This window comes from Actinomadura sp. NBRC 104425, assembly GCF_030269545.1.
Classification (GTDB): domain Bacteria; phylum Actinomycetota; class Actinomycetes; order Streptosporangiales; family Streptosporangiaceae; genus Spirillospora; species Spirillospora keratinilytica.
In genome coordinates this window covers 1-57066 of record NZ_BSTN01000008.1, presented here as the reverse complement: position 1 = coordinate 57066, position 57066 = coordinate 1, and the positions used below count along the sequence as shown (strand labels likewise).

At 74.1% G+C, this 57066-nt stretch carries 51 protein-coding genes, 2 pseudogenes and 3 riboswitches (1 of these 56 only partly in view); of the genes and pseudogenes, 40 read left to right on the top strand and 13 right to left on the bottom strand.

Annotated features, from left to right (window positions below):
• The 6 genes from QSK22_RS14680 to QSK22_RS14655 form a co-directional block, all read left to right on the top strand.
• Nucleotides 1-910 carry the 3' portion of an ABC transporter substrate-binding protein gene (locus QSK22_RS14680; protein WP_285494699.1) on the top strand. It extends 86 nt beyond the left edge of the window, so 910 of the gene's 996 nt are visible here — the last part of the coding sequence; its start codon lies beyond the left edge, outside the window; its stop codon occupies nucleotides 908-910.
• A 136-nt stretch (nucleotides 911-1046) separates the two neighbouring features.
• Nucleotides 1047-1550 carry an anthrone oxygenase family protein gene (locus QSK22_RS14675; protein WP_285494698.1) on the top strand — a complete coding sequence of 168 codons (504 nt, stop codon included), beginning with the start codon at nucleotides 1047-1049 and terminating at the stop codon, nucleotides 1548-1550.
• Nucleotides 1532-1684, top strand: a complete 153-nt coding sequence (locus QSK22_RS14670) for a hypothetical protein (RefSeq protein WP_285494697.1) — start codon at nucleotides 1532-1534, stop codon at nucleotides 1682-1684. Before QSK22_RS14675 ends, QSK22_RS14670 begins: the two co-directional genes overlap by 19 nt.
• Nucleotides 1685-1837: 153 nt before the next feature.
• Nucleotides 1838-2320, top strand: coding sequence for a cation:proton antiporter regulatory subunit (locus QSK22_RS14665; protein WP_285494696.1), 483 nt, complete (start codon nucleotides 1838-1840; stop codon nucleotides 2318-2320).
• Between the two features lie 7 nt (nucleotides 2321-2327).
• Entirely contained in the window at nucleotides 2328-3587 is a 1260-nt protein-coding gene (locus QSK22_RS14660) for a cation:proton antiporter (RefSeq protein WP_285494695.1), read from the top strand.
• A gap of 168 nt (nucleotides 3588-3755) precedes the next feature.
• The gene (locus QSK22_RS14655; RefSeq protein ID WP_285494694.1) at nucleotides 3756-4721 is read left to right on the top strand and encodes a PDR/VanB family oxidoreductase; all 966 of its coding nucleotides are present in this window, start codon (nucleotides 3756-3758) and stop codon (nucleotides 4719-4721) included.
• A gap of 72 nt (nucleotides 4722-4793) precedes the next feature.
• Here the strand turns inward: QSK22_RS14655 and QSK22_RS14650 are convergent, their stop codons facing one another.
• The 3 genes from QSK22_RS14650 to thiC all read right to left on the bottom strand — a co-directional run bounded on the left by QSK22_RS14650 (nucleotide 4794) and on the right by thiC (nucleotide 7546).
• Nucleotides 4794-5312: an inorganic diphosphatase gene (locus QSK22_RS14650; protein ID WP_285494693.1), complete on the bottom strand. Its 519-nt coding sequence runs from the start codon at nucleotides 5310-5312 to the stop codon at nucleotides 4794-4796.
• Nucleotides 5313-5328: 16 nt separating this feature from the next.
• Nucleotides 5329-5559 (bottom strand): hypothetical protein, encoded by a 231-nt coding sequence (locus QSK22_RS14645; RefSeq protein ID WP_285494692.1) that lies wholly within the window; start codon nucleotides 5557-5559, stop codon nucleotides 5329-5331.
• A 235-nt stretch (nucleotides 5560-5794) separates the two neighbouring features.
• Complete coding sequence (gene thiC, locus QSK22_RS14640; RefSeq protein WP_285494691.1) at nucleotides 5795-7546, bottom strand: phosphomethylpyrimidine synthase ThiC; 1752 nt, start codon at nucleotides 7544-7546, stop codon at nucleotides 5795-5797.
• A riboswitch (TPP riboswitch) is annotated at nucleotides 7544-7655 on the bottom strand. It overlaps the preceding gene by 3 nt.
• 458 nt (nucleotides 7656-8113) lie before the next feature.
• Here thiC and clsA point away from each other — a divergent pair.
• From clsA to QSK22_RS14585, 11 genes are all read left to right on the top strand, one after another.
• Nucleotides 8114-8860 carry a cardiolipin synthase ClsA gene (gene clsA / locus QSK22_RS14635; RefSeq protein ID WP_285494921.1) on the top strand — a complete coding sequence of 249 codons (747 nt, stop codon included), beginning with the start codon at nucleotides 8114-8116 and terminating at the stop codon, nucleotides 8858-8860.
• A complete protein-coding gene (locus QSK22_RS14630; RefSeq protein ID WP_285494690.1) occupies nucleotides 8857-11355 on the top strand; it encodes a mannose-1-phosphate guanyltransferase in 2499 nt (832 codons plus the stop codon). Before clsA ends, QSK22_RS14630 begins: the two co-directional genes overlap by 4 nt.
• 85 nt (nucleotides 11356-11440) lie before the next feature.
• Nucleotides 11441-12091, top strand: coding sequence for a LysE family translocator (locus QSK22_RS14625; RefSeq protein WP_285494689.1), 651 nt, complete (start codon nucleotides 11441-11443; stop codon nucleotides 12089-12091).
• An 88-nt stretch (nucleotides 12092-12179) separates the two neighbouring features.
• Nucleotides 12180-13052 (top strand): DUF881 domain-containing protein, encoded by an 873-nt coding sequence (locus QSK22_RS14620; protein ID WP_285494688.1) that lies wholly within the window; start codon nucleotides 12180-12182, stop codon nucleotides 13050-13052.
• Between the two features lie 42 nt (nucleotides 13053-13094).
• Nucleotides 13095-13427 carry a small basic family protein gene (locus tag QSK22_RS14615; protein ID WP_285494687.1) on the top strand — a complete coding sequence of 111 codons (333 nt, stop codon included), beginning with the start codon at nucleotides 13095-13097 and terminating at the stop codon, nucleotides 13425-13427.
• Nucleotides 13424-14194: a DUF881 domain-containing protein gene (locus QSK22_RS14610; protein ID WP_285494686.1), complete on the top strand. Its 771-nt coding sequence runs from the start codon at nucleotides 13424-13426 to the stop codon at nucleotides 14192-14194. Before QSK22_RS14615 ends, QSK22_RS14610 begins: the two co-directional genes overlap by 4 nt.
• A gap of 283 nt (nucleotides 14195-14477) precedes the next feature.
• Nucleotides 14478-15017, top strand: a complete 540-nt coding sequence (locus QSK22_RS14605; RefSeq protein WP_285494685.1) for a double zinc ribbon and FHA domain-containing protein — start codon at nucleotides 14478-14480, stop codon at nucleotides 15015-15017.
• A gap of 181 nt (nucleotides 15018-15198) precedes the next feature.
• Nucleotides 15199-15921 carry a transcriptional regulator FtsR gene (ftsR, locus tag QSK22_RS14600; RefSeq protein ID WP_285494684.1) on the top strand — a complete coding sequence of 241 codons (723 nt, stop codon included), beginning with the start codon at nucleotides 15199-15201 and terminating at the stop codon, nucleotides 15919-15921.
• Between the two features lie 142 nt (nucleotides 15922-16063).
• Complete coding sequence (locus QSK22_RS14595) at nucleotides 16064-16534, top strand: bifunctional nuclease family protein (protein WP_285494683.1); 471 nt, start codon at nucleotides 16064-16066, stop codon at nucleotides 16532-16534.
• A gap of 172 nt (nucleotides 16535-16706) precedes the next feature.
• Nucleotides 16707-16880 (top strand): hypothetical protein, encoded by a 174-nt coding sequence (locus QSK22_RS14590; RefSeq protein ID WP_285494682.1) that lies wholly within the window; start codon nucleotides 16707-16709, stop codon nucleotides 16878-16880.
• Nucleotides 16881-17353: 473 nt separating this feature from the next.
• On the top strand, nucleotides 17354-17953 hold the full coding sequence (locus tag QSK22_RS14585) for a MerR family transcriptional regulator (protein ID WP_285494681.1): 600 nt from the start codon (nucleotides 17354-17356) through the stop codon (nucleotides 17951-17953).
• Nucleotides 17954-18005: 52 nt separating this feature from the next.
• Here QSK22_RS14585 and QSK22_RS14580 read toward each other — a convergent pair whose 3' ends face one another.
• Entirely contained in the window at nucleotides 18006-20498 is a 2493-nt protein-coding gene (locus QSK22_RS14580; RefSeq protein ID WP_285494680.1) for a flippase-like domain-containing protein, read from the bottom strand.
• Between the two features lie 263 nt (nucleotides 20499-20761).
• Nucleotides 20762-20857, top strand: a riboswitch (glycine riboswitch).
• Nucleotides 20858-20966, top strand: a riboswitch (glycine riboswitch). It abuts the riboswitch before it with no gap.
• A gap of 70 nt (nucleotides 20967-21036) precedes the next feature.
• Here QSK22_RS14580 and gcvP point away from each other — a divergent pair.
• The 14 genes from gcvP (at nucleotide 21037) to QSK22_RS14510 (ending at nucleotide 37429) form a co-directional block, all read left to right on the top strand.
• Nucleotides 21037-23910 carry an aminomethyl-transferring glycine dehydrogenase gene (gene gcvP / locus QSK22_RS14575; protein WP_285494679.1) on the top strand — a complete coding sequence of 958 codons (2874 nt, stop codon included), beginning with the start codon at nucleotides 21037-21039 and terminating at the stop codon, nucleotides 23908-23910.
• Between the two features lie 153 nt (nucleotides 23911-24063).
• Nucleotides 24064-25221 carry a tetratricopeptide repeat protein gene (locus QSK22_RS14570; RefSeq protein WP_285494678.1) on the top strand — a complete coding sequence of 386 codons (1158 nt, stop codon included), beginning with the start codon at nucleotides 24064-24066 and terminating at the stop codon, nucleotides 25219-25221.
• Nucleotides 25222-25468: 247 nt separating this feature from the next.
• Entirely contained in the window at nucleotides 25469-26224 is a 756-nt protein-coding gene (locus QSK22_RS14565; RefSeq protein ID WP_285494677.1) for a GntR family transcriptional regulator, read from the top strand.
• Between the two features lie 103 nt (nucleotides 26225-26327).
• Entirely contained in the window at nucleotides 26328-26885 is a 558-nt protein-coding gene (locus QSK22_RS14560) for a glucose-6-phosphate isomerase family protein (protein ID WP_285494676.1), read from the top strand.
• Nucleotides 26886-26983: 98 nt separating this feature from the next.
• Entirely contained in the window at nucleotides 26984-28024 is a 1041-nt protein-coding gene (locus QSK22_RS14555) for an ABC transporter substrate-binding protein (protein ID WP_285494675.1), read from the top strand.
• Nucleotides 28021-29622 (top strand): sugar ABC transporter ATP-binding protein, encoded by a 1602-nt coding sequence (locus tag QSK22_RS14550; RefSeq protein ID WP_285494674.1) that lies wholly within the window; start codon nucleotides 28021-28023, stop codon nucleotides 29620-29622. The genes QSK22_RS14555 and QSK22_RS14550 overlap by 4 nt, the downstream gene beginning before the upstream one ends.
• A complete protein-coding gene (locus QSK22_RS14545) occupies nucleotides 29619-30758 on the top strand; it encodes an ABC transporter permease (protein WP_285494673.1) in 1140 nt (379 codons plus the stop codon). Before QSK22_RS14550 ends, QSK22_RS14545 begins: the two co-directional genes overlap by 4 nt.
• Complete coding sequence (xylB, locus tag QSK22_RS14540; protein WP_285494672.1) at nucleotides 30755-32245, top strand: xylulokinase; 1491 nt, start codon at nucleotides 30755-30757, stop codon at nucleotides 32243-32245. The genes QSK22_RS14545 and xylB overlap by 4 nt, the downstream gene beginning before the upstream one ends.
• Nucleotides 32242-33210 (top strand): NAD(P)-dependent oxidoreductase, encoded by a 969-nt coding sequence (locus tag QSK22_RS14535; RefSeq protein ID WP_285494671.1) that lies wholly within the window; start codon nucleotides 32242-32244, stop codon nucleotides 33208-33210. The genes xylB and QSK22_RS14535 overlap by 4 nt, the downstream gene beginning before the upstream one ends.
• A 41-nt stretch (nucleotides 33211-33251) precedes the next feature.
• Nucleotides 33252-33881, top strand: coding sequence for a bifunctional 4-hydroxy-2-oxoglutarate aldolase/2-dehydro-3-deoxy-phosphogluconate aldolase (locus tag QSK22_RS14530; protein WP_285494670.1), 630 nt, complete (start codon nucleotides 33252-33254; stop codon nucleotides 33879-33881).
• Nucleotides 33878-34798: a shikimate dehydrogenase family protein gene (locus QSK22_RS14525; protein ID WP_285494669.1), complete on the top strand. Its 921-nt coding sequence runs from the start codon at nucleotides 33878-33880 to the stop codon at nucleotides 34796-34798. The genes QSK22_RS14530 and QSK22_RS14525 overlap by 4 nt, the downstream gene beginning before the upstream one ends.
• Nucleotides 34795-35727: a phosphotriesterase family protein gene (locus tag QSK22_RS14520; protein WP_285494668.1), complete on the top strand. Its 933-nt coding sequence runs from the start codon at nucleotides 34795-34797 to the stop codon at nucleotides 35725-35727. Before QSK22_RS14525 ends, QSK22_RS14520 begins: the two co-directional genes overlap by 4 nt.
• A complete protein-coding gene (locus QSK22_RS14515) occupies nucleotides 35724-36392 on the top strand; it encodes an HAD family hydrolase (protein ID WP_285494667.1) in 669 nt (222 codons plus the stop codon). The genes QSK22_RS14520 and QSK22_RS14515 overlap by 4 nt, the downstream gene beginning before the upstream one ends.
• A gap of 152 nt (nucleotides 36393-36544) precedes the next feature.
• On the top strand, nucleotides 36545-37429 hold the full coding sequence (locus QSK22_RS14510; protein ID WP_285494666.1) for a phosphatase PAP2 family protein: 885 nt from the start codon (nucleotides 36545-36547) through the stop codon (nucleotides 37427-37429).
• Between the two features lie 90 nt (nucleotides 37430-37519).
• On the opposite strand, the gene QSK22_RS14505 is transcribed toward QSK22_RS14510, so the two are convergent.
• Both QSK22_RS14505 and QSK22_RS14500 read right to left on the bottom strand, forming a co-directional pair.
• The gene (locus QSK22_RS14505) at nucleotides 37520-37894 is read right to left on the bottom strand and encodes a hypothetical protein (protein ID WP_285494665.1); all 375 of its coding nucleotides are present in this window, start codon (nucleotides 37892-37894) and stop codon (nucleotides 37520-37522) included.
• Between the two features lie 154 nt (nucleotides 37895-38048).
• Complete coding sequence (locus tag QSK22_RS14500; RefSeq protein ID WP_285494664.1) at nucleotides 38049-38684, bottom strand: PadR family transcriptional regulator; 636 nt, start codon at nucleotides 38682-38684, stop codon at nucleotides 38049-38051.
• A 110-nt stretch (nucleotides 38685-38794) separates the two neighbouring features.
• Between QSK22_RS14500 and QSK22_RS14495 the strand changes: the two genes are divergently transcribed.
• The 3 genes from QSK22_RS14495 to QSK22_RS14485 all read left to right on the top strand — a co-directional run bounded on the left by QSK22_RS14495 (nucleotide 38795) and on the right by QSK22_RS14485 (nucleotide 41299).
• Entirely contained in the window at nucleotides 38795-39127 is a 333-nt protein-coding gene (locus QSK22_RS14495; protein ID WP_285494663.1) for a YnfA family protein, read from the top strand.
• A gap of 242 nt (nucleotides 39128-39369) precedes the next feature.
• The gene (locus tag QSK22_RS14490) at nucleotides 39370-40644 is read left to right on the top strand and encodes a TrkH family potassium uptake protein (protein WP_285494662.1); all 1275 of its coding nucleotides are present in this window, start codon (nucleotides 39370-39372) and stop codon (nucleotides 40642-40644) included.
• Entirely contained in the window at nucleotides 40637-41299 is a 663-nt protein-coding gene (locus tag QSK22_RS14485; RefSeq protein ID WP_285494661.1) for a potassium channel family protein, read from the top strand. Before QSK22_RS14490 ends, QSK22_RS14485 begins: the two co-directional genes overlap by 8 nt.
• A gap of 34 nt (nucleotides 41300-41333) precedes the next feature.
• On the opposite strand, the gene QSK22_RS14480 is transcribed toward QSK22_RS14485, so the two are convergent.
• The 5 genes from QSK22_RS14480 to QSK22_RS14460 all read right to left on the bottom strand — a co-directional run bounded on the left by QSK22_RS14480 (nucleotide 41334) and on the right by QSK22_RS14460 (nucleotide 47184).
• The gene (locus tag QSK22_RS14480; RefSeq protein WP_285494660.1) at nucleotides 41334-42611 is read right to left on the bottom strand and encodes an ArsB/NhaD family transporter; all 1278 of its coding nucleotides are present in this window, start codon (nucleotides 42609-42611) and stop codon (nucleotides 41334-41336) included.
• Between the two features lie 524 nt (nucleotides 42612-43135).
• Nucleotides 43136-44767 carry an ABC transporter permease gene (locus QSK22_RS14475; protein WP_285494659.1) on the bottom strand — a complete coding sequence of 544 codons (1632 nt, stop codon included), beginning with the start codon at nucleotides 44765-44767 and terminating at the stop codon, nucleotides 43136-43138.
• Nucleotides 44764-45681 (bottom strand): ABC transporter ATP-binding protein, encoded by a 918-nt coding sequence (locus QSK22_RS14470; RefSeq protein ID WP_285494658.1) that lies wholly within the window; start codon nucleotides 45679-45681, stop codon nucleotides 44764-44766. The genes QSK22_RS14475 and QSK22_RS14470 overlap by 4 nt, the downstream gene beginning before the upstream one ends.
• 234 nt (nucleotides 45682-45915) lie before the next feature.
• A complete protein-coding gene (locus tag QSK22_RS14465; RefSeq protein ID WP_285494657.1) occupies nucleotides 45916-46650 on the bottom strand; it encodes a TetR/AcrR family transcriptional regulator in 735 nt (244 codons plus the stop codon).
• Nucleotides 46651-46746: 96 nt separating this feature from the next.
• Nucleotides 46747-47184, bottom strand: a complete 438-nt coding sequence (locus QSK22_RS14460) for a hypothetical protein (RefSeq protein ID WP_285494656.1) — start codon at nucleotides 47182-47184, stop codon at nucleotides 46747-46749.
• A gap of 229 nt (nucleotides 47185-47413) precedes the next feature.
• On the opposite strand from QSK22_RS14460, the gene QSK22_RS14455 reads away from it, so the two are divergent.
• The 5 genes from QSK22_RS14455 to QSK22_RS14435 all read left to right on the top strand — a co-directional run bounded on the left by QSK22_RS14455 (nucleotide 47414) and on the right by QSK22_RS14435 (nucleotide 52605).
• Nucleotides 47414-48175 carry an IclR family transcriptional regulator gene (locus tag QSK22_RS14455; protein WP_285494655.1) on the top strand — a complete coding sequence of 254 codons (762 nt, stop codon included), beginning with the start codon at nucleotides 47414-47416 and terminating at the stop codon, nucleotides 48173-48175.
• A 117-nt stretch (nucleotides 48176-48292) separates the two neighbouring features.
• Nucleotides 48293-49282 (top strand): PDR/VanB family oxidoreductase, encoded by a 990-nt coding sequence (locus QSK22_RS14450; protein WP_285494654.1) that lies wholly within the window; start codon nucleotides 48293-48295, stop codon nucleotides 49280-49282.
• A 17-nt stretch (nucleotides 49283-49299) separates the two neighbouring features.
• Nucleotides 49300-50502 (top strand): cytochrome P450, encoded by a 1203-nt coding sequence (locus QSK22_RS14445; protein WP_285494653.1) that lies wholly within the window; start codon nucleotides 49300-49302, stop codon nucleotides 50500-50502.
• 45 nt (nucleotides 50503-50547) lie between these two features.
• On the top strand, nucleotides 50548-50997 hold the full coding sequence (locus QSK22_RS14440) for a metallophosphoesterase family protein (protein WP_352231451.1): 450 nt from the start codon (nucleotides 50548-50550) through the stop codon (nucleotides 50995-50997).
• Nucleotides 50998-51222: 225 nt separating this feature from the next.
• Nucleotides 51223-52605, top strand: a complete 1383-nt coding sequence (locus QSK22_RS14435) for a nucleobase:cation symporter-2 family protein (RefSeq protein WP_285494652.1) — start codon at nucleotides 51223-51225, stop codon at nucleotides 52603-52605.
• A gap of 1440 nt (nucleotides 52606-54045) precedes the next feature.
• Here the strand turns inward: QSK22_RS14435 and QSK22_RS14430 are convergent.
• Nucleotides 54046-55021, bottom strand: a pseudogene (locus QSK22_RS14430) (IS481 family transposase).
• 455 nt (nucleotides 55022-55476) lie between these two features.
• Here QSK22_RS14430 and QSK22_RS14420 point away from each other — a divergent pair.
• Nucleotides 55477-55761 (top strand): PD-(D/E)XK nuclease family protein, encoded by a 285-nt coding sequence (locus tag QSK22_RS14420; protein ID WP_285494651.1) that lies wholly within the window; start codon nucleotides 55477-55479, stop codon nucleotides 55759-55761.
• On the opposite strand, the pseudogene QSK22_RS14415 reads toward QSK22_RS14420, so the two are convergent.
• Nucleotides 55743-56285, bottom strand: a pseudogene (locus tag QSK22_RS14415) (IS5 family transposase); the annotation flags it as partial. The gene QSK22_RS14420 and the pseudogene QSK22_RS14415 overlap by 19 nt on opposite strands.
• Nucleotides 56286-57066 lie beyond the last annotated feature (781 nt).

Genomic DNA, 57066 nt, shown 5'->3' with positions numbered 1-57066 from the left:
CGGCGGGGCCGCCGGCGGATCCGGCAAGGAGATCGGCATCGCCATCGGCTACGGGATCAGCTACGCCCCGTTCACCATCATCCAGGCCAAGCGGTGGCTGGAGGGGGAGCTCCCCGACCGCACGATCAGCTGGAAGATCATCTCCGGGGGCGGCACCGTCCGGGACGCGCTGCTGTCGGGCAAGCTCCACCTCGGCTGCTCCGGCCTGGGCCCGCTGCTCATCGGCTGGGACGCGGGCGTTCCCTGGAAGATCGTCTCGTCGCTGAACGACATGCCGCTGTGGCTGGTGGCCAAGGACCCCCGGTTCAAGAGCCTGCGCGACTTCCGGCAGGGCGACCAGATCGCCGCCGTTCAGCCGGGGTCCATCCAGTCGGTCATGCTGCAGAAGGCCGCCCAGCAGCAGCTCGGCGACCCGCACGCGCTGGACAAGAACATCGCGACCATGGCCCATCCCGAGGCCCTGGAGGCGCTGCTCGGCGGTCAGATCGCCGCCGCCTACACCTCCCCGCCGTTCCAGTTCCAGGCCGTGGAGCAGGGCGCCCGCAAGCTGGTGGACAGCTACGACCTGTTCGGCAAGCACGGCTTCAACGTGGTCGCCGCGACCGAGCAGTACGCCGAGCAGAACCCCGACGTCCTCACAGCGGTGCACAAGGTGATCGCCCGCGCCAACGACTTCATCACCAGGCAGCCCGCCGAGGCGGCGAAGATCCTCGTGGACGCCGAGAAGGGCAAGATCACCGCGGAGCAGTACGAGAAGTACCTGACCTACGAGGGCATCGAGTTCACCACCACCCCGCACGGCCTGGTGAAGCTCGCCGCGTTCATGAAGGAGATCGGCGTCATCAAGAAGGCGCCGTCCGACTGGCGCGATGTCGTTTTCGACACCGTCCGCAACGAGAACGGCTCCTGAGCCCGGCCCGCCGGCCCGGCACCGTGGACGCCCGCGTATGCGGTCGAGCGTCCCGGCGATGTCGCCGCGCGGCCCGCGCCGGTTGACTCGGTGACGCGCGGCGGCACGGGGCCGCCGGCGGGAGGAGAACGAGACTGTGAAGACCACCCTGGCGGCCGTTCCGGCGGCCCTGTCGATCCTGATGACCGCCGGGACGGCCGGGACGTTCTTCGGCTTCTCGACCGGGGTGATGCCCGGGCTGGGCGCGGCGCGCGCGTCCGCGGCGATCGACGCGATGCAGGGCATCAACCGGCGCATCCAGAACCCGGTGTTCCTGGGGGCGTTCCTGCTCGCGCCGGTCGCGGCCGGGACGGCGGGCGTGCTGCTGCTGGGCTCCGGCCGGCGGGCGGCCGGCCTGCTGTTCCTGTCGGCGGGCGCCGTCTACGTGCTGGGCGCCCTGCTGCCGACGGTGGTCGTCAACGTGCCGATGAACAACGCCCTGGACGTCACGGCGATCCCCTCCGACCCGGCCGAGGCCGCCCGGGTCTGGGCGGACTACACCGGGCGCTGGACGGCCTGGAACACCGCCCGCGCCGTGTTCAGCGGCGCCGGCGTCCTGCTGATGGCGCTGGGCTGCTTCAAGTGGGGCGCGAACCGCTGACCGCTCCGCGCCGGCCCGTGCAGGCCGGGACGCCCGCGTATGCGGCCGGGCATCTCGGCGATGCCGCCGTGCCCGCCGCGCCCTCCGACTCGGGGACGCGCGGCGGCGCGGTGCTGCCGCCGTCCCCGTCGTGATCTACCTGCTTTCGCCTTTAAGCTGGCACAGCGTTACAAAGCGTGCGCATGGTGCACTGCCCATCGCGTGGGTGAAAAGATCACAATGCGGACACTTGTCCGCTGGTCCGGGCCCGTGACGGGGGCCGAACGACGGGCGCAGAGGGAGAGGCCATGGACGTCGAACGGACGACACTGCCGGGGATCGGGTTGCGGCACGTGCTAACCACCAGCCGCGGCCGCCAGATCGGGGTGGTGACGCATCGCACCGACCGCCGTGACCTGGTGATCTACGACAAGGAGGACCCGGACACCTGCGTGGTGTCGGTCGCGCTGACCGGCGAGGAGGCCAACGCGCTGGCCGAGCTGCTCGGCTCGGGCCGGGTCGTGGAGCGCCTGGCCGAGCTGCACCGCGAGGTGGAGGGCCTGGTCACCCAGCAGTTCCCGATCGCCGCGGGCTCCCCGTTCGACGGGCGCCCGCTCGGCGCCACCCAGGCCCGCACCCGCACCGGCGCGTCCATCGTGGCCGTGGTGCGCGAGGGCCGCGTGCACGCCAGCCCCCGGCCCGACTTCGTCTTCCACGAGGGCGACACCGTCGTCGTGGTCGGCACCGAGGAGGGCACCGCCGCCGTCGCCGAGATCCTGGCGAGCGGGTGAGGCGCGGATGGAGTCTGCCGTCCAGCTCATCGAACTCGGTGCGATCATCCTGGCCCTGGGCCTGCTGGGCGCCGTGGCCGTACGGTTCTCGATCTCGGCGATCCCGCTGTATCTGGTGGCCGGGCTGGCATTCGGCTCCGGTGGCGTACTACCGCTGACGACCAGCGAGGAGTTCGTCTCCATCGGCGCCGAGGTCGGGGTCATCCTGCTGCTGTTCACCCTCGGCCTGGAGTACACCGCCGGCGAGCTGGTCGGCACGCTGCGCACCTCGGCCCCGGTCGGGCTGGCCGACCTGGTCCTGAACGCCGCACCCGGAGTGGTGGCGGCGCTGCTGCTCGGCTGGGGCCCGGTGGCGGCCGTCGTCATGGGCGGCGTCACCTACGTCACCTCCTCGGGCATCACCGCCAAGGTGATGGGCGACCTCGGCTGGCTGGGCAACCGGGAGACCCCCAGGGTGCTGTCGGTGCTGGTCTTCGAGGACCTGGCGATGGCCGCCTACCTGCCCATCGTCACCACGCTGCTGGCCGGCGCCGGGCTGCTGGCCGGCGCCAAGACCCTGGCGATCGCCGCCGCCACCATCACCGTGATCCTCATCGTGGCGCTGCGCTGGGGACGGCTGGTGGAGCGGTTCGTCGAAAGCCCCACCGACGAGGTGCTGCTGCTGAAGGTGCTGGGCCTGACGGTGCTGGTCGCCGGCCTGGCCCAGCAGCTGCAGGTCTCGGCGGCGGTCGGCGCGTTCCTGGTGGGCATCGCGCTGTCGGGGCCGCTGGCGCACTCGGCGCGCGAGGTGCTCACCCCGCTGCGGGACCTGTTCTCCGCGGTGTTCTTCGTCTTCTTCGGCCTGCACACCGACCCGGCCGAGCTGCCGCCGGTGTTCGGTGCGGCCGCGCTGCTCGCCGTGGCCGGGATCGCCGCCAAGCTGGCCACCGGCTGGCTGGCCGCCCGCCAGGCGGGCGTGGGCCCCACCGGTCGGCTGCGCGCCGGCGCCTCGCTGGTGCCGCGCGGCGAGTTCAACATCGTCATCGCCGGGCTGGCCGTCTCCGCCGGGATCAACCCGCGGATCGGGCCGCTGGCCGCCGCGTACGTGCTGATCCTGGCGATCGCCGGGCCGCTGCTGGCCCGCTGCGCCGAGCCGCTGGCCCGCAAGCTGCGGCGCAAGCACCCGCCCGAGAAGGCGATCGACGACGAGCCCGTCCGCGAACGCTCCGGCGGGCGCTCCGACGCCGACGACGACGAGCCCAGCCCGGCCGCGAACCCCGTCGGCTGACCGGCAGGTCCGTGCCGCCGGCGACGCGATCGGGGGCCGCCGTGCACGCCGCGGCGGCCCCCGACGTCTGATGTTTTCCATTCGCCGGAAAAGCTGCTGCTCCGCGGCGGGGCCGTGCCCCAGGCTTCCGGGTGACCGTCCCCCGGCGGCGCCCAAGGAGAGCAGAGCATGCCCGTGCAGGATCCTCCCCGTACCGAGGTCGACCTGGACGTCGTCCTGGACGGCAGGCGGCCCGTCGCCGAGGACGTGGTGCTGCTGACGCTGCGCCGCGCGGACGGCGGGCCGTTCCCCGCCTGGGAACCCGGCGCGCACGTCGACCTGGTGCTCGCCCCCGGCCTGGTCCGCCAGTACTCGCTGTGCGGCGACCCCGCCGACCGGTCGGTGCTCCAGGTCGCGGTGCTGCGCGAGCGGGACGGCCGCGGCGGCTCCGAGCACGTGCACCGGCGGCTGGCCGAAGGCGACCGGCTGGCCGTCCGCGGCCCCCGCAACCACTTCCCGCTGGTCGCCGCGGACCGCTACCTGTTCATCGCGGGCGGCATCGGCATCACCCCGATCATGCCGATGCTGGCCGCAGCCCACGCGTCCGGCGCCGACTGGAGGCTGGTGTACGGGGGCCGCACCCGCGCGTCGATGGCCTTCCGAACCGACCTGGAACACGCGTACGGCGACCGCGTCAGCGTCCGCCCCCAGGACGAGACGGGCCTGCTCGACCTCGACGCCCTGCTCGGGGCGCCGGACGAACGCACCCAGGTGTACTGCTGCGGCCCCGAACCGCTGCTGGCCGCCGTGGAGGAGCGCTGCGCCGCCTGGCCGCCCGGCGCCCTGCACGTCGAACGCTTCACCCCCAAAGACGACACCGGCCCGCGCGGGTCGTTCGAGGTGGAGCTGGCCCGGTCCGGCAGGACGCTGACCGTGCCGCCCGGCAAGTCCATCCTGCAGGTGGTGGAGGAGGCGGGCGTGCAGGTGCTGTCGTCCTGCCGGGAGGGCACCTGCGGCACCTGCGAGACCGAGGTGCTGGGCGGCGAGCCCGACCACCGCGACTCGGTGCTCACCGACGAGGAGCGCCGGTCCGGCGAGATCATGATGATCTGCGTCTCCCGCGCCCGCGGCGCCCGCCTCACCCTCGACCTGTGAGCCCCCGCCGTCCCACGGCGCCGCTCATGACGGCGCTCATGACGGGGCTCATGACGGGGCTCATGACGGCGCTCATGATGGGGCGGACGCGATGCGGCCGCGCAGGCCGCCGCTCGTGTGCGCCCGGTCGAACGACGCGCACACCTCCCGCTCGGCCGCCGCGCGGTCCTGCCAGCCGCGCACGTCGGCCTCCTTGCAGGGCTCCAGCTCCTTGTAGATGTCGAAGAAGTGCCCGATCTCGGCCAGCACGTGCGCGGGCACGTCGGCGAGCTCCCGCAGCTCGGCGTACCTGGGGTCGCGCGCCGGCACGGTGAGGATCTTGGCGTCCGGCCCCTTCTCGTCCAGCATCCAGAACACCCCGAGCGGCCGGACCGACGCCAGGCAGCCCGGGAAGGTCGGCTCCTCCAGCAGCGCCATGGCGTCCAGCGCCTCCCCGTCCTCGGCGCGCGTGCCCGGGATGAAGCCGTAGTCGACCGGATACTGCGTAGCGGTGAACAGCAGCCGGTCGAGCCGGATGCGGCCCAGCCCGTGGTCCATCTCGTACTTGTTGCGAGACCCCTTCGGGATCTCCACGACGATGTCGAACTCCACCTCCGCCTCCTCGCTGCTACCGCGCGCCCGCGCGTTCCTGCCCGAGCCGTCCCGCCACCGCCACAGCCGGCGCCCGCCCGCCCCGGCGGCGGCGCTCGACCGCGACCTCCTCCAGCGCTTTGCCGCGGCGGGCCGCCGGCACCACCGACGCGCCCCCGTCCGCGAAGGCCGGCGCGGTGGCGCAGCCGATCCCGCTGGACGCAACGGTGGTCACGACGACGGCGTTCTCGTCTCTCACCCGGACCACCGAACCTCCTCGCACCGGCGCACCGGCCGACCCGACGGTGCCGGTCCGGCCGGTGCCGACCGTGCGGCCACATACCCGGGGCCGCGCGCGGCATGCGGACATGCGCCGGGTACCCGGCGCGATGTCCGAACAATGGCGATTCGGGGTTCGTCTCGGACGTGCGAACCCGGTCGGAACACGCGAACACGCCCGTCCGTCCCGGCCGCGGCGGCGCCCGCGACGGACGGGCGGCGGATCAGGCGTCCGACGGGGTGATCGGCAGGTAGATGCGGCCGCCGGACGCGGTGAACTCGGCGGCCTTCTCACGCATCCCCGCCTCCAGCGCCTCGGACCCGGTCAGCGACCGCTCCTCGGCGTACCGGCGCACATCCTGTGTGATCTTCATCGCGCAGAAGTGCGGCCCGCACATCGAGCAGAAGTGCGCGGTCTTGGCGGGCTCGGCCGGCAGCGTCTCGTCGTGGAAGGCGCGGGCGGTGTCGGGGTCCAGGGAGAGGTTGAACTGGTCCTCCCAGCGGAACTCGAACCGCGCGTCCGACAGCGCGTCGTCCCACGCCTGCGCCCCCGGATGCCCCTTGGCCAGGTCCGCGGCATGCGCGGCGATCTTGTAGGCGATCACGCCCGCCTTGACGTCGTCGCGGTCCGGCAGGCCCAGGTGCTCCTTGGGCGTGACGTAGCACAGCATCGCGGTGCCGTACCAGCCGATCATCGCCGCGCCGATCGCGGAGGTGATGTGGTCGTAGCCGGGCGCGATGTCCGTCGTCAGCGGGCCCAGCGTGTAGAACGGCGCCCCGCCGCACAGCTCCCGCTGCAGGTCGACGTTCTCCTTGATCTTGTGCATGGGGACGTGCCCCGGGCCCTCGTTCATCACCTGGTTGTCGTACTCGGCGGCGATCCGGGTCAGCTCGCCCTGCGTGCGCAGCTCGGCGAACTGCGCCTCGTCGTTGGCGTCGGCGATCGACCCGGGGCGAAGCCCGTCGCCCAGCGACCAGGTGATGTCGTAGGCCGCGAAGATCTCGCACAGCTCGCGGAAGTTGGTGTAGAGGAAGTTCTCCTTGTGGTGCGCCAGGCACCACGCCGCCATGATCGACCCGCCGCGCGAGACGATGCCGGTCTTGCGGCGCGCGGTCAGCGGGATGTACCGCAGCAGCACCGCGGCGTGCACCGTCATGTAGTCCACGCCCTGCTCGGCCTGCTCGATGACGGTGTCCCGGAAGATCTCGTAGGTCAGCTCGGCCGGGTCGCCGCCGACCTTCTCCAGCGCCTGGTAGAGCGGCACCGTGCCGACCGGGACGGGGGAGTTGCGCAGGATCCACTCGCGGGTGGTGTGGATGTCGCGTCCGGTGGACAGGTCCATGACCGTGTCGGCGCCCCACCGCGTCGCCCACGTCATCTTGTCCACCTCCTCCTCGATGGAGGAGGCCACCGCCGAGTTGCCGATGTTCGCGTTGACCTTGCACTTGAAAGCGGAGCCGATCACCATCGGCTCGGACTCGGGGTGGTTGACGTTGGCCGGCAGCACCGCCCGTCCCGCCGCCAGCTCCTCGCGGACCACCTCGGGCGGCACCCCCTCGCGCAGCGCCGCGAACTCCATCTCCGGGGTGATCTCCCCGCGCCGCGCGTACGCCCGCTGCGTCACCGCCCCGCCGGTGGCCCGGCGCGGCCGGCGCTTCGGGAAGGCCCCCTGGTCGCGCAGCGGGTCGGCGGACCGGCGGCCGTCGTCCTCCGGCCGGACGGGCCGCCCCTCGTACTCGGCGGTGTCGCCGCGTTCGGCGATCCACCCGGCTCGCAGGGCGGGCAGGCCGCGCCGCACGTCGACGACGTAATTAGGGTCGGTGTACGGCCCGGAGGTGTCGTACAGCACCACCTTCGCGCCGTTGGTCAGCGACACCTCCCGCATGGGGACGCGCACGTCGGGACGCGACCCGACGAGATACGTCTTGCGGACGGGAAGGCCGTTGCGGACAGGCGTGGAAACGCTGTCGGTCATGATGACGTGATCTCTCCCTACGCCGGCATTACCCGGTCAGGTTCCAGCGGTCGGCGGCCGTATCAGCCGCGATCTCAGCCCGGTTCGCCGGGCCCCCGCGATCTGTCGCGCCGACGCTAACCTGCGGCACCCCCGTTGCCGCAACCCGGGATCATGAGGTAAGGCGGGGCCGCCGCTCCCCGCCCGGACTCGCGTTCCGGGGCCGTCGGCTCCGGCGCGCAACACCGGCCGGGCCGCGCCTGCGCGTCCGGCGCCGCCGGCGGTGAGCATGTGACGAACGCCATCGCGCGCGTCCCGCCCGGTCGGCCCACCGGGCGGTTCGGCGCCGACCCGACGGGCATGCGGGTGCCGCAAAGGGCCGGACGCCACCGGGGGGTTCCACAAGCCGACCGGTAGGGTCAGGATCTAGGGGACAGAGATGCGTTGTCCTGCCTGGCCGGTGGGCCCGGACCGAGGAGAGCGAGCGCGTCAGTGATGGCAGTCGTGGGCGGGGGGACGGGGGGCGTGGCGCCCCGAGCCGAACGTGGGGCGTCGCCGCCCGGGAGCGCACCGGGAGCCGGGGGGCCGCTGCGCGAGCAGCCGCCGCCCGGCGGGAACGACGCCGAGACGGCGTCCGGCCGGATCTGGACGATCCCGAACCTGCTGAGCTTCGCGCGCCTGCTCGGCGTGCCGCTGTTCCTGTGGCTGGTGCTGGTCGGCGCCGACTGGTGGGCGCTGGGCGTGCTGGTGTTCGCCGGCCTGTCGGACTGGCTGGACGGCCGCCTGGCCCGCGCCCTCGACCAGACCAGCAGGCTCGGCATGGTGCTGGACCCGGCCGCCGACCGGCTGTACATCCTGGTCACCCTGATCGGCCTGACCGTCCGCGAGGTCATCCCGCTGTGGCTGGTGGTCCTGCTGGTCGGCCGGGAGGTCGCGATCGCGCCGATCATGCCGCTGCTGCGGCGCCTGGGCTACGGCGGGACGCTGCCGGTGCACTTCGTGGGCAAGGCCGCCACGCTGTGCCTGCTGTACGCCTTCCCGCTGCTGCTGCTGGGCGACCACGACGGCGCCGTGGCCACCGCCGCCAAGATCGTCGGCTGGTGCTTCGCGATCTGGGGGACGGGCCTGTACTGGTGGGCCGCCGCCCTCTACTGGTGGCAGGCGCGGCAGCTGATGCAGGCCGGTCCGATCGCCGACGGGGAAGAGGCCGCGGGGGAGGCGCCCGCCGGCGAACCGCCCGGCCGGGACGAGCACGGCGACGCGTCCGGCGCGCCGCCTCCGCCGGACGGGAACCCCCCGTCCGGCCGACAGGAGGGAGCGGACACACCCCGATGAAGGCCGTCGTGATGGCGGGCGGCGAGGGGACGCGGCTGCGTCCGATGACCGCCAACCAGCCCAAGCCCCTGCTCCCGCTCGTCAACCGGCCGATCATGGAACACGTGCTGCGGCTGCTCAAACGGCACGGGTTCACCGAGACCGTGGTGACCGTGCAGTTTTTGGCCGCGCTGATCCGCAACTACTTCGGCGACGGCGAGGAGCTGGGCATGGCGCTCAGCTACGCCACCGAGGACGTGCCGCTGGGCACCGCGGGCAGCGTCAAGAACGCCCAGGAGGCGCTGCGCGACGACCGGTTCCTGGTGATCTCCGGGGACGCGCTCACCGACATGGACCTGACCGACCTGGTCCGCGCGCACGAACGCAACGGAGCCCTGGTCACCATCGGGCTCACACGGGTCCCCGACCCGCTGGAGTTCGGCATCATCATCGTGGACGGCCAGGGCCGCGTCCAGCGGTTCCTGGAGAAGCCCACCTGGGGCCAGGTGTTCTCCGACACCGTCAACACCGGCATCTACGTGATGGAGCCGGAGGTGCTCGACCACGTCGCCGCCGGCGAGCCGGTCGACTGGTCCGGCGACGTCTTCCCCGAGCTCGTCGCGCGCGGCGCACCGGTCTACGGGTACATCGCCGACTGCTACTGGGAGGACGTGGGCACCCACGACAGCTACCTCAAAGCGCAGGCCGACATGCTGTCCGGGCTCGTCGACGTCGACTTGGGCGGGTTCGAGCTGTCCCCCGGGGTGCGGGTGGCCGAGGGCGCCGAGGTGGACGCCGACGCGGTGCTGAAGGGCCCGCTGTACATCGGCGACTACGCCAAGGTCGAGGCCGGGGTGGAGCTGCGCGAGTTCACCGTCCTCGGCAGCAACGTGGTGGTCAAGGAGGGCGCCTTCCTGCACCGCGCGATCGTGCACGACAACGCGTTCGTCGGCCCCTCGGCCAGCCTGCGCGGCTGCGTGATCGGCAAGAACACCGACATCATGGCCGGCGCCCGCGTCGAGGAGGGCGCGGTCGTCGGCGACGAGTGCGTCGTCGAGGCCGAGGCGTACCTGTCCAACCAGGTCAAGGTGTACCCGTTCAAGACCGTCGAGGCGGGCGCGGTGGTCACCACCAGCGTGATCTGGGAGTCGCGCGGACAGCGCACCCTGTTCGGCCCGCGCGGGGTGTCCGGCCTGGTCAACGTGGAGATCACCCCCGAGCTGGCGGTGCGGCTGGCCAGCGCCTACGCCACCACCCTCGCCAAGGGCAGCACCGTCACCACCGGCCGCGACGCCTCGCGCGCCGCCACCACCCTCAAACGCGCCGTGATCAGCGCGCTGACCTCCAGCGCCATCAACGTCCGCGACCTGGAGGCGTGCCCGCTGCCGATGGCCCGCCACGAGACCGCACGCGAGGAGTGCGCGGGCGGCATCTACATCCGCACCACCCCCGGCGACCCGCAGGGCGTGGACATGCTGTTCATGGACGCCGACGGCGCCGACCTGTCCCAGGCCGCCCAGCGCAAGCTGGAGCGGGTGTTCGGCCGCCGGGAGTACCGGCGCGCCTTCCCCGGCGAGATCGCCGAGCTGACCTACCCGTCCCGCACCGTCGGCACCTACACCCGTGAGCTGCTGCGCGACGTCGACATGTCCGGAGTGCGCGAGGCCGGGCTGAAGATCGTGCTGGACTGCGCGGGCGGCACCGCCTCGCTGGTGCTGCCGACGCTGCTCGGCGGGCTCGGGGTGGAGGTGCTGACCCGCAACAACGTCCTGGACGAGGTCAATCCCACCGAGACGCTCGCCGAGCGCATGCGCGACCTGCAGCGCCTGGGCGAGCTGGTGTCCTCGGCGCGGGCGGCGTTCGGGGTGCGGTTCGACCCGGTGGGGGAGCGGATCTCGCTGGTCGACGAGAACGGCGAGCTGATCGGCGACGGCCGCGCCCTGCTGGTCATGCTGGACCTGGTGGCCGCCGAACGGCGCGGCGGACGGGTCGCGCTGCCGGTCACCACCACCCGCGTCGCCGAGCAGGTCTGCCGCCTGCACGGCGTGCAGGTCGAGTGGACCTCCACCGCCCGGGACGTGCTCACCCGCGCCGCCGCCCGGCCCGGAGTGATCTTCGCCGGGGACGGCCGGGGCGGCTTCGTCATGCCGGAGTTCGGCACCGCGGTGGACGGCGTCGCCGCGTTCGTCCGCCTCGTCGGGCTGGTCGCGCGGACCCGGCTGACGCTGTCGCAGATCGACCGGCGCATCCCCGAGGCGCACCTGCTCACCCGCTCGGTGCCCACCCGGTGGGCGGCCAAGGGCGGCGTGATGCGGCACGTGGTCGAGGCGGCGGGCGGCCGCACGATCGACACCACCGACGGCGTGCGCGTCGTCGAGGACGACGGCCGCTGGGTCCTGGTGCTGCCCGACCCCGCCCAGCCCGTCACCCGCCTGTGGGCCGAGGGGCCGGACGCCGACGCCGCCCAGGCCCTGCTGGAGGAGTGGGCCGCCGTCGTCGAACGCGCCGCCGCCTAGCCCGCCGGATTCGGCCGCCCGGAGGTTTCGCTCCAAGATCACCGAACTTGCTACGCTCGGGGCACATCTCCGACAAGGGGTTTCGATGATTACAGCGGGTGCGTTTCTCGGCATCGCGGCGGTGGCGCTCGGCCTGGTGCTGACGCCCGGCCCCAACATGATCTACCTGGTGTCCCGTTCGATCACCCAGGGCCGCCGGGCCGGGCTGATCTCGCTGGGCGGGGTGGCGACCGGTTTCGCCGTGTACGCCGTCGCCGCCACCGCCGGGCTGACCGCGGTGTTCGCGCTGGTCCCCGCCGTCTACACCGCCGTCAAACTGGCCGGCGCCGCGTACCTGCTGTGGCTGGCCTGGCAGGCCGTGCGCCCCGGCGGCACCGCGGTGTTCGCGCCGCGCGAGCTGCCCGCCGACCCGCCGCGCCGCCTGTTCGCCATGGGCCTGCTCACCAACCTGCTCAACCCGAAGATCGCAATCCTGTACGTGTCGCTGCTGCCGCAGTTCGTCGACCCCGCCCGCGGCCACGTCGCCGCGCAGAGCCTGCTGCTGGCCCTCACCCAGATCGCCATCGCGGTCACCGTCAACGGCCTGATCGTGCTGGGCGCGGGCTCGATCGCCCGGTTCCTGGCCCGCCACCCGGCCTGGCAGCGCGTCCAGCGGTACGTGATGGGCTCGGTGCTGGGCGCCCTCGCGGTGCACCTGGGCCTCGACCGCTCCCGCGCCGCCGCCGCGACCCCCTGACGCGCCGGCCCGGCCCGCCGCGGTTCGCGACGCAGGTCACAGCGGCCGACCTGCACGTCGTCCCCCGCGGCCTTGCCATGATGGGGCGGTGACCAGCCGCAGACCCGACGCCCCCGACGCGCCCGCCGCCAGACGTCCGGACGCCTCCATGTCGCTGCTGGCCGACCTGTTCGCCGGCAGGCTGCTCGACCCCGGCTACGCCGACGCCGCCGCCCGCCGCGCCGCCTCCGGCGGGCCCGCCCCGCGCGGGCGGCTGCGCGGCACCGGCGTGCTGCTGGTCCTGGTGCTGGTCGGCGTGCTGCTGGCCGCGGCGTCCGCGCAGGCGCGGCGCAGCCGGCCGGTCGCCGCTGAGCAGCGGGCCCGGCTCGTCGCGCAGATCCGCGCCCGCACGAGCGGCAACGACGCCCTGCAGCGGCGGCTGGAGCAGGTCCGCGACGAGACCGAGCGGGCCCGCGCCATGGCGCTGGCCCGCAGCGCCGAGGGGCGCCGCGTGCGCGGCGAGCTGTCCACCGCCGCGGCCGCCGCCGCGGCCACCCCCATCTCCGGGGACGGCCTGGTCGTCACCGTCGAGGACGCCGACCGGGCCGACCAGGACGACCGGCGCGGCGACGAGGGCCGGGTCTATGATCAGGACCTTCAGGTGCTGGTCAACGGGTTGTGGGCGGCCGGGGCCGTCGCCATCGCCGTCAACGGCCAGCGGCTCACCCCCACCACCGCGATCCGCTCGGCGGGGGAGGCCGTGCTGGTGGACTACCGTCCGCTCAGCAGCCCCTACCGGGTGACCGCCGTCGGCGACCCCGGCCGGATGCGCGACGCCTTCGGCGGCTCGGCCGCCGACCGGCGGCTGCACGCGCTGGAGGACCGCTTCGGCATCGGCTACCGGATCCGCCGCGTCGAGGGGCTGCAGCTGCCCGCAGCGGGCGTCCTGCGGCTGCGGCACGCCCGCGCGGCCGGCTCGTGAGGCGCTGGTGAGGGGGAGGACAGTGGAAGAGGAGACCCGGTCGTGATCGCGCTCATCGGCCTGGTGATCGGCGTGGCGCTCGGCCTGCTGCTGGACCCGACGGTCCCGCTGTGGCTGCAGCCCTACCTGCCGATCGCGATCGTGGCGGCGCTGGACGCCCTGTCCGGCGGAGTGCGGGCCCGGCTGGAGGGCGTGTTCGACGAGAAGGTGTTCGTCGTCTCGTTCGTCAGCAACACCGTGATCGCCGCGCTGATCGTCTTCCTCGGCGACCAGCTCGGGGTGGGCTCGCAGCTGTCCACCGGCGTGGTGGTCGTGCTCGGCATCCGCATCTTCTCCAACGCGGCCGCCATCCGCCGCAGGCTGTTCGGCGCATGAGCGGCGCACCAGACGACAAGGCCGGCGCGATCGAGGACCCGGCCGGCGCACCTGAGAACCCGGCCGGCGCATCCGGCGGGCGGCCCGGCGGCGCGCGGCTCCTGCTGGACCTGCTGCGCCCGCGCACCTCCCGCGGGCAGCTCCTGGGCGGCCTGCTGTGCCTGGTGCTCGGCTTCGCCATCGTGGCGCAGGTGCGCGCCACCCAGAACGACGGCGTGTTCGCCACGGCCCGCCAGGACGAGCTCGTGGGCATCCTGTCGGATCTGTCACAGCGGTCCGAGCGGCTGCGCGCCGACATCCGGGAGCTGGAGGCCACCAAGGCCGGGCTGGAGCGCGACGCGCAGGGCGAGACCGCGCTGCGCGAGGCCCGCGAACGCGCCACCACCTACGGCCTGCTGGCGGGCACCCTGCCCGCCGAGGGCCCCGGCATCGAAGTGGTCATCGACGACCCGCGCGGCGCCGTGCGCGCCCTCAACCTGCTGGACGCCCTGCAGGAGCTTCGCGACGCCGGCGCCGAGGTCATCCAGATCGGGGACGTGCGGGCCGGGGCCGACACCTACTTCCTGGACGCCCCCGGCGGCGGCGTGGTCGCCGACGGACGGCGCCTGAGCGCCCCGTACCGGTTCCTGGCCATCGGCGACGCCCACACCATGACCACCGCGCTGAACATTCCCGGCGGCGTCGTGCGCACCCTGCGCGGCCTCGGCGCCACCGTCACGATCACTTCGAGCACACGGTTGGCGGTCAGCGCGATACGGTCTGGATAGGGATTTCGCAACGGTGATCGAATCGCGTCCCGCGCGGCGGCGTAGACCTGCGATCATTGAGAAAGGTAGCTTGGGGGGCAGCCGGCCCGCCGTTCCGGTTGACCCCTCGGGCCCCACCCGCGTAGGTTGCGGCAACCGTCGCCTGAACGGGCGGCGGGCTGGACCGCGGCCGGGCGGGTCCCCGGTGTGGGGTTGGTAGAAGGGATGCGCGTGGCGCAGGCGGCACCCGCGAGGAGCGGGCCGCCGCGTGCGGCACGCCGATGGTAGGAGGCCGAGCCGATCGATGCCGAGCGTCTACTGCACGCAGTGCGGTCACGCCAACCCGGATGATGCCCGCTTCTGCTCCAATTGCGGCACTCCGCTGACGCGGGGCGCGGGCTCGCCCCTGCCTCCCCGGGAGTCGCCGGGCGAGTCCACCTCGACCATCTCGATCGCCGGGATCGAGGCGCTCGCCGACGACACCGACCAGGCGGCCGAGCCGTCCGGCGCCGACCAGGTCACGGCGGAGGCGCTGCCGCCGGGCACCGCGCTGCTGGTGGTCAAGCGGGGCCCCAACGCGGGCAGCCGCTTCCTGCTGGACAAGGACCGCACGTCGGCCGGCCGCCACCCCGAGAGCGACATCTTCCTCGACGACGTCACCGTCTCGCGCCGGCACGCCGAGTTCGCCCGCGAGGGCGGCGCCTTCTGGGTGCGCGACGTGGGCAGCCTCAACGGCACCTACGTCAACCGGCAGCGAATCGACCAGGCGGGGCTGTCGGGCGGCGACGAGGTCCAGATCGGCAAGTTCCGGCTGGTGTTCCTGACCAACCCGCAGCACGGCTGACCGGGCGGGGATCCGGCGCGCGGGCGGACGACACCATGACGGCGACCACAGCGGCGACCACCACGCCGGCCACGACGCCGGCCACGACGCCGGCCACGACGCCGGCCACCTGGTCGGCGGGGGCGGCGGCCATGACGGCGAGGGGGCACGGCACGGGAACACGGCCGGGAGGAGAGGCACCATGACCGCGCAACCGGCCCGGACCCTGATGACGATCGGGGACGTCCTGGAGCTGCTGCGGCCGGAGTTCCCGGACGTGACCATCTCCAAGATCCGCTTCCTGGAGTCCGAGGGCCTGATCGCACCCGCCCGCAGCCCGGCCGGCTACCGCAAGTTCAGCCCGGCCGACGTGGAGCGGCTGCGGTTCATCCTGACCGCCCAGCGCGACCACTACCTGCCGCTGCGGGTGATCCGCCAGCACCTGGAGGCGTTGGACCGCGGCGAGCCCGCCCCGCCGCTCGGCTCCCGTCGCGACGGCGGCCCCGGACGCCGCCTGCGCACCCTGGTCGCCGCCGACGCCACCGCTCCCGGCCAGGCGGTCCGGCTCACCCGCCGCCAGCTGCTCGACGGCGCCGGCATCGACGACGCCCTGCTGGCCGAACTGGAGGAGTACGGCCTGGTCCGCCGGACCGGCGCCTACTACGACGCCGAGGCGCTCACCGTGGCCCGCACCGCGGCCGCCCTCGGCCGGTTCGGCGTGCAGGTGCGGCACCTGCGCGCGGCCAAGGCCGCCGCCGACCGGCAGGTCGGGCTGATCGAGCAGGTGGTCGCCCCGCAGCTGCGCCGCCGCAGCCCGGGCGCCCACGAGCAGGCCGCCGAGGCCGCCCGCGAGATCGCCGAGCTGTGGGTGCGGCTGCACGAGGCGCTGGTCTCCGCGGGGCTGCGGGAAACCCTTGACCCCTGATCACGGATCTGACGGAGGTTATTGCCGCGCGCTCGGCGGGGGCCACCGTCCGATGCTGGGTGTACGTTGGGCCTTAGGGTTCGGTCAGACTTCGATCCGGGCACGTGGTGATCGAAACAGCGAGGACCAGCAGGGAGCCGCAGTGAAGCAGATGGAGGTCGTCGGCGTCCGGGTCGAGATGCCCTCCAATCAGCCGATCGTCCTGTTGAAGGAGAGCGACGGCGACCGGTACCTGCCCATCTGGATCGGGGCGGTCGAGGCGACCGCGATCGCCTTCGCCCAGCAGGGGGTGCTGCCGGCCCGGCCGCTGACCCACGACCTTTTCCGCGACGTGCTGGACGCGCTGAGCGTCCAGCTGCGCACCGTGAACATCACCGCCCTGCGCGAGGGCATCTTCTTCGCCGACCTGGTCTTCTCCAACGGCGTGGAGGTCAGCGCCCGCCCGTCCGACTCGATCGCGCTGGCGCTGCGCACGGGCGCGACCATCTTCGCCAGCGAGGACGTCCTCGAGGAGGCCGGCGTGGCCATCCCCGACGAGCAGGAGGACGAGGTCGAGAAGTTCCGCGAGTTCCTCGACACCATCACCCCCGAGGACTTCGGCCGCGCCGGCTGACGCGCCGGGCGCGCCCCTCCTCGCGGGCTCTGCTGAACGTGGCCGACTCCGGCCGCTCTTCCCCCCTTCCCCCGCACTCGCCCCGCCGCGGCATGCCCGGCCCGGTGGCCTCTTCGCGCTGAAATCGCGGTTTTCTTGTCAGGCCGGCCGGATCGACGGCACAGTGGGGCGCATGCGGCGTCCGGGCGGGAACTCGTGGCGGCGCAGGTTCCGGCGCTGGCTGAGGCGCGTGAGCGCCGAGGCCGACCGGGACCTGCGCGAGCGCATGGAGGCGCGCAAGGAGGAGGTGCGCGCGCAGATCGACGCGGCGCGGCCCGACTGGAACCACTACCACAGCCCCGACTGAGGCGATCTGCGTCCGCGCGGGACCCGGCGGCGGCCCGTTCGCGGAGCCGGAACCTCAGAAAAGTCTGGCCGGTATTGGTTAGGTGGCCGCCGGGTAAGGGCATTGGCCCCGTGAGGATGTGCGGTCGTCTCTTTCCGGGGGAGTATGGCGTGTGACATGCGGCACTGCCGTACAGGGGCGGACGGCGCCCCGCGAGGGCGCGCGCCGCCGCTGCAAGATCATGCTCTGATCTGTGTGAACTTGCGGCGCGGACGGCCCGGCGTTCGGCTCCGGAGGCGGCGGGGTAGGAGAGAATGAGTGCGAAGGTGTGCAGTTTGCCCACGTGAAGGCGGTTCATCCGGGCATGCGACGCGCCGACGACGAACGTTGACCACACTCTGACCGGCACCTACCGTGCTGGTGGAACACTCGTGGCGTCATTCGTCAAACCCCCTTGACGGAACGCCGCGGGCTGATAGAAGCCGGAGGTCCGCGTGGCGGTGAGCAGCGGCGAGGGCAAGGCGACCCCCGACAGGCAGATGGCGTCCCAGCGTGCCGGAGAGCAGGGACTGCTGTTCGACACCGAGGTGTCGGCGCCGCCTGAGGATGTCGGCTACCGCGGCCCCACGGCGTGCGCGGCCGCGGGGATCACCTACCGTCAGCTCGACTACTGGGCGCGCACCGGCCTGGTGGAGCCCAGCGTGCGGGCCGCGCACGGGTCGGGCAGCCAGCGCCTGTACAGCTTCCGCGACATCCTGGTGCTCAAGGTGGTCAAGCGGCTGCTGGACACCGGGGTCTCGCTGCAGCAGATCCGGACCGCCGTGGCCCACCTGCGCGACCGCGGCGTCCCGGACCTGGCGCAGATCACCCTGATGAGCGACGGGGTCAGCGTCTACGAGTGCACCTCGGCCGACGAGGTCGTCGACCTGCTGCAGGGCGGGCAGGGCGTGTTCGGCATCGCGCTGGGCCGGGTGTGGCAGGAGGTCGAGGGCAGCCTCGCCGAGCTGCCCGGCGAGAGAGCCACCGCCGACGGCCCCGCCCACCATCCCCACGACGAGCTGGCGCACCGCCGCCGCGCCCGCCGCACGGGCTGACGCCCGCGGCGGCCGGGCGGCCCGGAGCCGGGCCGAATTCGGCTGGATCGGGCTAGATCGCCTCTTTGCGCTGCAGGTAGGCGAAGGCGGCCCAGCCCGGCAGGACCGGCAGCCAGAAGGTCAGCAGACGGAACAGCAGCACCGCCGAGGTGGCGGTGTCGGCGGTGAGCCCCGAGATCGTCAGCGCCAGCGTCAGGGCGCCCTCGACGGCGCCCAGACCGCCGGGCGTCGGCGCGGCCGAGCCCAGGGCGTTGCCGGTGAGGAACACCACCGCCACGGCCGTCCACGGCAGCGACCCGCCGAACGCGCGGACGCAGGCGTCCAGGCACACCACGAACCCCGCCGTCAGCAGCAGCGTGCCGCCCACCCCCTGGACGATCTTGCGGGGCGACTGCAGGACGTCCACCAGCCGCGGCACCACCCCGGAGAACATGGCGCGCAGCCGGGCCGCCACGAACCGCCGCACCTTCGGGATGGTCAGCGCGATCCCGGTCAGCACCGCCAGCCCCAGCAGCACGATCACCACGGTCCGCGACGGGGTCAGGTCCTTGGTGGCGTTGTGCGTGGAGCCGGTGATGAACCCGAACACGATCAGCAGCAGGATGTGCACCACCATGCCCATCAGCTGGGACGCGCCGACGCTGGCGACCGCGGGCCCGGGCCGCACGCCCGAACGCTGCAGGTAGCGGGTGTTGAGCGCCACGCCGGTGACCGCGGCGGGCGCGACCAGCTTGACGAACGACGCGGCCAGCTGCACCAGCACGGTGCGGCCCAGCGGCAGCCGCTCGGGCACGAATCCCATCAGCATCAGCGCCGCCGCCAGGTAGGTGACCGCCGCGGCGGCCAGCCCGACCGCCGCCCACCACCACTCGGCCTGCGCGATCAGGGTGGGCAGGTTCACGCTCGACAGCTGCGGCACCACGATGTAGGCGGCGGCGGTCAGCGCGACGATCGACAGGATGGTGCGCGGCCGGAACCGCTCCAGCCGCACCGGCGCGGCCTCGATCTCGGGCTTGAGCCGCAGGATCTGCTCGCGGATGCGGGGCAGCAGCTCCCGGTCCTGCCGGACCGCCGCGCGGGTGGACCGCGACAGCGCCACCCGCTGCAGCAGCGGCACCGCCCCGGCCAGCGGCCCGTCGCCGAGGACCCGCGCCGCGGACCGGACGGCGCGTTCCGGCCCGACCCGCAGCGCCACCGTGGTCAGCAGCTGCGCCAGGTCGATCCGCAGCGCCAGGTCGCCCGCGGCGATCTCGCCCGAGCGGGGGTCGACGACGCGGACGCGGCCGTCGTCGCCGACCAGGATCGCATCGCCCTCCAGGCGGCGGTGCGCCAGCCGGGCGGCCTGCAGCCGCCGCAGCTGCTGCCACACGTCGTCCAGCAGCTCGTCGGTGATCTCGGCGTCCAGGACGGCGTCCAGCGGCCGCCCGGGCACGTGCTCGTAGGCCAGCAGCGCCGCCTCGGTGCCGACCTCGCAGGTGGCCACCAGCCGCGGCGTGCGCACCCCCGCCGACTCCATGGCGTAGGCCATGAGCGACTCCTGCTCCAGCGAGCGGCGCAGCGAGCGCAGCGCCCGCCGGGTGGAGCCGCTGCGCAGCCGCACCAGCCGCCACACCCGGTACAGCAGCCCGGCGGTCTGCTGGTCGCGGTCCAGCACGGTGACCCGCAGCTGCCAGTCGCCGCGCGGCAGGGCGCGCCCGGTGGCGTCGGTGGGCGCCTCGCCGGGGGAGTGCGCGGTCGCCACGGTGTAGCGGCGCGGGTCGTCGGCGGCGCCGGGCACCTGCCGCCCGCGGACAGGCCGCAGCCCCAGCCGCTCCAGCGCGGCCAGCACGGCGGTGCCGGGCGGCCGCGGGTTGGGGGTGCCGACCGCGTACAGGGTGCCGTGGCCGATGGCGCTGCCGAGGCAGTAGGTGGCGGCCAGCGCCGCCACCGACGCGGTCGCGGCGGTCAGGCCGGTCAGCGCCGCCAGCCCGATCATCGTCCAGGTGACGGCCTGCCAGCGGGTCCGGCCGGCCATGCCGACCGCGGTGACGAACGCGATGACCGGCGTGATGTCGGTGTGCACGGGCGCGGTGTCGGTGCCGCCCCAGATCAGCGAGTCCAGCACCCCGCCGGGCGCGGCCGGGACGACCAGGTCGTCCAGCAGGACGGTGAGGACGAACGCGATCACCGCGGCCAGCAGCGCGATCGCGACCCGCACCCCGTCCTTGTGGAACAGCCGTTCGACCGCGAACGCCACCGGCACCGCCAGCACCCCGAAGCTGGACACGAGCGTGGCCAGGGTGAGCAGGAACCGGGGGGCGTGCGCGGTGCCCTCGGCGATGTCGGTCTGCAGGCCGTGCGTGGTCTGCTGGGCGAACGACACCAGCAGCATGATCCCGACCAGCCCGGCCACCGCGGCGGCGAACCGGATGGCGTCCGAGGACCGCCGGATCCGGTCGGGCCGGGCCGGCTCCTCCACCGGCACGCCGACCGGCGCCGCCGTACCGGGAGGCGCCGTCTCCTCCTGGGTCTGCGTCACCGCCGCACCGCCGTCCGGACCTGTCATCGTGATGAGCGTTCCAGAACCGGCGGCGTCGCGTCGAGAGGCGCGCGCACCGTGCCGCGCCCCCGTCCGCCCCCGGCCGGGAACAGTGTTCGCCCTGCGCCCGCGGCGATCGTCCCGTCCGTGAGCTGTGGTTATCGTACTGGCGGCCTGCCGTGGCTCCCGAGCGGGACACCGCGAGCCCGCCGTCCCGCGCCGCCGGGGTCGTCCCCCCGGCGGACGATCGCCACGGAGCTTTTGGATAGAGTTCCCATAAAGGACGCCGTCGACCCTGTGCGGGAGAGACCCCACGCCGCCAGCGTGGGGCGCCGAAGGGGCAACCCTCCCCGGAACCTCTCAGGCAAAAGGACCGCTCAGGCGAGGCACCTCTGGAAAGCAGGCGCCGCCCCCGAAAGGGGCGGGGGCGCCTCACCGAAGGGGAAACCCCGTTCCGCGGGTGAAGCTCTCAGGTGCCGAGACAGAGGGGGAGACCGGTCGCCGGACCGCGCCAGCGCGGCGGGCGGCCGCCCTGAGCGACCGCAGCAGCCCAGGAGGATCCCCAATGACCGGCCAGTTCTTCGCCCCGGTGGCGTCGCCGCAGCATCCTTCGACCCGGTTCGCCGACCGGCACATCGGGCCGTCCCCGGACGAGCACGCCCGGATGCTGGCGGCCATCGGCTACTCCGGGGCCGAGGCCCTGATCGACGACGCGGTGCCCGCCGCGATCCGCACCGCCCGCCCGCTGGACCTGCCGCCCGCCCTCAGCGAGACCGCGGCGCTGGCCCGGCTGCGCGAGCTGGCGAGCCGCAACACCGTGCTCACCTCCATGATCGGCCTGGGCTACCACGGCACGGTCACCCCCGGCGTGATCAAGCGGAACGTGCTGGAGAACCCCGGCTGGTACACCGCCTACACGCCCTACCAGCCGGAGATCTCCCAGGGCCGCCTCGAGGCGCTGCTGAACTTCCAGACCGTGGTCGCCGACCTGACCGGGCTGCCGGTCGCCAACGCCTCCATGCTGGACGAGGGCACCGCCGCCGCCGAGGCCATGGCCCTGGCGCACCGCGCGTCCAAGCGCAAGGAGCCCGGCACGTTCCTGGTGGACGCCGACGCGCTGCCGCAGACCATCGAGGTGATCCGCACCCGCGCCGTCCCGCTGGGCATCGAGGTGGTCACCGCCGACCTGTCCGGCGGGCTGCCGGACGGCGACTTCTTCGGCGTCCTGCTGCAGTACCCGGGCGCGTCGGGCGCCGTGCGGGACCTGGCGCCGGTCGCCGAGCAGGCCCACGCGCGCGGCGCCCAGGTCGTGGTGGCCGCCGACCTGCTCGCGCTGACGCTGCTGCGGCCGCCCGGCGAGTCCGGCGCCGACATCGCGGTCGGGTCGGCGCAGCGGTTCGGCGTGCCGTACGGGTTCGGCGGCCCGCACGCCGGCTACCTGGCCGTGCGCGACGGGCTGCAGCGGCAGCTGCCCGGCCGCCTGGTGGGGGTGTCGGTGGACGCCGACGGCGCCACCGCCTACCGGCTGGCCCTGCAGACCCGCGAGCAGCACATCCGCCGTGAGAAGGCCACCAGCAACATCTGCACCGCCCAGGTGCTGCTGGCCGTGATGGCCGGCATGTACGCGGTGTACCACGGGCCGGAAGGGCTGGCGGCGATCGCCCAGCGGGTGCACCGCCGCGCCGCCGCGCTCGCCGCCGCGCTGCGGCGCGGCGGCGTCGAGGTGGTGCACGAGGCGTTCTTCGACACCGTGCTGGCCCGCGTGCCCGGCCGTGCCGACCGGGTCGTGGCCGCCGCCCTCGAGCGGGGGATCAACCTGCGCCGCGCCGACGCCGACCACGTCGGGATCGCCTGCGACGAGACCACGCTGCCCGAGCACGTCGCCGCCGTCCTGGAGGCGTTCGGCGTGGACCCGGCGCTCGACGACGACCCGGCCGACGCGTTCCCCGAGCGGCTGCGCCGCGAGAGCCCGTACCTGACCCACCCGGTGTTCCACGCGCACCGCTCCGAGACGGCGATGCTGCGCTACCTGCGCCGCCTGCAGGACAAGGACATCGCGCTGGACCGGTCGATGATCCCGCTCGGCTCCTGCACGATGAAGCTGAACGCGACCACCGAGATGGAGCCGATCACCTGGCCGGAGTTCGCGGACATCCACCCGTTCGCGCCGGCCGACCAGGCCGCCGGATACCTGGAGCTGATCGCCGAGCTGGAGGAGCGGCTCGCCGAGATCACCGGGTACGCCAAGGTGTCGGTGCAGCCCAACGCCGGGTCGCAGGGCGAGCTGGCCGGGCTGCTGGCCATCCGCGGCTACCACGCCTCCCGCGGCGAGGGGCACCGCACCGTGTGCCTGATCCCGTCGTCGGCGCACGGCACCAACGCCGCCAGCGCCGTCATGGCCGGGATGCGGGTGGTCGTCGTCGCGTGCGACGACCGCGGCAACATCGACCTGGACGACCTGCACGCCAAGATCGCCAAGCACCGAGCCGAGCTGGCCGCGATCATGGTGACCTACCCGTCCACCCACGGGGTGTTCGAGGAGACCATCACCGAGGTGTGCGCGGCCGTGCACGAGGCGGGCGGCCAGGTGTACGTCGACGGCGCCAACCTCAACGCGCTGGTCGGGCTGGCCCGGCCCGGGGAGTTCGGCTCCGACGTGTCGCACCTGAACCTGCACAAGACGTTCTGCATCCCGCACGGCGGCGGCGGGCCGGGCGTCGGCCCGGTCGGCGTGCGCGAGCACCTGGTGCCGTTCCTGCCCGGCCACCCGCTGCGCCCCGAGGCGGGCCCCGCCGGCGGCGGGCCGGTCTCGGCGGCGCCGTGGGGGTCGGCGGGCATCCTGCCGATCTCCTGGGCCTACATCGCGATGATGGGCGCCGACGGGCTGCGCGCCGCCACCGAGGGCGCCATCATCGCCGCCAACTACGTGGCCCGGCGGCTGGCCCCGCACTACCCGATCCTGTACACCGGCCGCAACGGGCTGGTCGCGCACGAGTGCATCGCCGACCTCCGCAAGATCACCAAGGAGACCGGGATCACCGCCGAGGACGTGGCCAAGCGGCTGATCGACTACGGGTTCCACGCGCCGACCCTGGCGTTCCCGGTGGCCGGCACGCTGATGATCGAGCCCACCGAGAGCGAGGACCTGGCCGAGCTGGACCGGTTCTGCGACGCGATGATCGAGATCCGCCGGGAGATCCAGCGCGTCGCCGACGGCTCCTACGACCGCGCCGACAACCCGCTGAAGAACGCCCCGCACACCGCCGCGTGCCTGATCACCGAGGACTGGAAGCACGCCTACTCGCGCGAGGAGGCCGCCTACCCGGTGCCGTCGCTGCGCGAGGGCAAGTACTGGCCGCCGGTGCGCCGCATCGACCAGGCGTACGGCGACCGCAACCTGGTGTGCTCCTGCCCGCCGCCGGAGGCGTTCGAGGACTGACCGGAGCGGACCGGCCGGAGCGGCGCCCCGCCCGGCCCGCCGGGGGCGGGTGCGGGGCGCGCCGCGGGACGGCGCGGACACCGATGATCAAGCCCGTCGGTTTTCGTGTCGTCCCGGTTCCGGCGGGCGGCGGCTCGATAGGCTGGGCACCCTATGAGCGACACCTCGGCCCCGCCCCCCGGCGACACCCCGGAGCACCTGTGCGAGGAGGCCCGGCGGCTCGCCGAGGACGGCGAGCTCGACCGCGCCGCCGACCTGTTCGAGCAGGTCCTGGCGCTCGGCGACACCCCCGTCCGGGCCCGTGCCGCGCTCGGCCTGGCCGTGGTGCTCGACGACGCCGGGGACGTGGCCGGCGCCCGCGAGGCCGACCGCGCCGCCATCGCCGCCGGGGACCCCGAGTACGGGCCGCGCGCCGCCTACCACCTGGCGCTCACCCACGAGCGCGCCGGGGAGTACGAGCAGGCCGGGGCCGCCTGGCAGGTCGTCGTCGACTTCGGCAACCCCGCCTACCTGCCCCCGGCGCACCTGGCGCTGGCGCGGCTGGCCGACGACGCGGGCGACTTCGACACCGCCCGCGAACGCTGGGAGCAGGCCATCGCCACCGGCGACCCCGAGTACGGCCCGCTGGCGGCCCACGACCTGGCGCAGCGGCTGCTGGAGCGCGGCGAGCCCGCCCGCGCGCAGCGCGTGCTGACCGCGGGCCTGCGCCTGGTCGACCGCGACAGCGCGCCGCACGCCTACGCGCGGCTGGCGGTGGCGCTCGGCATCGCCTACCTCGACCAGGCCATCGGCGCGTTCACCGCCGCCCTCGGCGGCGAGGAGGACGCCGTGGACCCCGAGGCCGGGCCGCTGGCGATCGAGCTGCTGGCCCGCACCCTGCCGCTGCGGGGGCGCGGCGCCGAGAGCCGGGAGGTGTGGCGGCGCGGCCTGGCCGACCCGGGCGTCGCCGCGCAGGTCCGCGCCCGGCTGCGCCGCGACTTCGGCGGCGACGACGAGGACGCCGACCCCGAGAACCTGTGGTGGGAGCCGGTGCTGGAGCAGGCGGTCTCGGACGGCACGCTGCCCGCCGTGGCCGGTGAGGCGTTCGGCGCCCTGGACCACATGTACTCGCTGCTGGCCGTCCGGTACGCCGACGATCCTGCCGAGCAGCGGCCCGGCGAGACCCACGAGCTGATCGGCCGAGCGGTCCGCGTGCCCAGCGGCTACTCGTGGGGTCCGCTGCTGCACGAGAGCTTCGCCGAACGCCTCCGCCTGGCCATGGGCACCCCCGCGTCCCTGCTTCCCCCGGGCTGGCCCGACGCCGCCGGGTGACCGGCCGGCCCGGAGGGCACGGCGCGCGACCGGCGATCCCGCCCGCCGGTCCGTGAGATGACCGACCGGCCTTCCCGGCCCGGCCTCGCGTCTTCCGCCGCCCGGTCGGACTCCTAGGCCTTCTGCGACGACGCTGCGCCCCGGACCGGCCGGGTTTTCACCGTCAGATGACCGCCTGTCATCCTGATATGACATGCGTGCGATACTGGGGCGCATGGTTGGGGGCCGAATCGATCGCCGTTCGCCGTTGCCGTTCTACGCACAGCTCAAGCAGCTGCTGGTCGAGCGGCTGGAGACCGAGATCGAGCCGGGCGGCAGGCTGCCGGGCGAGATGGCGCTGTGCGAGGAGTACGGCGTGTCCCGGACGGTGGTCCGGCAGGCCCTGGACGAGCTGGAGGCCGACGGGCGGATCGTCCGCCGCAAGGGCCAGGGCACGTTCGCCGCCGCGCGCAAGACCGACGAGGCGCTGTTCCAGTCGCTGACCGGGCTGTACGAGGACGTCCAGGCGCGCGGGGAGGTGCTGCGCAGCCGGGTGCTGGCGTTCTCCCCGGTCCCCGCGCCCGCCGAGGTCGCCGCCGCGCTGGAGCTGGACGAGGGCGAGCCGGTGGTCCACCTGGAGCGGCTGCGGTACGTGGGCGGGGAGCCGTGGGTGCTGACCCGCACCTACCTGCCCGCGGACATCGCGCCGGGCCTGCTGGAGGAGGACTTCACCGAGCAGTCGCTGTACGGCGTCCTGGAGGGCAAGTACGGCGTGGAGCTGGACCACGGGCGGCGGTTCGTCGAGGCCGTGCCGGCGGCTCCGGCCATCGCCGAGGCGCTGGGGCTGCGCCCGCGCGACCCCGTCCTGCTGCTGCACAGCACCGCCTGGGACGTGACCGGGCGTCCCGTGGAGTTCTTCGTCGCCTACCACCGGGGCGACCGCAGCCGGTTCCAGGTGAGCCTGCGGCGGCACCGCGAGCGGCAGGGCGCCGTGCCCAACATGCTCGTGCACGACGACCGCTGACCCCCTCGGACATCCCTCGCCCGGGATCTCACCTGGGCTTTCCGCTTGACATCCTGTCATTACAGGACGACAGTATCCCCTACCGAGACGAAGGAGGTCGTCCTTGCCGCCGTTCGCCACCCCGCCCGTCCCCCCGATGCGGATCACCTTCGACGCCCGGATGGATCCGTCCGGCCCGGTGCTGACCCGCCGCATGTCGGACCTGCGGGGACTGTTCGCCGACACCGCCGCCTGGGAGGCCGCCCTGGCCGAGGACCCGGTGGTCTACGAGGTCGCCTCGTCGCCGGTCCCCGAGACCGAGGGCGAGCTGCCCCAGTCGATCACCACGATCTACCCGGGTCAGGTCGGCGGCGAGTTCCACATGACCAAGGGGCACATCCACCCGCGGCCCCGCGGCGAGATCTACCTGGGCCTGTCCGGCGTCGGCGGGCTGCTGCTGTTCGACGGCGACAAGCCGGAGTGGATCCCGATGGAGCGAGGCACCATCGGCTACATCCCGCCCGGCTGGGCGCACCGCAGCGTCAACACCGGCGACGAGCCGTACCGCTTCCTGGCCGTCTACCCCGGTGACGCGGGCCACGACTACGACTGGGTGCTGCGCAACGGCATGGGCTACCGCGTGCTGAGCGGAGCCGACGGCCCGCGGCTGCGCCCGTTCTGACCTGACCCGACCGGGGCCCCGCCGAAACATCCCCCCGCCCTCCGGGCCGGGCCGCACACCGCCCGGTCCCGTCCCCATCCCACCCCTGAGGAGCGTAAATGGCGCGCATCCGCTATGTGTCCCCCGGAGTCGCCGCCGCGATCGCCGTCGTCGCGATCGGCGCCGGCGTCACCGCGGGCAAGGTCGCCTTCGGCGGCGAGGACGCCGGGCCGGGTTCCGGAACCAGCGCCGTGGCCGGAACCAAGATCGACGTCATCACCAAGGCGACCGACTCGGAGTTCTGGCAGTCGATGCTGGCCGGAGCCAGGAAGGCCGGGCAGGACCACGGCATCCGGCTCGGCCTGTTCGGTCCGACGTCCGAGACCGACATCGACGGCCAGGTCAAGCTGGTGGAGAACTCCATCTCCCGCGGCGCCGACGCGATCGTCCTGGCCTCCAACTCCTCCACCGCGCTGAACGGCGTGGTGGAGCGGGCCCGCAAGCAGGGCATCAAGGTGGTCACCGTGGACAACGCGATCACCGCCGCCAACGACGGGTTCATCGGCACCGACAACATCAAGGCCGGGCAGCAGGCCGGCGAGCGCATGTGCGAGCTGCTCAAGCGCAAGGGCGCGCCCGACGGCAAGATCGTGCACGAGAGCTCGGTGTCGGGGCAGCAGGTGCTGGTCGACCGGTTCACCGGCTTCAAGGAGGGGCTGGCCAAGGACTGCCCCAAGGCCGAGGTCGTGCAGACCCTCGTCAACGACAACGACCTCAACAAGGCCGTCGGACAGGTCGGCGACGTGCTGAGCAGCCGCCCGGACGTGGTCGGCGTGTTCGCCGACAACAACACCTCCGGCACCGGCGCCGCCCGCGCCATCAAGGAGAAGAACGCCGCGGGCCGCGTGGTGGCGGTCGCGTTCGACTCCGACCCGGCCGAGGTGGACGGGGTGCGCGCGGGCACGCTCAGCGCGATCGTCGTGCAGAACCCGTTCTTCTTCGGCTACCAGGGCGTCGTCGAGGCCGGGATGGCGGTGCGCGGCAGCACCCCGCCGGTGAATCTGGACCCGGGCGCCGTGCTCATCGACAAGTCCATGGTCGACAAGCCCGAGTACGCCCAGCTGCTCAACCCGCCGAAGGACAAGGGGGACGGGCAGTGAGCGACCCCGGCGGCGGCACCGCGCCGGTGCTGAGCCTGCGCGGGGTCAGCAAGAGCTACGGGCCCGTCCGCGCGCTGTCCGGCGTGCACCTGGACCTGCACCCCGGCACCGTGCACTGCCTGGCCGGGGAGAACGGCGCCGGCAAGTCCACCCTCATCAAGATCCTCACCGGCGCGGTGCAGCGGGACGCGGGCGACTACGTCATCGAGGGCCGCGGCATGCGCCGCGGGCTCACCCCGGCCGAGGCGCGCGCCGCCGGCGTCGGCGTCGTCTACCAGGAGCTCAGCCTGCTCAACGACCTCACGGTCGCCGACAACCTGTGCATGGGGGCGTTCCCGTCCCGCGCCGGGTTCGTCGACCGGCGCCGCCGCAGCGCCGCCGCCCGCGCCATGCTGGAGCGTGTCGGCCTCGCCGACCTCGACCTGTCCCGGACGGTCGGCGAGCTGCCCACCGCCACCCGTCAGCTGGTGGAGATCGCGCGGGTGCTGTCGCGGGACGCCAAGGTCGTCATCTTCGACGAGCCCACCACCGCGCTGTCCGCCGAGGAGGGGGAGGCGCTGCTGGAGCGGGTCGGGGCGCTGCGGGACGAGGGCGTCGCCGTCCTGTACGTCACGCACCGCATGGAGGAGATGTTCGCCATCGGCGACACCGTGACGGTGCTGCGCGACGGCGCCCACGTGGTCACCCGGCCGATGGCCGACTTCGACGAGGACTCGCTGATCGCGGCGATGGTCGGCCGGACGATCACCAACCTGTACCCGGGGCCGCGCGAGGAGCCCCGCGGCGACGGGCAGGCCCGGCTGGAGCTGCGCGGGCTGCGCCCGGTGGGCTTCCCCGAGCCGGTGGACCTGTCGGTGCGCGCGGGCGAGATCGTCGGCCTGGCCGGGCTGCTCGGCTCGGGCCGCAGCGAGCTGCTGCGCGCGGTGTTCGGCGCCGACCCGGTCACCGAGGGGCGGGTGCTGCTGGACGGCCGCCCCGTGCCCCGCGGGTCCACCCGCAAGGCGGCCCGGCGCGGCATCGGGCTGCTCACCGAGGACCGCAAGGAGTCCGGGCTGCTGCCCGAGCTGAGCATCGAGGAGAACATCGCGATCGCCAGCTGGCGCACCGCCGGGGTGCGCGGGCTGGTGCACGGGCCGCGCCTGCGCCGGCACGTCGAGCAGGCCGCCGACGGGCTGCGGCTGCGGTTCGGCGACTGGGGCGACCCGGTGTCCTCGCTGTCGGGCGGCAACCAGCAGAAGGTGCTGATCGCCCGCTGGCGGGCGCTGGGCGCCAAGGTCCTGCTGCTCGACGAGCCCACCAAGGGCGTGGACGTCGGCGCCAAGGCCGACATCTACCGCATCATCGCCGACCTGGCCGCGGCCGGCCTGGCCATCGTGGTCGTCTCGTCCTACCTGCCCGAGCTGCTGGGCCTGTGCGACCGCGTGGTGGTCGTCCGCGAACGCCGCCTGGTCGCCGATCTGCCCGCCGCCGAGGCCACCGAGGAGAAGGTGCTGGCGCTGGCCAGCCCGCGCGGAGCCGACCGCGTCGCGGCTCCGCCGTCCGCCCCATCCGCCGCGGCACGGCAGCGGCACGACGTCAAGACTGTGGAGTCCTCATGACCGATGTCACCACGGCGCCCCGGCAGGGACGCGGCCGCGGCGCCGCCCGCCGCGAGCCCGACGACAGCGAGATCCTGCGGCTGGGGCAGCTGTTCAACAAAGGGTTCGGCGGCATCGGGATGCTGCTGCTCCTGGGCTTCGCGCTCAGCCTGTCCACCGACGTGTTCCTCACCGGGACCAACCTGGACAACCTCGGCCGCCAGGTGTCCATCTACGCCATCCTCGCCGTGGCGCAGCTGCTGGTCATCCTGACCGCGGGCATCGACCTGTCGGTCGGGTCGGTGGTCGGCCTGTCCGGCGTGGTGGCCGCCAAGGCGGTGTTCGCCACCACCGGCGGCGCGCACGTGCTGTGGGCGGCGCTGCTGGCGCTGGCCGTCGGCGCGCTCGCCGGGCTGGTCAACGGCGTGCTGGTGGCGGCGGTGCGGCTGCCCCCGTTCATCGTCACGCTCGGCATGATGGGCATCGCCCGCGGCGCGACCCTGCTGCTCACCGGCGGGCGCACCATCCAGCCGCTGCCGGACGGGTTCTCCGAGCTCGCTGGCGGCACCGTGCTCGGCATCGCCAACCTGACCTGGCTGATGCTGATCATCACGGTGCTGGTGGGGGTGTTCCTGCGCCGCACCGTCTGGGGCCGGTACGTGTACGCGGTCGGGTCCAACGCCGAGTCCGCCCGGCTCACCGGCGTGCCGGTGCGCGCCGTGCAGATCACCGCCTACACGCTGTGCGGCACGCTGGCGGCCCTGGCCGGGTTGCTGCTGGCGTCCCGGCTCGGCAACGGCGTGCCGACCGCTGGCACCGGGTACGAACTGCAGGCCATCGCGGCCTGCGTCATCGGCGGGGCCAGCCTGTTCGGAGCGCGCGGCACGGCGCTGGGCGCGCTGGTCGGCGCGCTGGTGGTCGGCCTGCTGGACAACGGCGGCACGCTGCTGGGCATCGACCCGTTCTGGCTGCAGATCCTCACCGGCGTGCTGATCCTGGCCGCCGTCGCCGCCGAGCACCTGCGCAACCTGCGTGGACCCCGCTCGCGCGACACCGGCGCCCCCGCGGCCGACGCCGCCGCCTCCGGCACCGGCGACGCGGCGGGCGGGCCCGCCGGGGACGACCGCGAGGCCGCCGGCACCGGGAGGCAGACATGATCATCGCGCATGACCTCGGCACCACCGGCGACAAGGCGTCGCTGCACCGCGACGACGGCCGCCTGGTCGCCGCCGCCACCGTCCGGTACGGCACCCGGTTCGCCGCGGGCGGGGTGGCCGAGCAGGACCCGGCGGACTGGGAGGAGGCGGTCGCCACCGCCACCCGTCGGCTGCTGGCCGACACCGGCACCGACCCCGCCGCGGTGCGCGCCGTGTCGTTCAGCGGCCAGATGATGGGTGCGGTGCTGCTGGACTCCGGCTACCGCCCGGTGCGCCCCGCGCTGATCTGGGCCGACCACCGCAGCTCCGCCCAGGCGGCCCGGCTGACCGCCGAGATCGGCGCCGACGCCGCCTACCGGCTGCTGGGCCACCAGATCCACCCCACCTACTCGCTGACGAAGATCCTGTGGGTGCGCGAGCACGAGCCGGAGGTGTTCGCGCAGGTCGCGCACGTGTGCCTGGCCAAGGACTACGTCGTCCAGCGGCTGACCGGGCGGCTGGTCACCGACCCGTCCGACGCGTCCAGCACCAACGCCTACGACCAGCGGGCGGGCCGCTGGTCGGAGCGGATGCTGGGCGCCGCCGGGCTCGACCCCGCGCTGTTCCCGCAGATCGTCCCGGCGACGACCGTGGTGGGGGAGCTGTCGGCCGCGTCCGCCGAGGCGGTCGGGCTGCGGCCCGGCACCCCGGTGGTGCTCGGCGGCGGCGACGGGCCGCTGGCGGCGCTCGGCGCGGGCGTCATCGACCCCGAGGACGGCGCCTACACCTACCTCGGATCGTCGTCGTGGGTGTCGCTGTCGGCGGCCGAGCCGCTGCACGACCCGGCGATGCGGACCATGACGTTCGACCACGTCGTGCCCGGCCGGTACGTGCCGACCGCCACCATGCAGACCGGCGGCGCCGCACTGGAGTGGGTCGCCGACCTGCTGCGCCCGGACCGCGGCGGCGACAGGTTCGACGAGCTGACCCGCGCCGCCGCCGACGCCGACACCACCGGGCTGTACTTCCTGCCGCACCTGCTCGGCGAGCGCTCGCCGTACTGGAACGCCTCCGCCCGCGGCGTGTTCCTCGGCCTGGCCCGCCACCACGGCCGCGCGGAGATGACGCGGGCCGTGCTGGAGGGCGTGGCGTTCAACCTCTGCACCTGCGTGCAGGCGTTCCGCGAGGCCGGCCACCCGGTGGACCGGGTGGACGCGATCGGCGGCGGCGCGTCCAGCGACCTGTGGCTGCAGATCCTCGCCGACACCTGGGGCGCCACCGTGCGGCGGCGCCGCATCGGCGAGGAGGCCAACAGCCTGGGCGCCGCCGTCACCGCCGCGGTCGGCGCCGGGCTGGTGCCCGGCTTCGAGGTGGCCCGGGACCTGTCGGAGATCACCGCCGAGTTCACCCCCGACCCGGCGCGGCACGCCGAGTACCGGCGCCGCCACGCCTCCTTCCTGGACGCCTACCGACGGCTCGAATCGTGGTTCGAACAGGAGAACGGATGAACGGCACCGTCCTGGTCACGTCCCGGTCGTTCGGCCGGGGCCGGGCGGACTGCGAGCGGCGGCTGGCCGCCGCCGGACTGCGCGTGGTGCGCGGCTCCACGGCGCACGACCTGGACGCGCTGCGCCCCGTCCTGGCGGACGCGGCCGCCTGGATCGCCGGCACCGCGCCGATCACCGACGAGCACCTGGCGGCGGCCCCCGGGCTGCGCGTCGTCGCCCGCTACGGCGTCGGCGTCGACAACGTGGACCTGCGGGCCGCCGCCGCCCGCGGCGTCACCGTCACCAACACCCCGGGCGCCAACAGCGAGGCCGTCGCCGACCTGGCCGTGGCGCTGCTGCTGGCGGCGCTGCGCGGCGTCGTCGCCGGCGACCGGGACGTGCGCGGCGGCGACTGGCGCACCCGGCGCGGCCGGGAACTGGGCGCGCTGACCGTCGGCGTGGCCGGGTACGGCCGCATCGGCCGCGGCGTCGCCCGGCGCGTGCGCGGCTTCGGCGCCGAGGTCCTGGCCTACGACCCGTACGCGCCCCCTGGCGCAGCCGACGGCGTGCGCCCGGCCGGAAACCTTGCCGAACTGGCCGAACGGTGCGACGCGGTGTCACTGCACGCGCCCGGCGGGGCCGTGCTCGTCGACGCCGCGTGGCTGGCGCGGCTGCGCCCCGGCGCGGTGCTGGTGAACACCGCCCGCGCCGACCTGGTCGACGAGGCCGCCGTCGCCGCGGCCCTGCGCGACGGGCGCCTGGCCGCCTACGCCGCCGACACCCTGGCGGGCGAGGGACGGCACGACGGCGCCCGGGCGGGCGGCCCGCTGCTCGCGCCCGACCTGGCCGACCGCGTGGTCGTCACCCCGCACATCGGCGCGCAGACCGTCGAGGCCGTCGACCGCATGGGCCAGGGCGCCACCGACGCCGTCCTCGACGCGCTCGCCGGACGCACGCCCGCCCACGTGGTGCCCGCCCCCGCCTGACCATTGGCACCCGACCCCCGCCATCCCCCGGAAAGGAAAGCATGTCCCTCGACGATCTCCGCGCGACCGGTGTGATCGCCGTGCTGCGCGCGCCCACCCCCGACTCGGCGCTGCAATGCGTGTCGGCTCTGGTGGAGGGCGGCATCACCGGCATCGAGATCACCTTCAGCACGCCGGACGCGGCCGCGGTGATCGACAAGGCGCGGCGCGCACACCCCGAGGCGCTCGTCGGCGCCGGAACGGTCCGCACCGCCGAGCAGGCCCGCGCGGCCGCCGACGCCGGCGCCCGGTTCCTGGTCAGCCCCGGCACGGACGACGGCCTCGCCCGCGCCATGCTCGACACCGGCCTGACCACCCTGCTCGGCGCCCTCACGCCCAGCGAGCTGATGCACGCCGCCGCGCTCGGCGCCCACGCGGTGAAGATCTTCCCGGCCTCGCTGGGCGGCCCCGGCTACCTGCGGGCGCTGCGCGGACCGTTTCCGGACGTGCCGCTCGTGCCGACCGGCGGCGTCGCCGCCGGCAACGTGGCCGACTGGCTCGCCGCCGGCGCGTCGGCCGTCGGCGCCGGGGGAGAACTGGCCCCCTCGTCCGCGATCGCCTCCGGCGACCTGGCCGAGATCACTGCGCGGGCCCGCGCGTTCGCCGCGGCCCTCCGGGAGGCCCGGTCATGACCGCGCCGAACGGAGACGGGCCCGTCATGGAGTTCATCGGCGTCAGCACCGGCCAGTCGTCGATCATGCGGGTGTTCCCGGCGTGGGCGCGGGTCCTCGGCCTGGACGGCGCCCGCCTGGTCGGCCGGGACATCCCGCTGGACGGCGACCCCGCCCGCTACCGGCAGGCGGTCGCCGCCATCCGCGACGACCCGCGCCGCCGCGGCGCCCTGGTCACCACCCACAAGATCGCCGTGTACCGGGCCGCCGCCGACCTGTTCGACGAGGTCGACGAGTTCGCCGCGCTGTGCGGCGAGATCTCCTCGATCTCCAAGCGCGACGGACGGCTGATCGGGCACGCCAAGGACCCGATCACCGCCGGGCTCGCCCTGGAGGAGTTCCTGGCGCCGGACCACTTCGCGAAGACGGGCGGGCATGCGCTGCTGCTGGGCGCGGGCGGGGCGGGCACCGCCATCGCCTGGTACCTGGCGAACCGCGCGGACGCCCCCGCCGAGATCGTCTGCACCGACGTGGACGCCGGGCGGCTCGACGCGCTGCGCGGCGTCGTGGCCGCCGCCGGCGGCTCCCGCCTGGTCACCCGCCGCGCCGAGGGCCCCGCCGACGACCTGCTGGCCGCCATGCCGCCGGGCAGCCTGGTCGTCAACGCCACCGGCCTGGGCAAGGACCGGCCCGGCTCGCCGCTCGGCCGCGGCGCCGCCTTCCCCCGCCGGGCCGTGGTGTGGGAGCTGAACTACCGCGGCGAGCTGGACTTCCTGCGGGCCGCGCGCGAGCAGAGCGGACGCGCCGGGCTGCGGGTCGAGGACGGCTGGCGGTACTTCGTGCACGGCTGGTCGCAGGTCGTCGCCGAGGTGTTCGACGTGACGCTGACCCCGCAGCTGGTGGACGAGCTGTCCCGCGTCGCCGCGGAGGCGCGGTGATCAGGACCGCGCTGGGCGACATCGCCGCCGCCGACCTCGGCCGCACCGACTACCACGAGCACCTGTTCCAGGTCAGCCCGCTGCTGCCGGGCGACGAACTGGACGACGAGCAGCGCAGCGGCCGGGAGGCGGCCCGGCTGCGCGCCGCCGGGATCGACGCGATGGTCGACGCGACGCCGGCCGGCCTCGGCCGCGACGCCGAGGCGGTCGCGCGGATCTCCCGCTCGACCGGGCTGCGCGTCGTGCTCACCACCGGCGCGCACCGCCGCGCGCACTACCGCGACGGGCACCCGCTGCTGGGCATGGACGCCGCGGCGCTCGGCCGGCTGTTCACCGCCGAACTGACCGAGGGCGTCCGCGACGACGCCGCATTGGCGGCGCCGCGTCCGCACGCGCCCCGGGCCGGGCTGCTCAAGGCCGGCATCGGCTACTGGTCGATCGGGGACTTCGAACGGCGGGTGCTGGACGGGGTGGCGCAGGCGCACCGCGCCACCGGCGCCCCGGTGATGGTGCACCTGGAGCACGGCAGCGCGGCGTTCGAGGTGCTCGGCGTCCTCGGCGACGGCGGGGTGCCCGCGCACCGCGTCGTCCTCGCCCACGTCGACCGCAACCCCGACCCCGGCCTGCACGCCGAACTCGCCGCCGCGGGCGCCTACCTGGGCTACGACGGCATGGCGCGGCACAAGTCCTGGCCCGACTCGGTCATCCTGGACTGCCTGCTGCGCACCGCCGAGCTCGGCGGCGCCGACCGGCTGCTGCTCGGCGGCGACGTCGCCCGCCGCACCCGCTACCTCGCCTACGGCGGCATGCCCGGCCTGGAGTACCTGCCCGCCCGCTTCGTGCCGCGGCTGGAGCGCGCCGCGGGCCCCGGCCTCGTCCGGCGCGTCCTGGTGGACAACCCGGCCCGGCTCCTGGACTGGACGCCGTGACCGGTCCGGACGGGCACGCGTTCGCCGGGATCGCCTTCGACTGCGACGGCGTGCTCGCCGACACCGACGAGCCGTGGGCCGACGCCGAACGCGCCGTCGTCGAACGCCGCGGCGGGCGCATGACCGACGCGCTGCGCGACGCCACCCACGGCCTCGGCCTCGCCGCCACCGTGGAACTGCTGGCCACCGCCATCCCCGGGCCCGTCGACCATGCGGCCCTGCGCGAGGAACTGCTGCGCGAGGCGGCGGCCCGCGTCGCCCGCGCGCCCGCCGCCCTTCCCGGCGCCGTCGAGACCGTCGCGGAACTGGCGCGGCACTGGCCGGTCGCGGTCGTGTCCAACTCGCCCGCCCAGGTGCTGCGCCCGCTGCTGGCGGCCATCGGCGTCCTGGACCTGGTGCGCACCACGGTCGCCGCCGACGAGGTCGCCGAACCCAAACCCGCCCCCCACCCCTACCTGGAGGCGGCGCGCCGCCTCGGCCTTTCGCCCGCGCGGATGCTCGCCGTGGAGGACTCGCCGACCGGCGTGGCCGCCGCGCGCGCGGCGGGCTGCCCGGTCACCGGCATCACCGCGCCCGGCCGCCCGCACCTGGCCGACGCCGACCGCGTGCTGCCGGACCTGCCGGCGCTGCGCCGCTGGCTGCTCGACCCGCCGGTACCGCGGTAGACGCGCCCCCGGTCCGGCCGTCAGGGGAGCCGCGGACGACCGGCCTGCCGATGTCGGCTTGTGACAATTCTCATATAAAACGACGCTTCCTTTTATTTCCCTGTCACGACACCCTTGATTCGGGCGGCCTTCACGATGAAGTGGAGTTCTCGGTGCTGCCTGTGCGCGTCCCCACCCCCTTGCCGCACGGCGGCCGGCCCGATGCCGACCGCACCCCCCGTGGGAGGAGCAGGTGGAAGGCCGTCCTCCCGCCGCCGGGCCGATGGCGCCGCCCGCTGCGGGAGCTGGCGCTGGTCGCGCTGCTGTTCGCCGCCTACAAGCTGGGCCGTCTGCTCGGCGCCCACCACATCCAAGAGGCGTTCGCCAACGCCGGACGGCTGTGGGACCTCGAACGCGCCCTGCGGCTCCCCAGCGAGGAGACCCTGCAGGACCTGTTGCTGGAGCTGCCGTCCCCGGCGGTCGTCGCGGCCAACGCCTACTACAAGTACGTGCACTTCCCGGCCACCGCGCTGTTCTTGGTGTGGACGTACGTGCGGCGCCCCTGGCACTACCGGTGGGCGCGGACGGTGCTGGCGGTGATGACGGGCGTGGCGCTGGCGGTCCACATCGCCGTGCCGCTCGCCCCGCCGCGCATGCTGAGCGGCCTGGGGTTCGTCGACACCGGCGCGGTGTACGGGCCGGGCGTGTACGGCCCCGCGCACGACGCCGGCATGGCCAACCAGTTCGCCGCCATGCCTTCCCTGCACGTGGGGTGGGCCGTGTTCGTCGCCGTCAGCCTCATCCTGTCGTGCCGCACCAGGTGGCGGTGGCTGTGGCTGGCGCACCCGGTCGCGACGCTCGGCGTTGTCATCGGCACCGCCAACCACTACTGGCTGGACGGGGCCGTCGCGCTGGTGATCCTCGCCGTCGTCATGCTCGTGCTGCGCCCGCCCGAGCGGCCGCGCCGGAAACGGGCCCGCGACCGTCAGGAGCATCCGGACGCCGCCGCCCCCGGCTCCGGCAAGAGCACCGCGCCGCAGGCCCCCGTGGCCGCATAGGGCGGGGGCGCGCCACGCGGCCGTCGCGGCGCTCGGCCGTTTGCGGCCCGTCCGTGCCGGCCGTGCGCGGCCGGGAGGGGGCCGCCGGGCTCAGGAGCCGTCGGAGCGGCCGGGGTTCTCCAGGCGGAAGAAGGTGCTCTGCGACCCGTCCGCCTTGTGCTCCTGGTAGATGAAGTTGAGGTTGCGCTCGTCGAAGGTGGCGAACCAGTCGTCCCAGGAGATCTCCCGCAGGTTCTCGCTGCGGGAGCCGCCGGGGAAGTCGAGCAGGAGCCTGCCCGGCCGGCCCCCGTACTCGCTGCCCGGCACCGTGGCGGGCTTGGCGCCGCGCTCCTCGGCCCACTGCCGGATCGAGTCGTGGTCGGTGGTCACCAGGCTGCGGCCGGGACGGTCCTCGTGCTCCTCCGGCGAGGTCACGTGCTGCTGGTACCGGTGCTCTCCCTCGATGGGGCGGCCCGAGTCCGACATGGCACTCCTCCTCAGGTGATGCTGGTCGGTACGGCGGTCGCCCCTACCCCGGAGAAATCACATCAAAAGCGAACAAAGCAAACTTGGAGGGGTGCGGGCCGCGCCTTTCCCCTCGGCTTCTCCCTCGGCCTCTCCCTCGGCCTCACGCCCGGCCTCAGCCGGCTTCGCCCGGCCTGCCCGCGGCTCGCCCGGCGGGGCGCCGGTGGTGCGCCCGCCACTCGTCCATGCCCGCGAACGCGCCCGAGCGCAGCGCGGCGACCAGCCGGCGGATCCACTCCACTTCGGCCTGCCCGACCGCGATCCGGTAGTCGTCCTCGATCAGGTGCAGGTCCGCCACGCCCAGGGCCCTGGTCTCGGCCATGCGGGCGCGGTAGGCGTCGAGGCGTTCGGCGACCCGCTCCGCGCGCCGCTCCAGCAGCTCCACGGCCTCCTCGGGCGGCAGGGCGGGCAGCAGCGACAGCCCGGCCACGAAGCGCGGGAACTCGTGGTGGGGCTCGCCGATGAGCTCCCGGAGCCAGTCGCGGATCTCGCGGCGCCCGCGGTCGGTCAGCGCGTACACGGTGCGCTCGGGCCGCCGCCCCGACCGCGTCGTCCCGGCCTCCTCGATCAGGCCCTCGCGGTGCAGCGCGCGCACCACCGTGTACAGCGAGCCGTACTTGATGTTGATGCTGTCCTGCTTCTCGCGTTCGCGCAGCGTGGTGACCATCTCGTAGGCGTGCATCGGCCGCTCCTGCAGCAGGACCAGCACGGCCAGCGCCAGCGGATTGCCGATCTTCCGTTCTGCGGTCATGGCCCCTCTCCGGTCGCGCCCAACCCTAGCCTCGCCCGGCCCGGCGGCGGGGGAGCGGGACGCCGCCCGGCACACGCCGGCGGACGGCGGGGCCGGTAACCTCGCGGGGCATGACGGTGCTGCGTTCCCTGGTGCTGTTCGGGCTGGCCGCCGTTGCGGAGATCGGCGGCGCGTGGCTGGTGTGGCAGGGCCTGCGCGAGCACCGCGGCTGGCTGTGGACGGTCGCCGGGGTGGCGGCGCTCGGCGCGTACGGGTTCGTCGCAACGTTCCAGCCGGAGGCGCACTTCGGGCGGATCCTGGCCGCCTACGGGGGCGTGTTCGTGGCCGGGTCGCTGGTGTGGGGCGTCGTCATGGACGGATTCCGCCCCGACCGGTGGGACGTCGCGGGCGCCGTCGTCTGCCTCGCCGGAGTGGCGGTCATCATGTACGCGCCGCGCGGCTGACCCTCCGTCACCGCCCTGCGTGACCTGGGCCACGGGCGGCATCCAGCGTTTCGCGGTCGCGGGTCGTGGTGGAATGGCTAGCGTTGTCTCGGAACATCGGCTGACCTGCGTCTCTCCGGAGGTGCTCCATCATCCCCGTTCGCGGCCGGGCGATCCGGCGGGCGGCTGCGCGCCCGGCGGCCGCGCCGCTGGGCCGGTTCCGGCACCCGGCGCAGGCGGTCGTCACCGGGTTCGGTCTCGCCGTGGCCGCCGGCACCCTCCTGCTGTCGATGCCCGCGGCGACCGAGGGGGACACGTCGGCCCGGTTCCTGGACGCGCTGTTCACCGCCACCTCGGCGGTCTGCGTCACCGGCCTGGTGACCGTCGACACCGCCGCGCACTGGTCGCTGTTCGGCGAGCTGGTCATCCTGGGGCTGATCCAGGCGGGCGGCCTGGGCATCATGACCCTGGCCACGGTGTTCGCACTGGTGATGTCGCGGCGGCTGGGGCTGCGCGCCCGGCTAGTGGCGCAGGCCGAGACCAAGACGCTGCGCAGCACCGACGTGCGGCGGGTGCTGCGCAACGTGGTGCTGTTCAGCCTGGCCTCCGAGACCCTGGTGGCCGCGGCGCTGACGGCGCGGTTCGCGGTCGCCTACGACGACTCTGTCGCCCGGGCCGCCTACCACGGCGTCTTCCACGCCGTCTCGGCGTTCAACAACGCCGGGTTCGCGCTGTGGCCCGACAGCCTGGTCCGGTTCGCCGCCGACCCGTGGATCATCCTGCCGATCTGCGCCGCGGTCATCGTCGGCGGGCTCGGCTTCCCCGTGGTGTTCGAGCTGGCCCGGTCCTGGCGGCGCCCGCGCGGCTGGTCGGTGCAGACCCGCGTCACCGTCGCCGTCACCGCGGCGCTGCTGGCCGGCGGCACCCTGGTGCTGACCGCCGCCGAGTGGAACAACCCCGCCACCCTCGGCGGGCTCAGCGAGCCCGGCCGCTGGCTGGCCGGGTTCACCGCCGCCGTCATGCCCCGCTCGGGCGGCTTCAACAGCATCGACGTGGCGCACATGCGCGCCGAGAGCTGGCTGGCCACCGACGTGCTGATGTTCATCGGCGGCGGCAGCGCGGGCACCGCGGGCGGCATCAAGGTCACCACGTTCGGGCTGCTGGCGTTCGTGGTGTGGGCGGAGATGCGCGGCGACACCCGGGTCCACGTGGGCCGCCGCCGGCTGCCCGAGGGCACCCAGCGGCAGGCCGTGGCGATCGCCCTGCTCGGCGTGGGGCTGGTGGTGGCCGCCACGTTCACGCTCATGGCGCTCACCGCGCACAACCTGGACCGGGTGCTGTTCGAGGTCGTCTCAGCGTTCGGCATCGTGGGCCTGAGCACCGGCATCACCGCCGACCTGCCGTCCTCCGGGCACATCCTGCTCATCGTGCTGATGTTCGTGGGCCGCACCGGTCCGCTGACGTTGGCGAGCGCGCTGGCGCTGCGCGAACGCGTCCGGCGCTACGAACTACCCGAGGAGCGACCCATCGTTGGCTGACACACGACACGACCCGGTGGTGGTGATCGGGCTGGGCCGGTTCGGTACGGCGCTGGCCCTGGAACTGGCCGCGCGCGGCACCGAGGTGCTGGCCATCGACCGCCGGCCCAAGATCGTGCAGGGACTGGCCGGGCGGATCACCCAGATCGCCGCCGCCGACGCCACCGACCTGGAGGCGCTGCGCGAGCTGGGCGTGGCCGAGTTCTACCGCGCGGTCGTGGCCATCGGCGGCGACCTTGAGTCCAGCATCCTGGTCACCTCCCTGCTGGTGGAGCTGGGCGTCGACGACATCTGGGCCAAGGCCGTCACCCACCAGCACAAGCGCATCCTGGAGCGGATCGGCGCCCACCACATCGTGCTGCCCGAGCACGACATGGGCGAGCGCGTCGCCCACCTGGTCAGCGGCCGCATGCTCGACTACATCGAGCTGGACGACGGCTACGCGCTGGTCAAGACGCACCCGCCCAGGGAGTTCGTCGGGGTGCCGCTCGGCGAGACCAAGCTGCGCAGCAAGCACGGCGTGACCGTGGTGGCCGTCAAGCCCAAGGGCGAGTCGTTCACCTACGCCACCGCGGACACGGTGCTGCAGTACGGCGACGTCGTCCTGGTCGCCGGGCCCGCCGGCAAGGCCGAGCGGTTCGCCGAACGGCTGTGACCGCGCCCCGGCGGCGCGGCGCCGGGCGGGCCCGTCACAGGTAGCGCAGCCACAGGTACGGCGTCGCCAGCGCCACCGACAGCAGGGTGACGACCAGCCCGTACCGGGTGAACCGCCAGAAGCTGATGGGCGTGCCGTTGCGGGCGGCGAGGCCGAGGACGACGACGTTGGCGGAGGCGCCGACGGCGGTGGCGTTGCCGCCCAGGTCCGCGCCGAGCGCCAGGGCCCACCACAGCACCTGTCCGGCGCCGCCGTGCTGCTGGGCCAGGTCGGCGACGATCGGGCTCATCGTGGCGACGTAGGGGATGTTGTCGACGATCGCCGACAGCGCCGCCGAGGCCCACAGCAGCATCATCGCGGCGACGGCCAGGCGCCCCTCGGTCGCGTCCGCCGCGGCCTCGGAGATGTCGGCGATGACGCCCGCCTTCACCAGCCCGCCGACCATGACGAACAGCCCGGCGAAGAACACCAGCGTCGGCCACTCCACCTCGGCCAGCGCGTCCTCGGTGGTGACGCGGGTGGCGGCCACCAGCAGCCCCGCGCCCAGCAGCGCCACCACCGACGGCTCGTAGTGCAGCACCGGATGCAGCACGAACGCGGCGATGACGACGCCCAGCACCGCCAGGCTCTGGGCCAGCAGCCGCCGGTCGGTGATGGCCTCCTTCTCCTCCAGGGCCATGACCGCCGAGGCCCGCTCGGGGTCGTAGCGGAACGCCGAGCGGAACAGCCACCGGCACAGCAGGCAGAACGCCGCCGTCAGCAGCACGATGAACGGCGCCAGGTGGACCAGGAAGTCGTTGAAGGTCAGGCCGCCGCGGCTGGCGATGATGATGTTGGGCGGGTCGCCGACCAGCGTGGCGGTGCCGCCGATGTTGGAGGCCATGACCTCGGCGATCAGGTACGGCTCGGGGCGCAGTTCGAGCCGGTCGCACACCAGGAAGGTGACGGGGGCGATGAGCAGCACGGTGGTGACGTTGTCCAGCAGCGCCGAGGCCCCCGCGGTGAGCAGCACCAGCATGACCAGCAGCCGGTAGGGGCGCCCCCGGGCGCGTTTGGCGGCCCAGATCGCCAGGTACTCGAACACGCCGGTCTGCCGCAGCACCGAGACGATGACCATCATCCCCAGCAGCAGGAACACCACGTTCCAGTCGATGCCGGTGTCCTCGGCGAAGAACGCCGCGCGGGCGTCGGTGACGTGCAGCAGCAGCATCAGCCCGGCGCCGCCGAGGGCCACCGCGGTGCGGTGGATCTTCTCCGTCGCGATCAGGACGTACGCCCCGACGAAGATCACGATGGCGATGGCGGCGGTCACGGAACCCCTCCTGCTCGGCGGATGCGTCGGTGTGGACTGCGGCGCGGACGGCGCGGCGGAGCGCCATCGGCTACGTCGTCGGCTACGTCGTCGGCTACGTCGTCGGCTACGTCGTCGGCTACGTCGTCGGCTACGTCGTCGGATACGCCGTCGGACGCGCTGTCGGGAGGGCGCCGAGGCCGTGCGAGGGGGCGGAGGGCCCGGCGGGGCGGCGAGGTCATGGGCGGTCGGCTCTCAACGACAGCTGGAAACGGACGCCGACCAGACTTCCCGGCACACCGGGCACGACCTTAACGCCATTTCGGTGCCCGTGCTACCAGGCGCTTCCGCGTGAAGACCGCAGGGGCGGAGCGGGCGGCACGCCGCGAGAGTGCAGAACCCGCTCCGCGCCGCGGGACACTCTACTCTTCCGCACCGGGTGAGATCATCCGGCGCCAGGCCCCGCCGGGCCGCGCCGAAAGGGGGGACACCCCTCCTCCCGCGGGCGGCCGGTAGCGGGGGAGGGGCGCGCTCGAGCGGGGACCTCAGCCCGGGGACAGGTCCCTTCGGCGGAAGCCGCCCATGCCGGCGGCCGTCAGCACGGCGGCGGCCGCCGCCAGCCACACCAGCGGCGCAGCGGTGAACTCGCCGCCCGGCAGCTCGGGGACGTGGTCGAACGGGGAGACGTCCCGCACCCACTGGTCCATCCGCAGCGTCGGCCCGAACAGCGAGATCACGACGACGGCGGCGTACCCGCCCCAGCTCGCCGCCGCCGCCCGCGGCGCCAGCCCGACCAGCGCGACCGCCGCGGCCGCGACCGTCCATACCGCGGGCAGCTGCGCCAGCGCCGCGCCGGCCACGCGCGGCACCCAGCCGCCCGCGTCCCCGGAGTCCAGCCCGTGGACCAGGCCGGCGGCGGTGCCCGCGACGGCCAGCGCCGCCGCGGGCCCCAGCAGGGGGAACACCAGGTGTGCGGCCTGCCAGCGGAGCCGCCCCACGGCCGCGGCCAGCACCGGTTCGGCGCGCAGGGACGCCTCCTCGGCCCGCATCCGCAGCACCGCCGACACCGCGTACCCCGCCGCGAACACGCCCAGCAGGCCCGTCGCCGAGGCGAAGTAGGCGTCGGTGATCGCGGTCCGCCCGCCCAGCCGCGTCACGATCTCCTCCAGGCCGGGGTTGTCCTTCACCAGGTCGCCGACCCCGTCGGCCACCCCGCCGAACACCACCCCCAGGGCGGCGAACCCGGCCAGCCAGCCGTACAGCGGACGGCTGTGCAGCCGCCACGCCAGCCCGAACGGGCCGGACAGGGACACAGGCGCCTCGGCGGGACCGAGGGACGGCGGCAGGATGCCCGCGCCCACGTCCCGCCGCCCCGACAGCATGCCCGCGGCCGCGACCAGCACGGCGACCAGTGCGGCGCCGAGCAGCAGGACCCACCACCGCTCGTCCCCGAAGGGCGCCAGCCGGGTGCCCCAGCCGAGCGGCGAAAGCCACGACAGCCACTGCAGGCCGTTGCCCCGCCCGCCGGCGTCGGCCGCCATCCGGACCGCGAACGCGGCGCCGAGCGCGGCGACCGAGAGCCCGCGCGCCGCCCCCGCGCCCTCGGTGACCTGCGCGGCGACCGCGGCGGCCGCGGCGAACACCCATCCGGCCATGGTGAACTGCAGGCCGAGCGCCACCGCCCCGGCCGCGGACACGCCCCCGGCCGCCATCGCGGCCGCGGTCAGCGCGCCCAGCACCGCGCTCGCCCCCATGGCGACCAGCAGCGCCGCGGCGAGCCCGGCGCCGCGGCCCAGCACGGTGGCGCCGAGCAGCTCGCGGCGCCCGGTCTCCTCCTCCACCCGGGTGTGCCGGATCACCGTCAGCGCGCAGACCAAAGCGACGATCACCGGGATGAACCCGGCCCGCTGCGCGGCCAGCGCACCCGGGTCGGTGCCGTGCAGCGGCCCGTACAGGGCCAGGAACGTGGGGCTGGTCCCGGACGTGCGGGCGTACCGCAGGCGGTCCGCCTCGGTCGGGAACAGCCCCTCGAAGCTCGCGACGAAAGCGGCCGGCATGACGGCGATCAGCAGCACCCAGATCGGCAGGACCGCCCGGTCGCGGCGCAAAATCAGCCGGACCATCGCGCCGGTGCCCACCAGCGCATGCCCCGCGCCCCGGTTCTCCGCGCCGCTCATCGCACGGCCTCCCGCGGCCGCTCGTCCTGGTAGTGGCGCAGGAACAGCTCCTCCAGGGTGGGCGGCCGACTGGTCAGGCTGCGAACCCCGACGGACGTCAGCCGCCGCAGCACCTCGTCCAAGGCGGCGGTGTCCACCTCGCAGCGCACCCGGCGGCCGTCGACGCGCAGGCCGTGCGCGCCGGGCAGGTCGCGCAGCCCGTCGGGCGGCGCCGCCAGCTCGGCGTCGATGGACGTGCGGGTCAGGTGCCGCAGCTCGGCCAGGGTGCCGGTCTCGACGGCGCGGCCCTTGCGGATGATCGTCACCCGGTCGCACAGCGCCTCGACCTCGGACAGGATGTGGCTGGACAGCAGCACGGTGCGGCCCCGGTCGCGCTCCTCGCGGACGCACTCCTGGAAGACCTCCTCCATGAGGGGGTCCAGGCCGGAGGTCGGCTCGTCCAGGACGAGCAGGTCCGCGTCCGAGGCCAGCGCGGCCACCAGACCGACCTTCTGCCGGTTGCCCTTGGAGTAGGCGCGGCCCTTCTTCCTCGGGTCCAGCTCGAACCGCTCCAGCAGCTCGTCGCGGCGCCGCCGGTCCAGGCCGCCGCGCATGCGGCCGAGCAGGTCGATCACCTCGCCGCCGGACAGGTTCGGCCACAGCGTCACGTCGCCGGGGACGTAGGCCAGGCGCCGGTGCAGGCGGGTGGCGTCCTTCCAGGGGTCGCCGCCCAGCAGCCGGGCGGTGCCGCCGTCGGCACGCAGCAGGCCGAGCAGGATCCTGATGGCGGTGGACTTGCCCGCTCCGTTGGGACCGAGGAAGCCGTGCACCTCGCCGGCGCGGACGGTCAGGTCGAGCCCGTCCAGCGCCCGTGTCCGGCCGAACGTCTTGACCAGACCGGACACCTCGATGGGGAGCGTGCTGTGTTGTGTCATGGAAACACCTCGTGCAGGTGTGTGCAGCTGGATGACAGGGTGGATGACAGGTGGATGCGGTGCGGGTGGAAGCGGTCGCCGCGGCTCTCCGGTGTGAAGCGGGGGACCGGCGTGAAGGGAGGGAACGGACGGTGTCCGTGACACGGCGGGCGGTGTCGCCGCTGCCGGTCTCGCCGCCTGCCCGCGGCACGCCCCGGCGACCTGCCGCGGCGGGGACCGGCGCGGGGCCGCCGGTTATCGGGCGGGCGGGTCGGAGTCGGCCTCGCGCGCGGCGGCGTCCGAGGTCGGGATGCGCTGGTCCGGATCGGACTCGGCTTCCCCCGGCGCGGAGGCCCGCAGCTCCGCCAGGGCGGCCCGGGCCTGCGCCATCAGGCCCGGGTCCATCAGGTCGTCGGTGAGGATGTCGAGCATGGCGAGGGCCATGCGCGGGTAGCCCGCGGGCGTGAGCGGGTCGGCGCCGAGGTTGCGCGTCAGGTGCTCGTGCAGCACGACCGACCCGAAGGCCATCGCGCACATGACGGCCGCGTACGCGTGCGGGTCGTCGGTCTCGGCCGGGGCCAGGCCCTCCGCGCCGTTGGCGATGATGTCCTCGGTGAACGCGACCGCGTCGTCGAACAGCCGCGCCGCCGCCTCCGACCCGTCGACCAGGGCCCGGGCCACGTAGCGCTGCACCGACAGCGCCAGGGTGAGCGCGCCGGGCAGGAACCCCGGGGTGGCCACGCCGCCCTTGAGGGCCTCCTGCTTGGTCTCCCGGATGACCGCCATGACGTACTCGTCGCACGCCCGGCGCAGCGCCTCCTTCGAACCGAAGTGGTGCTGCACCAGCCCGGGGGACACCCCCGCGGCCCTGGCGATCCCGCGAATCGTCGCGCCGCTGACGCCGTGTTCGGCGAACTCCCGCAGCGCCGCGTCGCGGATCCGCGCGCGCGCCGTCAGGTCCTCGTCCGCCCGTGACTCGTTGACTGCCACACCCCCATCGTGCAATACAAGCGTTCAATGTGCAATACGCTCGTATTGCCGATCGGGTGTGCTCCCTGCCACAGGCCCGGGACCGGCCCGCCGGGGTCAGCGGGGCGTCGACCCGCCACCGGGCGTCTGCAGGGACTCCATGCAGGTCTTGAAGGCATCCTGCGCCTTGACCGGGTCGAATCCGGGCGGCGGGGCGGTGGCCTGGCCGGGGTCCGGCAGCTTCACCCCCTGCTTCTCCAGGCAGGCCGCGAGGGTCTTGTACGCGCTCGGCGTGACCGTGGGCGTGGCGCGGCGGCGCGGGGCGCCCTCGGCGCCCGTCGCGGCCCGCGGCGTGCTGCCCGGCGTCGCCGTCGCCGCCGACGCGGACGGCGAACCCGGCGCGGGGGCGGACGTGGCCCCGGAAGGGGCGGCCGACACCGTGGGCGGCGCCGCGTCTGCGCCGCTGCCGTCGTCGCCCCCGCCGCAGGCCGTCAGGGCCAGCGCGGGCACGACAAGAAACGCCATCGCGTGACGTCGGATCGCTGTGCGTGCCACCTGTGATCCTCCCGTGACGATGGACGTGCCGTGCGCGAACGGGGGTCGAGCGGGGGTGGGCGCCCTTCGCGCGGGGGCGCCGTCCAAGGATGCCAAGGAGTGTCCGCCGCGGTAATTCACGCCGTGACAAAGATCGGGCGGCCGTCGCTCACCCGCGTGAGCAACCGCGGCTTCCGCCCAGCGGAAACGCTTGTGGACGCGGCGGCCCCCGGTGCGTCCACCATGGCCCATGAGGACGTCGGCGGCGGGCGAGTCCGTCCTGTCCCGTGTGGTGCGGATCTTCGAGGCGTTCGGCCCCGACGACCGGGCCCTGGGCGTGACGCAGATCGCACGGCGGGCCGGGCTGCACGTGGCCACGGCCTCCCGGCTGGTGGACGAGCTGGTGCGGCACGGCTGGCTGCGCCGCGACCCCGACCGGCGCGTCCGCATCGGCGTGCGCATGTGGGAGCTGGCGTCCCGCGCGTCCCCCGCGCTGAGCCTGCGCGAGGCCGCCATGCCGTACATGGAGGATTTGCACGCCGTCGTCGGCCACCACACCCAGCTCGGCGTGCTGGAGGGCCGCGAGGTCCTGTTCATCGAACGGCTGTCGTCCCCCGAGGCCGTGGTCAACCTGACCCGGATCGCCGGGCGGCTCCCCGCGCACGTGTCGTCCAGCGGGCTGGTGCTGCTCGCCCACGCCCCGCGCGAGCTGCAGGAGAGCGTCCTGGCCGGGCCGCTGGCCGCCTACACCCCGCACACGGTCACCGACCCCGGGCGGCTGCGCGCCGTGCTCGCCGACGTCCGCCGCAGCGGCGTGGCGTTCTGCCGCGGCTACGTCGACGAACGCGCCGCCGGCATCGCCGTCCCGCTGCGCGACGCCGACGGCGCGGTGGTGGCGGCGCTGTCGGTGGTCGTGCCCAACGACGACAACGCCCGCATGCAGATCCCCGCCCTCAAGGCCGCCGCGCGGGGCGTCTCCCGCGCGATGAGCCCCGGCATGCCCCGCCCCTGACCGGAGCCCGCCCCTCGCCTTTCTCATTCAGCGAGAAGGCTCTGGTGACGCGCACCACATCCGAATCATGCTCGGTCTGCCCCTGGTGCCCCTGCCCCTGGTCGACGAGGAGGACCCATGGCGACAGACCTGCCCGCCCCCGGAACCGAGCCCGTCCCGCCCGGCCCCGCCGCGATGCGGTTGCGCGTGGCCGCCAAGACCCCCGTGGCCGACGGCGTCGTCGCGTTGACGCTGACCGCGCCCGACGGGCGCCGCCTGCCCGACTGGACGCCCGGCTCCCATATCGACCTGGTGCTGCCCGGCGGCCTGACCCGCCAGTACTCCCTGTGCGGCGACCGCTGGGACGCCCACGCCTACCGCATCGGCGTGCTGCGCGAACCCGCCGGGCGCGGCGGCTCGGCCTACATCCACGACGTGCTGGAGGTGGGCGGCACCGTCGCCATCGGCGGCCCGCGCAACAACTTCCGGCTCGTGCCCTCCGACCGCTACCTGTTCATCGCCGGCGGGATCGGCATCACCCCCCTGCTGCCGATGATCCGCCAGGCCGACATGCTCGGCGCCGACTGGCGGCTGCTGTACGGCGGCCGGTCCCGCGCCACCATGGCCTTCCTCGAGGAGCTCGCGCCCTACGGCGACCGGGTCGCCGTCGTACCGCAGGACGAGCACGGCCTGCTCGACCTGCCCGCCTGGCTGCCCGCCGAGGCCAGGGCCGACACCAAGGTCTACTGCTGCGGCCCCGCCCCGCTGCTCGACGCCGTCGAACGCCGCTGCGCCGCCTGGCCGCCCGGCCTGCTGCGCACCGAGCGGTTCGTCCCCCGCGACACCGGAGCCGCCCGCGACGAGCCCTTCCAGGTGGAGCTGCGCCGCTCGGGCGTGTCGCTGCCGGTCGCCCCCGGACAGTCGGTGCTGCAAGCCGTCAGCGCCGCGGGTGTCAACGTCCTGTCGTCATGCCGGCAGGGGCTGTGCGGCACGTGCGAGACCGGCGTGCTCGACGGCGTCCCCGACCACCGCGACTCGATCCTCGACGACGACGAGCGCGCCGCGGGCGACTGCATGTTCATCTGCGTGTCCCGCGCCCGCTCCGAACGCCTCGTCCTCGACCTGTGACCCCGGAGGAACCCCCCATGACCACCGCCGCCCTGCCCTCCAGCGACGCCGACCCGTTCGCCCCCGACGTCCTGGACGACCCCTTCCCCCTGCACGCCGCCCTACGGAACGCCGGGCCCGTCGTGCACCTGACCCGTTACGACGTCTACGCCCTGGCGCGCTACGAACACGTGCACGCCGCCCTGACCGACTGGCAGTCCCTGCAATCGGGGGCCGGGGTGGGCCTGAGCAACTTCCGCTACGAGAAGCCCTGGCGCCCCCCGAGCCTCCTCCTGGAGGCCGACCCGCCCCGCCACGACGCCCCCCGCGCCGTACTGGCGAAGATCCTCGGCCCGCGCGCACTGCGGCGCCTGCGGGAGGCCTGGTTCGCCGACGCCGAGAAACTCGTGGACGAGGTGCTCGCGGACGGCGACGAGTTCGACGCCGCCACCCGCCTCGCCCAGGCGTTCCCCCTGCGCGTGTTCCCCGACGCCGTGGGCCTGCCCAAGGAAGGCCGCGACAACCTCCTCCCGTACGGCGACCACGCCTTCAACGCCTTCGGCCCGCCCAACGCCCTGGTGAAGAAGGGCGAGCCGCGCGTGCCGGAACTCGCCCGCTGGGTGGGGGAGCAGTGCCGCCGCGAACGGCTTGCCGCAGGGGGATTCGGCGCGCAGATCTGGGCGGCGGCCGACCGCGGAGACATCACCCACGACCAGGCCCCGCTCGTCGTCCGCTCCCTGCTGACCGCCGGGGTGGACACCACCGTGCACGGCCTCGCCGCGGTGCTGCACGCGTTCGCCGCCCACCCCGACCAGTGGCGGCGCCTCCGCGACGACCCCGCGCTCGCACGCGTCGCCTTCGACGAGGCGGTGCGCTGGCAGTCGCCCGTGCAGACGTTCTTCCGGACCGCCGCACGCGACCTCGCCATCGCCGGCCACCGCATACCGGACGGCAGCAAGGTGCTCATGTTCCTGGGCGCCGCCAACCGCGACCCCCGCCGCTGGCGCGATCCCGACGTTTTCGACCTGTCCCGCGACCCGTCCGGCCATGTGGGCTTCGGCATGGGCATCCACCAGTGCGTCGGCCAGCACGTCGCGCGCCTGGAGGCCGAAGCCCTGCTCACCGCCCTGGCCCGTCGCGTCGAACGCATCGAACCCCTGGGGGCGCCCCGGCGGCACCTCAACAACACCCTGCGCGCCTGGGAGTCCCTGCCGGTGCGCGTCCACCCGCTGCGACAATGACACCGTGAGGGTCGTGGTCGTCTCCGACACGCACGCGCCGCGGCGCTGGCGCTCCTGCCCGCCCCGGGTCGCCGAGCACCTGCGCCGCGCCGACGTGATCCTGCACGCGGCGACGTCTGCACGGCCGACGTCCTCGACGAACTGTCCGCCTACGCGCCCGTCCACGCCGTCCTGGGCAACAACGACGGCCCCGACGTGGCCGCCTGGGGCGCCCCGGAACGCCTGGAACTCGACCTGGGCGGGCTGCGCGTCGCCATGGTCCACGACAGCGGCCAGGCCAAGGGCCGCACGGCCCGCATGCGCCGCTGGTTCCCCGACGCCGACCTGGTCGTCTTCGGCCACTCCCACATCCCCATGGACCAGACCGGCGACGGCGTCCGCATCTTCAACCCCGGCTCGCCCACCGACCGGCGCCGCCAGCCCCACGGCACCATCGGCGAACTCGACATCCGGGACGGGCGCCTGGCCGAAGCCAGGATCATCCCCGTCACCTGACGCCTCAGGGGTGGGCCGCGCCGTCGGACATGGGCGGCTTTCTCTACGATGTCGGACGGTACAGGCAGGACAGCCCCAGCCGACCGGCTCCACGTCACCGGACAGCGGACGGCACCGCCCACGGTCCGGATCGTTCCAAGCCCCTTCCGAGCGGGGCCCGGGAACGCGCCTTGGGGGCGTGCCTCGGGGCGGCGGGCGCTCTACCTTCGGGAAGGCACAACGGACATGGCCCAAGACGAACCCCGCAAGCACCCGGTCGACGAGGTGCTGCCCGTCACCAGGCTGGCGGTCTACGGCTTCCAGCACCTCCTGGCGTTCTACGCCGGCGCCGTCGTGGTGCCCATCCTGGTCGCGGGCGCGATCGGCCTGTCCGACGAACAGCTCGTCTACCTGATCAACGCCGACCTGTTCACCTGCGGCATCGCCACGATCATCCAGTCCTGGGGGTTCTGGCGGATCGGCATCCGGCTGCCCATCGTGCAGGGCGTGACGTTCACCGCCGTCGCCCCCATGATCGCCATCGGGCAGGGCGCCGAGAACGGCACCGCTGCGCTGCTGGCCATCTACGGCGGCACCATCACCGCCGGAATCGCCACCTTCCTGGCCGCACCGCTCCTCGGCCGCCTGGTCCGCTTCTTCCCGCCGGTGGTCACCGGCACCGTCCTGACCGTCATGGGCGTCGTGCTGCTGCCCAACGCCCTCACCGACGCGGCGGGCGGCGCCGAGGCCAAGACCGTCACCAAGGACTTCGGCAGCTGGAAGCACCTGCTCTACGCCGGCGGCACGCTGCTGTTCATCCTGCTCCTGCACCGGCTGCGCCGCCCGTTCCTCAGCAGCATCGCCGTCCTGCTCGGCCTGGTGGGCGGCACCCTCGTGTCGTACCTGCTCGGCGACACCCGCTTCGACCAGGTCGGCCGCTCCGACTGGTTCGGCGTCACCACCCCCTTCCACTACGGCGCCCCCACCTTCCACATCGGCGCCATCGTGGCGATGATGCTGGTCATGCTGGTCACGGTGGTGGAGACCGTGGGCGACGCCAAGGCCACCGGCGAGATCGTCGGCCGCCGCGTCACCGACGACGACATCACCCGCGCCCTGCGCGCCGACGGCCTGTCCACCTTCCTCGGCGGCGCGCTGAACGCCTTCCCCTACACCTGCTTCGCCCAGAACGTCGGCCTCATCCGCCTCACCGGCGTCCGCAGCCGCTTCGTCGTGGTCGCCGCCGGAATCCTCATGATGGTGCTGGGCCTGTTCCCCAAGGCCGCCGCCTACGTCGCGTCCATCCCCAGCGACGTCCTCGGCGGCGCCGCCGTCGCCATGTTCGGCATGGTCGCCGTCGTCGGCATCCAGACCCTCGCCAAGGCCGACCTGCGCGACGAACGCAACGCCCTCGTCGTGGCCGTCAGCGTCGGCGTCGCGCTGCTGCCCGCGACCGTCCCCGCCTTCGGCGAGAACATGCCTCGGGACGTCGCCGCCATCCTCAACAGCGGCATCACCCTCGGCAGCCTGACGGCCATCGTCCTGAACCTGGTGTTCAACGTGCTCACCCGCAGGTCCCCGCAGAATTCCGGCGAAGCCCGCACCACGGAGACCGCCCCGGCCGCCTGACGACCGCCCGGCGCCTCACCGGCCCTCGTACCGGTGGGGCGCCCGCTGCCGGACGGCCATCCGCTCGGCCGCGAGAAGGCACCCCCGCATGCGCATCGAGATAGAAGTCACAGCCCGCCGCCACCCCTGACGCCCACCCGTCACCCGGACCGATGTGAGGACCCGCTGCCTTTTCGGGGGCTCGTCGCAGGCGACGGCATCGCTGCCCGTCAGGTCCATCCGGCATGTGGTCGTCACCTGTGAGATCAGCCCGGCGCCGGAAGGGCGCGTGCCTAACAGGCCACCAGGACACAGATCCGGTCGACCACGGGCGGCTGACCTATTGCAGCCGCGCCGAGGGGGCATCGGCGCGCCCCCCGGCGACCCGCTGCCGCTGCACAGGTCGACCAGGACGAGGCCGACAGGGCGGCGGCCGGGGCTTCGCATGGTGGGCCGGGCAGCAGCCGGCACGGGCGGCCGCGACCGGTAGTGCGCCGATCGAGGCGGGCTGGACGACCACCACCAGCACCGGATCTCCTCGTTGGGCAGCGGCTTGCCGTGCAGTCGCCCGCCCGCCTGGGCGCACACGTGGTGTGCGCCCTTGCCGACAGCCAACACCGGGAACACTGCGTACCCGCTGCTCACCGGGCCGGTTTCATGTCGTGTCCGCTTGGTCACGGGCGGCCGGGTCCCTGTAAGGGGTCCGTCGACGTCACCAGACCGGGTGACAGCACCCCGGATCGTCAACGCCAGAGGCAATCGGTCATGCCCGGCGCCCAAGATTTCGCCTAACCGGTGACACGAAGAGGGCAAAGGGCAGCGGGACGGGCCGCTGGCGAGACACATGCGCGGGACGCGAGCGGCGTGTGCTTACGGGGGTTGCCCGGTCGGCCTGCCGCCGGCGGGGAGCACGCTGTGGCCGTCCAGCGCTGCATGTGAGGCCGATGCCTGCCATGGGAAGCGGAGCTCGCGGCGGCCCCGCATGCAGGGCATGCCCGCCTCGGACAGGCGCGGGTCAACGCCGGGGCCCGGCGGCGCCGCGCGGGCGGACGGGAACCGGCCGGAAGACCGGTGGGCGCCGGCTCAGACGGCGGGGATCTCCGAACGGCAGGTTGCGCACCAGCCAGAAGACCATGATCGGCGCGAACAGTGCCCAGATGAGCCATGGATCCCCCGCCTTGGCGTGGTCGGCCGGTCACCGGCTGGTGGGTGCCTCCACCACCGCCATTCGAGCCGGTCGGTACAGCGTTCGGCCGCGTTGCGGTGTCGGCGGGGCGGCCGCCATCCCGGTGTGCGGCGGGGCCGCTCGGCCCGCTCGCGGACGGCGGCGGCGATCCCACGGGCCCGCAGCACGCGGCGGACGGCGGCGGCGATCCCACGGGCCCGCAGCACGCGGCGGACGGCCCGGCTGTCCCTCCGCCCGCGCTGAAGAACTGAAAGCCAAGACTCACCGGACGTGGCCTAGGTGTGCTGTTCGGACAGGTTGGTCACGCGGTCGGCTGGGTTCGGCCTGCGATGCCGGTGTGGGGTCGGTGGTGGTTGTACCAGTCGAGCCAGTCGCCGAATGCGGCTTGTCGTTGGGTTTCTGAGGCGTAGGGCTGGTGGTGGGCCCATTCTCCGAGCAGGGTGCGGTGGAATCGTTCGACCTTGCCGTTGGTCTGGGGACGCCAGGGCGGGTCCAGCGGGGGCTGATGCGCAACTTCGTGTAGGTGGCGCGCCAAGTCGTCTTAATACAGGGCCCGGGCGTTGTCGGTCAGCACACGCCGGATGGCGATGCCGCGGGCGGCGAACCAGGCCGCGGCACGGACCAGGAACGCGGCGCAGGTGGCCGCGGTCTCATCGGCCGGGATCTCGGTGCAGGGTCGGGCGGGGTGCTCCGTCCGGGGCGGTGTGCGGGGGGAGGTGGCCGCCGCTGCCGCGGTGCGGGTTGGCGCGGCCCGCGGCGCCCCCGGGGGGCCTTGTGCCCGGCGCCGTCGGGGGTGCGGTCGAGTCTCTCAACGTCGATGTGGACCAGTCGCCGGGACGGGAGCGTCGTAGCGGCGGACTTGTTCGCCGGTGGTTCGGTCGCGTGCCGCCGGCGGCGCCATGCCGTGTCGCACCAGGATGCGGTGTGCGGTCGAGGGCGTGATGCCGGTGCGGGCGGGTCGGGCGGGCCGGTCCGATGCGATGCGCCCGGCGCAGAGCGATCACGTGCGCCTTGAGATCCGGCGGTGTCCGGTGGGGGCTGCGATGCGGTCGGCCGGGTGCGGTCGTGCGAGCCGGCCTCGCCGAGTTGCCGGTATCGGTTCGCCCGGCGGGCGGCGGTGGTGTGACTGACGCCGAAGTGTTCCGCGGCCCGGCGCAGCGGCCGGCTCTCCTCGACGGCACAGCGGGCCGGGCGCAGGCGTCCGGTCGGGGTCAGCGGGGCGTTGCGGTGGGACGCGAGGGCCTCCTGCAGTTCGGTGTGAATGTCGCATTCCACACCGGAACCAAGGCCCTCTTGCCGTTCAAGAACCGCCCAGGGCGTGTCGCCTGTCACCAACGTCCCCGGACAGCACAACTAGGCCGTGTCGTCAAAGTGTCATAGCCACATCAGCAGGGCGTCCAACGTGACGGCGGCCTGGTAGGAGCAGGCGGTCTTGCAGTAGCGGGTGGCGATGCCGCGCCACTGCTTGAGCCGGATGAAACACGTTCGATGACGTTGCGCCGCCGGTAGACCTGCTTGTCGAAGGCGGGTGGGCGGCCGCCGCGGCGTCCTTTGCGCAGCCGGTTGCGGATCTGGTCTGCCCGTTCGGGAATGGTGCAGGCGATGCCGCGGCGGCGCAGCCAGGCGGACGGCCCGGGTGCTGTAGCCTCACCGAGGGGTTCCGGGACGCCGAGCAGTCCGCCCGCTACCGCGAGCGCGCCCGCGAGATGGTGGAGCGCTACACCGCCCGGCTCGACCCCGATGACGAGCCGGTGGGGGTGGAGCGCACCGTGGCGACCCGCACCGACCGCATCGCGGTGTCGGGCCGCATCGACCGGCTGGACGACCGCGGCTGCGAGCTGGTGGTCGTCGACTACAAGACGGGCCGCCACGTCCTCACCGCCGACGACGCGCGCGGCTCCCTGGCGCTGGCGCTGTACGCGCTGGCCGCCGCGTCGAGCTGCACCACCTGCCCAGCGGCAAGGTCGCGGTGCTTGTCCGCGACCAGGTGATCGGGGCGCACGCGGGGGCGGCCCAATCCCGAGCCGCGGGACCCGGATCGCCGCCATCACCGCGGTGAAGCGGGTGCAGTCATTGACGTTGCCGCCGGTCACCCACCAATGCCGGTGGGCGTCCTCTGCCGTCGCAGGCCAGATGGATCTTGCTCGTCAGCCCGCCCCGCGAGCGGTCGAGCGCCCGGCGCCCTTTTTTCGGGTGCCGGCGGCGTGGCGCGCACGATGGTGGAGCTCACCGCCGCCAGCCAGTCGAGGTCCCCGGCCGCATCCGCCCGTGCGTGAGCGGCCTGCAGCATCCGGGTGAAGGTGCCGTCGGCCGCCCACCAGCGGAAGCGGGTGTGCAGCGACCGCCACGAGCCATAGCGTTCGGGCACGTCCCGCCAGGCCGCCCCGGAACGGAACTTGAACACGATCCCGTTCGGCACCCGCCGGTCGTCAGCCCGCGGTCGGCCCAGCCGCTGCTTGAGCAGCGGCTCCGGCATGGCACACTCGGCATCGGTCAGTTCATGGCGACGAACCACGCCCTACATGATCCACATCAACCGACCAGCCCACAGCCACTTCGACGACACCGCCAGGTTGTGTCCGGTGGATCTTAAGCTTTCGTTGCGGTCGGTCTTGAGTCCGAGGTGGGCGGCAGCCGGGGTGTCCGCCGTCTGTCGCGGGCCTGGGGCATCGCCGCCGCCGTCTGCCGACGCGCCGGTCAGCGGGGCGCCCGCCCGTCTCGATGCGGCCGCCCTGCCGACGCCGCAACGTGGCCGAACTCGTGTCGGCCGACTCAGATGACGGCGCGATGCCGGCCACCCGCTGCGCCGAGCTCTTCTGTCACTACCGGTCCGGTGCCCTGGTCACCGCACTGCCCCGGACCCACCATGATCCACCGAACACGGCCTAAGGAAGCGTGTTGCCGCAGGTGGCAGTCGGTGAGACGGGCGGATGCCCGCGGTGCCAGGGCGGGCTGTCCCAGAAGGGGCGGTGTGGACATGCCACGGACGGTGCGGGCGCCGATTTGACGTCACGGCGCAGAGGACGTAACTTGTTCGTTCGGCCCTAGGGGAAGCGAGACGCCCAGGTGCGGCGGCTGTCCCAAGGGGACCATCATCAATCTCTCCCTGGCAACATCCTTCTACGGGCGTCGTGCACGCCTGCGGGCGGACCGCCGGGAGCGGCCCGAATTTGACAATCGGGCCGGATCTGATGAAATAGCACGGCCGTCCGGAAGGCGCCGCGAAAGCAGCGTCGGAAGGGCGGATACCGGAAAAGACCGGGAAATTGACAGCCCGATCGGATCTGGTAGATTAA

Excerpts from the sequence above, each read along its gene's own strand:
- QSK22_RS14665 (WP_285494696.1), top strand. The coding sequence starts at position 1,838 with ATGGACGTCGAACGGACGACACTGCCGGGGATCGGGTTGCGGCACGTG.
- QSK22_RS14660 (WP_285494695.1), top strand. The coding sequence starts at position 2,328 with ATGGAGTCTGCCGTCCAGCTCATCGAACTCGGTGCGATCATCCTGGCC.
- QSK22_RS14655 (WP_285494694.1), top strand. The coding sequence starts at position 3,756 with ATGCCCGTGCAGGATCCTCCCCGTACCGAGGTCGACCTGGACGTCGTC.
- thiC (WP_285494691.1), bottom strand. The coding sequence starts at position 7,546 with ATGACCGACAGCGTTTCCACGCCTGTCCGCAACGGCCTTCCCGTCCGC.
- QSK22_RS14630 (WP_285494690.1), top strand. The coding sequence starts at position 8,857 with ATGAAGGCCGTCGTGATGGCGGGCGGCGAGGGGACGCGGCTGCGTCCG.
- QSK22_RS14625 (WP_285494689.1), top strand. The coding sequence starts at position 11,441 with ATGATTACAGCGGGTGCGTTTCTCGGCATCGCGGCGGTGGCGCTCGGC.
- QSK22_RS14610 (WP_285494686.1), top strand. The coding sequence starts at position 13,424 with ATGAGCGGCGCACCAGACGACAAGGCCGGCGCGATCGAGGACCCGGCC.
- QSK22_RS14605 (WP_285494685.1), top strand. The coding sequence starts at position 14,478 with ATGCCGAGCGTCTACTGCACGCAGTGCGGTCACGCCAACCCGGATGAT.
- ftsR (WP_285494684.1), top strand. The coding sequence starts at position 15,199 with ATGACCGCGCAACCGGCCCGGACCCTGATGACGATCGGGGACGTCCTG.
- QSK22_RS14590 (WP_285494682.1), top strand. The coding sequence starts at position 16,707 with ATGCGGCGTCCGGGCGGGAACTCGTGGCGGCGCAGGTTCCGGCGCTGG.
- QSK22_RS14580 (WP_285494680.1), bottom strand. The coding sequence starts at position 20,498 with ATGACAGGTCCGGACGGCGGTGCGGCGGTGACGCAGACCCAGGAGGAG.
- gcvP (WP_285494679.1), top strand. The coding sequence starts at position 21,037 with ATGACCGGCCAGTTCTTCGCCCCGGTGGCGTCGCCGCAGCATCCTTCG.
- QSK22_RS14570 (WP_285494678.1), top strand. The coding sequence starts at position 24,064 with ATGAGCGACACCTCGGCCCCGCCCCCCGGCGACACCCCGGAGCACCTG.
- QSK22_RS14555 (WP_285494675.1), top strand. The coding sequence starts at position 26,984 with ATGGCGCGCATCCGCTATGTGTCCCCCGGAGTCGCCGCCGCGATCGCC.
- QSK22_RS14545 (WP_285494673.1), top strand. The coding sequence starts at position 29,619 with ATGACCGATGTCACCACGGCGCCCCGGCAGGGACGCGGCCGCGGCGCC.
- xylB (WP_285494672.1), top strand. The coding sequence starts at position 30,755 with ATGATCATCGCGCATGACCTCGGCACCACCGGCGACAAGGCGTCGCTG.
- QSK22_RS14535 (WP_285494671.1), top strand. The coding sequence starts at position 32,242 with ATGAACGGCACCGTCCTGGTCACGTCCCGGTCGTTCGGCCGGGGCCGG.
- QSK22_RS14530 (WP_285494670.1), top strand. The coding sequence starts at position 33,252 with ATGTCCCTCGACGATCTCCGCGCGACCGGTGTGATCGCCGTGCTGCGC.
- QSK22_RS14525 (WP_285494669.1), top strand. The coding sequence starts at position 33,878 with ATGACCGCGCCGAACGGAGACGGGCCCGTCATGGAGTTCATCGGCGTC.
- QSK22_RS14505 (WP_285494665.1), bottom strand. The coding sequence starts at position 37,894 with ATGTCGGACTCGGGCCGCCCCATCGAGGGAGAGCACCGGTACCAGCAG.
- QSK22_RS14500 (WP_285494664.1), bottom strand. The coding sequence starts at position 38,684 with ATGACCGCAGAACGGAAGATCGGCAATCCGCTGGCGCTGGCCGTGCTG.
- QSK22_RS14495 (WP_285494663.1), top strand. The coding sequence starts at position 38,795 with ATGACGGTGCTGCGTTCCCTGGTGCTGTTCGGGCTGGCCGCCGTTGCG.
- QSK22_RS14475 (WP_285494659.1), bottom strand. The coding sequence starts at position 44,767 with ATGAGCGGCGCGGAGAACCGGGGCGCGGGGCATGCGCTGGTGGGCACC.
- QSK22_RS14470 (WP_285494658.1), bottom strand. The coding sequence starts at position 45,681 with ATGACACAACACAGCACGCTCCCCATCGAGGTGTCCGGTCTGGTCAAG.
- QSK22_RS14455 (WP_285494655.1), top strand. The coding sequence starts at position 47,414 with ATGAGGACGTCGGCGGCGGGCGAGTCCGTCCTGTCCCGTGTGGTGCGG.
- QSK22_RS14450 (WP_285494654.1), top strand. The coding sequence starts at position 48,293 with ATGGCGACAGACCTGCCCGCCCCCGGAACCGAGCCCGTCCCGCCCGGC.
- QSK22_RS14445 (WP_285494653.1), top strand. The coding sequence starts at position 49,300 with ATGACCACCGCCGCCCTGCCCTCCAGCGACGCCGACCCGTTCGCCCCC.
- QSK22_RS14435 (WP_285494652.1), top strand. The coding sequence starts at position 51,223 with ATGGCCCAAGACGAACCCCGCAAGCACCCGGTCGACGAGGTGCTGCCC.
- QSK22_RS14420 (WP_285494651.1), top strand. The coding sequence starts at position 55,477 with ATGGTGGAGCGCTACACCGCCCGGCTCGACCCCGATGACGAGCCGGTG.